Origin of the sequence: Peteryoungia wuzhouensis (genome assembly GCF_003205195.1) — a bacterium.
GTDB lineage: Bacteria > Pseudomonadota > Alphaproteobacteria > Rhizobiales > Rhizobiaceae > Allorhizobium > Allorhizobium wuzhouense.
In genome coordinates this window covers 616,266-671,461 of record NZ_QJRY01000002.1, presented here as the reverse complement: position 1 = coordinate 671,461, position 55,196 = coordinate 616,266, and the positions used below count along the sequence as shown (strand labels likewise).

56 protein-coding genes (2 of these 56 cut by a window edge) are annotated in these 55,196 nt (G+C 62.5%); 31 read left to right on the top strand and 25 right to left on the bottom strand.

The annotated features are described in order from the left end of the window. A protein-coding gene (locus DMY87_RS09150) for a bifunctional diguanylate cyclase/phosphodiesterase (RefSeq protein ID WP_165826181.1) crosses the window boundary here: on the bottom strand, positions 1–624 show its start. Its footprint begins 1,479 nt before the window's first position; only the first 624 of its 2,103 coding nucleotides appear in the window; the start codon lies at positions 622–624; its stop codon lies off the left edge, out of view. Between the two features lie 293 nt (positions 625–917). On the opposite strand from DMY87_RS09150, the gene DMY87_RS24030 reads away from it, so the two are divergent. Next, entirely contained in the window at positions 918–4,058 is a 3,141-nt protein-coding gene (locus DMY87_RS24030; protein ID WP_245408867.1) for an autotransporter outer membrane beta-barrel domain-containing protein, read from the top strand. A 271-nt stretch (positions 4,059–4,329) separates the two neighbouring features. On the opposite strand, the gene DMY87_RS09120 is transcribed toward DMY87_RS24030, so the two are convergent. Both DMY87_RS09120 and DMY87_RS09115 read right to left on the bottom strand, forming a co-directional pair. Continuing rightward, complete coding sequence (locus DMY87_RS09120) at positions 4,330–5,568, bottom strand: saccharopine dehydrogenase family protein (RefSeq protein WP_110790955.1); 1,239 nt, start codon at positions 5,566–5,568, stop codon at positions 4,330–4,332. Between the two features lie 50 nt (positions 5,569–5,618). Further along, positions 5,619–6,716, bottom strand: a complete 1,098-nt coding sequence (locus DMY87_RS09115; RefSeq protein ID WP_110790954.1) for a carboxynorspermidine decarboxylase — start codon at positions 6,714–6,716, stop codon at positions 5,619–5,621. Positions 6,717–7,011: 295 nt separating this feature from the next. On the opposite strand from DMY87_RS09115, the gene DMY87_RS09110 reads away from it, so the two are divergent. The 7 genes from DMY87_RS09110 to DMY87_RS09080 all read left to right on the top strand — a co-directional run bounded on the left by DMY87_RS09110 (position 7,012) and on the right by DMY87_RS09080 (position 13,075). Next, positions 7,012–8,199 (top strand): GGDEF domain-containing protein, encoded by a 1,188-nt coding sequence (locus DMY87_RS09110; RefSeq protein ID WP_110790953.1) that lies wholly within the window; start codon positions 7,012–7,014, stop codon positions 8,197–8,199. 97 nt (positions 8,200–8,296) lie between these two features. Next, the gene (locus DMY87_RS09105) at positions 8,297–9,478 is read left to right on the top strand and encodes a benzoate/H(+) symporter BenE family transporter (protein ID WP_110790952.1); all 1,182 of its coding nucleotides are present in this window, start codon (positions 8,297–8,299) and stop codon (positions 9,476–9,478) included. Further along, a complete protein-coding gene (locus tag DMY87_RS09100) occupies positions 9,475–9,699 on the top strand; it encodes a hypothetical protein (protein WP_245408858.1) in 225 nt (74 codons plus the stop codon). Before DMY87_RS09105 ends, DMY87_RS09100 begins: the two co-directional genes overlap by 4 nt. Positions 9,700–9,751: 52 nt before the next feature. After that, on the top strand, positions 9,752–10,045 hold the full coding sequence (locus DMY87_RS09095; protein WP_110790951.1) for a BrnT family toxin: 294 nt from the start codon (positions 9,752–9,754) through the stop codon (positions 10,043–10,045). Next, positions 10,002–10,250: a type II toxin-antitoxin system BrnA family antitoxin gene (brnA, locus tag DMY87_RS09090; protein WP_110790950.1), complete on the top strand. Its 249-nt coding sequence runs from the start codon at positions 10,002–10,004 to the stop codon at positions 10,248–10,250. The genes DMY87_RS09095 and brnA overlap by 44 nt, the downstream gene beginning before the upstream one ends. A 327-nt stretch (positions 10,251–10,577) precedes the next feature. After that, positions 10,578–12,293, top strand: coding sequence for a 2-isopropylmalate synthase (leuA, locus tag DMY87_RS09085; RefSeq protein ID WP_110790949.1), 1,716 nt, complete (start codon positions 10,578–10,580; stop codon positions 12,291–12,293). 5 nt (positions 12,294–12,298) lie between these two features. Then, positions 12,299–13,075: an alpha/beta fold hydrolase gene (locus DMY87_RS09080; RefSeq protein WP_110790948.1), complete on the top strand. Its 777-nt coding sequence runs from the start codon at positions 12,299–12,301 to the stop codon at positions 13,073–13,075. Between the two features lie 3 nt (positions 13,076–13,078). On the opposite strand, the gene DMY87_RS09075 is transcribed toward DMY87_RS09080, so the two are convergent. Beyond that, on the bottom strand, positions 13,079–13,990 hold the full coding sequence (locus tag DMY87_RS09075) for a metallophosphoesterase family protein (protein ID WP_110790947.1): 912 nt from the start codon (positions 13,988–13,990) through the stop codon (positions 13,079–13,081). 41 nt (positions 13,991–14,031) lie between these two features. On the opposite strand from DMY87_RS09075, the gene DMY87_RS09070 reads away from it, so the two are divergent. Beyond that, positions 14,032–14,538 (top strand): NUDIX domain-containing protein, encoded by a 507-nt coding sequence (locus DMY87_RS09070; protein ID WP_110790946.1) that lies wholly within the window; start codon positions 14,032–14,034, stop codon positions 14,536–14,538. 3 nt (positions 14,539–14,541) lie between these two features. Here DMY87_RS09070 and DMY87_RS09065 read toward each other — a convergent pair whose 3' ends face one another. Continuing rightward, positions 14,542–15,525, bottom strand: coding sequence for a glutathione S-transferase family protein (locus DMY87_RS09065; protein WP_110790945.1), 984 nt, complete (start codon positions 15,523–15,525; stop codon positions 14,542–14,544). A 247-nt stretch (positions 15,526–15,772) separates the two neighbouring features. Here DMY87_RS09065 and DMY87_RS09060 point away from each other — a divergent pair, with 247 nt between their 5' ends. Beyond that, positions 15,773–16,342 (top strand): GNAT family N-acetyltransferase, encoded by a 570-nt coding sequence (locus DMY87_RS09060; RefSeq protein WP_110790944.1) that lies wholly within the window; start codon positions 15,773–15,775, stop codon positions 16,340–16,342. A 530-nt stretch (positions 16,343–16,872) separates the two neighbouring features. Here DMY87_RS09060 and DMY87_RS09055 read toward each other — a convergent pair. Continuing rightward, the gene (locus DMY87_RS09055; protein ID WP_110790943.1) at positions 16,873–17,430 is read right to left on the bottom strand and encodes a TetR/AcrR family transcriptional regulator; all 558 of its coding nucleotides are present in this window, start codon (positions 17,428–17,430) and stop codon (positions 16,873–16,875) included. 124 nt (positions 17,431–17,554) lie between these two features. On the opposite strand from DMY87_RS09055, the gene DMY87_RS09050 reads away from it, so the two are divergent. Together DMY87_RS09050 and DMY87_RS09045 are read left to right on the top strand one after the other, a co-directional pair. After that, positions 17,555–18,553 (top strand): NADP-dependent oxidoreductase, encoded by a 999-nt coding sequence (locus tag DMY87_RS09050; RefSeq protein WP_110791028.1) that lies wholly within the window; start codon positions 17,555–17,557, stop codon positions 18,551–18,553. Positions 18,554–18,618: 65 nt separating this feature from the next. Continuing rightward, positions 18,619–19,038: a putative quinol monooxygenase gene (locus DMY87_RS09045; protein ID WP_165826180.1), complete on the top strand. Its 420-nt coding sequence runs from the start codon at positions 18,619–18,621 to the stop codon at positions 19,036–19,038. Here DMY87_RS09045 and DMY87_RS09040 read toward each other — a convergent pair. From DMY87_RS09040 to DMY87_RS09015, 6 genes are read right to left on the bottom strand one after another with little or no spacing between them, the layout of a single operon-like run. Then, positions 18,992–19,423, bottom strand: coding sequence for a type II toxin-antitoxin system VapC family toxin (locus DMY87_RS09040; protein WP_110790941.1), 432 nt, complete (start codon positions 19,421–19,423; stop codon positions 18,992–18,994). The genes DMY87_RS09045 and DMY87_RS09040 overlap by 47 nt on opposite strands. Positions 19,424–19,432: 9 nt before the next feature. Continuing rightward, positions 19,433–19,630, bottom strand: coding sequence for a hypothetical protein (locus DMY87_RS09035; RefSeq protein ID WP_110790940.1), 198 nt, complete (start codon positions 19,628–19,630; stop codon positions 19,433–19,435). A gap of 53 nt (positions 19,631–19,683) precedes the next feature. Continuing rightward, on the bottom strand, positions 19,684–21,753 hold the full coding sequence (locus DMY87_RS09030; RefSeq protein WP_110790939.1) for a hypothetical protein: 2,070 nt from the start codon (positions 21,751–21,753) through the stop codon (positions 19,684–19,686). A 1-nt stretch (position 21,754) separates the two neighbouring features. Beyond that, positions 21,755–24,565 (bottom strand): DUF4159 domain-containing protein, encoded by a 2,811-nt coding sequence (locus DMY87_RS09025; RefSeq protein ID WP_110790938.1) that lies wholly within the window; start codon positions 24,563–24,565, stop codon positions 21,755–21,757. Further along, a complete protein-coding gene (locus tag DMY87_RS09020; protein WP_110790937.1) occupies positions 24,562–25,482 on the bottom strand; it encodes a DUF58 domain-containing protein in 921 nt (306 codons plus the stop codon). Before DMY87_RS09020 ends, DMY87_RS09025 begins: the two co-directional genes overlap by 4 nt. A gap of 16 nt (positions 25,483–25,498) precedes the next feature. Then, positions 25,499–26,512, bottom strand: coding sequence for an AAA family ATPase (locus DMY87_RS09015; protein WP_110790936.1), 1,014 nt, complete (start codon positions 26,510–26,512; stop codon positions 25,499–25,501). 159 nt (positions 26,513–26,671) lie between these two features. On the opposite strand from DMY87_RS09015, the gene DMY87_RS09010 reads away from it, so the two are divergent. From DMY87_RS09010 to DMY87_RS09000, 3 genes are read left to right on the top strand one after another with little or no spacing between them, the layout of a single operon-like run. Beyond that, a complete protein-coding gene (locus DMY87_RS09010; RefSeq protein ID WP_110791027.1) occupies positions 26,672–27,295 on the top strand; it encodes a DUF1285 domain-containing protein in 624 nt (207 codons plus the stop codon). After that, positions 27,292–27,921 carry a CoA pyrophosphatase gene (locus DMY87_RS09005; protein WP_110790935.1) on the top strand — a complete coding sequence of 210 codons (630 nt, stop codon included), beginning with the start codon at positions 27,292–27,294 and terminating at the stop codon, positions 27,919–27,921. Before DMY87_RS09010 ends, DMY87_RS09005 begins: the two co-directional genes overlap by 4 nt. Beyond that, positions 27,918–29,177 (top strand): CCA tRNA nucleotidyltransferase, encoded by a 1,260-nt coding sequence (locus DMY87_RS09000; protein WP_110790934.1) that lies wholly within the window; start codon positions 27,918–27,920, stop codon positions 29,175–29,177. The genes DMY87_RS09005 and DMY87_RS09000 overlap by 4 nt, the downstream gene beginning before the upstream one ends. 9 nt (positions 29,178–29,186) lie before the next feature. On the opposite strand, the gene DMY87_RS08995 is transcribed toward DMY87_RS09000, so the two are convergent. The 3 genes from DMY87_RS08995 to hemF form a co-directional block, all read right to left on the bottom strand. Beyond that, a complete protein-coding gene (locus DMY87_RS08995) occupies positions 29,187–29,408 on the bottom strand; it encodes a DUF1059 domain-containing protein (protein WP_110790933.1) in 222 nt (73 codons plus the stop codon). A gap of 131 nt (positions 29,409–29,539) precedes the next feature. Next, positions 29,540–29,815, bottom strand: a complete 276-nt coding sequence (locus tag DMY87_RS08990) for a hypothetical protein (protein ID WP_110790932.1) — start codon at positions 29,813–29,815, stop codon at positions 29,540–29,542. Between the two features lie 171 nt (positions 29,816–29,986). Then, positions 29,987–30,901: an oxygen-dependent coproporphyrinogen oxidase gene (hemF, locus tag DMY87_RS08985; protein ID WP_110790931.1), complete on the bottom strand. Its 915-nt coding sequence runs from the start codon at positions 30,899–30,901 to the stop codon at positions 29,987–29,989. A 138-nt stretch (positions 30,902–31,039) separates the two neighbouring features. Here hemF and DMY87_RS08980 point away from each other — a divergent pair, with 138 nt between their 5' ends. Then, positions 31,040–31,300 (top strand): hypothetical protein, encoded by a 261-nt coding sequence (locus tag DMY87_RS08980; protein WP_110790930.1) that lies wholly within the window; start codon positions 31,040–31,042, stop codon positions 31,298–31,300. 178 nt (positions 31,301–31,478) lie between these two features. Then, a complete protein-coding gene (locus tag DMY87_RS08975; protein ID WP_110790929.1) occupies positions 31,479–32,438 on the top strand; it encodes a flagellin N-terminal helical domain-containing protein in 960 nt (319 codons plus the stop codon). Between the two features lie 43 nt (positions 32,439–32,481). On the opposite strand, the gene DMY87_RS08970 is transcribed toward DMY87_RS08975, so the two are convergent. Next, on the bottom strand, positions 32,482–33,861 hold the full coding sequence (locus tag DMY87_RS08970) for a cell envelope biogenesis protein OmpA (protein ID WP_245408857.1): 1,380 nt from the start codon (positions 33,859–33,861) through the stop codon (positions 32,482–32,484). A 155-nt stretch (positions 33,862–34,016) separates the two neighbouring features. Further along, a complete protein-coding gene (locus DMY87_RS08965; RefSeq protein ID WP_110790928.1) occupies positions 34,017–34,481 on the bottom strand; it encodes a tRNA (cytidine(34)-2'-O)-methyltransferase in 465 nt (154 codons plus the stop codon). A 382-nt stretch (positions 34,482–34,863) separates the two neighbouring features. Between DMY87_RS08965 and DMY87_RS08960 the strand changes: the two genes are divergently transcribed. The 9 genes from DMY87_RS08960 to DMY87_RS08920 all read left to right on the top strand — a co-directional run bounded on the left by DMY87_RS08960 (position 34,864) and on the right by DMY87_RS08920 (position 45,746). Then, a complete protein-coding gene (locus DMY87_RS08960) occupies positions 34,864–36,780 on the top strand; it encodes an ABC transporter ATP-binding protein (RefSeq protein ID WP_245408856.1) in 1,917 nt (638 codons plus the stop codon). A gap of 207 nt (positions 36,781–36,987) precedes the next feature. Further along, positions 36,988–38,919 carry a HAMP domain-containing methyl-accepting chemotaxis protein gene (locus DMY87_RS08955; protein WP_110790927.1) on the top strand — a complete coding sequence of 644 codons (1,932 nt, stop codon included), beginning with the start codon at positions 36,988–36,990 and terminating at the stop codon, positions 38,917–38,919. 203 nt (positions 38,920–39,122) lie between these two features. After that, positions 39,123–39,587 (top strand): DMT family transporter, encoded by a 465-nt coding sequence (locus DMY87_RS08950; RefSeq protein WP_110790926.1) that lies wholly within the window; start codon positions 39,123–39,125, stop codon positions 39,585–39,587. Next, positions 39,588–40,010: a DMT family transporter gene (locus DMY87_RS08945; protein ID WP_110790925.1), complete on the top strand. Its 423-nt coding sequence runs from the start codon at positions 39,588–39,590 to the stop codon at positions 40,008–40,010. It abuts the gene before it with no gap. 91 nt (positions 40,011–40,101) lie between these two features. After that, on the top strand, positions 40,102–41,973 hold the full coding sequence (locus DMY87_RS08940; protein WP_110790924.1) for an ABC transporter ATP-binding protein: 1,872 nt from the start codon (positions 40,102–40,104) through the stop codon (positions 41,971–41,973). A 301-nt stretch (positions 41,974–42,274) separates the two neighbouring features. Beyond that, positions 42,275–42,853 carry a ubiquinol-cytochrome c reductase iron-sulfur subunit gene (petA, locus tag DMY87_RS08935; RefSeq protein WP_110791026.1) on the top strand — a complete coding sequence of 193 codons (579 nt, stop codon included), beginning with the start codon at positions 42,275–42,277 and terminating at the stop codon, positions 42,851–42,853. Between the two features lie 14 nt (positions 42,854–42,867). Continuing rightward, complete coding sequence (locus DMY87_RS08930; RefSeq protein WP_110790923.1) at positions 42,868–44,178, top strand: cytochrome b; 1,311 nt, start codon at positions 42,868–42,870, stop codon at positions 44,176–44,178. A 26-nt stretch (positions 44,179–44,204) separates the two neighbouring features. After that, positions 44,205–45,083 carry a cytochrome c1 gene (locus DMY87_RS08925; protein ID WP_110790922.1) on the top strand — a complete coding sequence of 293 codons (879 nt, stop codon included), beginning with the start codon at positions 44,205–44,207 and terminating at the stop codon, positions 45,081–45,083. A 120-nt stretch (positions 45,084–45,203) separates the two neighbouring features. Next, the gene (locus DMY87_RS08920) at positions 45,204–45,746 is read left to right on the top strand and encodes an adenine phosphoribosyltransferase (RefSeq protein ID WP_110790921.1); all 543 of its coding nucleotides are present in this window, start codon (positions 45,204–45,206) and stop codon (positions 45,744–45,746) included. A 14-nt stretch (positions 45,747–45,760) separates the two neighbouring features. Here the strand turns inward: DMY87_RS08920 and DMY87_RS08915 are convergent, their stop codons facing one another. Genes DMY87_RS08915 through DMY87_RS08905 form a run of 3 tightly spaced genes read right to left on the bottom strand, consistent with a single transcriptional unit; the run spans position 45,761 to position 47,189 of the window. Then, complete coding sequence (locus DMY87_RS08915; RefSeq protein ID WP_110790920.1) at positions 45,761–46,237, bottom strand: glutathione peroxidase; 477 nt, start codon at positions 46,235–46,237, stop codon at positions 45,761–45,763. Continuing rightward, a complete protein-coding gene (locus tag DMY87_RS08910) occupies positions 46,234–46,722 on the bottom strand; it encodes a MaoC/PaaZ C-terminal domain-containing protein (RefSeq protein WP_110790919.1) in 489 nt (162 codons plus the stop codon). The genes DMY87_RS08915 and DMY87_RS08910 overlap by 4 nt, the downstream gene beginning before the upstream one ends. Continuing rightward, positions 46,719–47,189 (bottom strand): MaoC family dehydratase, encoded by a 471-nt coding sequence (locus tag DMY87_RS08905; RefSeq protein ID WP_110790918.1) that lies wholly within the window; start codon positions 47,187–47,189, stop codon positions 46,719–46,721. Before DMY87_RS08905 ends, DMY87_RS08910 begins: the two co-directional genes overlap by 4 nt. A gap of 63 nt (positions 47,190–47,252) precedes the next feature. On the opposite strand from DMY87_RS08905, the gene DMY87_RS08900 reads away from it, so the two are divergent. Both DMY87_RS08900 and DMY87_RS08895 read left to right on the top strand, forming a co-directional pair. Beyond that, positions 47,253–47,939 carry a Crp/Fnr family transcriptional regulator gene (locus DMY87_RS08900; RefSeq protein ID WP_110790917.1) on the top strand — a complete coding sequence of 229 codons (687 nt, stop codon included), beginning with the start codon at positions 47,253–47,255 and terminating at the stop codon, positions 47,937–47,939. A 65-nt stretch (positions 47,940–48,004) separates the two neighbouring features. Beyond that, complete coding sequence (locus DMY87_RS08895; protein ID WP_110790916.1) at positions 48,005–48,211, top strand: YgaP family membrane protein; 207 nt, start codon at positions 48,005–48,007, stop codon at positions 48,209–48,211. A gap of 75 nt (positions 48,212–48,286) precedes the next feature. Here the strand turns inward: DMY87_RS08895 and ychF are convergent, their stop codons facing one another. Next, the gene (gene ychF, locus DMY87_RS08890; protein ID WP_110790915.1) at positions 48,287–49,390 is read right to left on the bottom strand and encodes a redox-regulated ATPase YchF; all 1,104 of its coding nucleotides are present in this window, start codon (positions 49,388–49,390) and stop codon (positions 48,287–48,289) included. A gap of 111 nt (positions 49,391–49,501) precedes the next feature. Here ychF and clpS point away from each other — a divergent pair, with 111 nt between their 5' ends. Further along, positions 49,502–49,810: an ATP-dependent Clp protease adapter ClpS gene (gene clpS / locus DMY87_RS08885; protein ID WP_110790914.1), complete on the top strand. Its 309-nt coding sequence runs from the start codon at positions 49,502–49,504 to the stop codon at positions 49,808–49,810. Between the two features lie 5 nt (positions 49,811–49,815). Then, positions 49,816–50,229 (top strand): hypothetical protein, encoded by a 414-nt coding sequence (locus DMY87_RS08880; RefSeq protein WP_110790913.1) that lies wholly within the window; start codon positions 49,816–49,818, stop codon positions 50,227–50,229. 22 nt (positions 50,230–50,251) lie between these two features. Here DMY87_RS08880 and DMY87_RS08875 read toward each other — a convergent pair whose 3' ends face one another. Next, a complete protein-coding gene (locus tag DMY87_RS08875; protein ID WP_110790912.1) occupies positions 50,252–50,644 on the bottom strand; it encodes a RidA family protein in 393 nt (130 codons plus the stop codon). A gap of 166 nt (positions 50,645–50,810) precedes the next feature. On the opposite strand from DMY87_RS08875, the gene DMY87_RS08870 reads away from it, so the two are divergent. Further along, on the top strand, positions 50,811–51,401 hold the full coding sequence (locus tag DMY87_RS08870) for a TetR/AcrR family transcriptional regulator (RefSeq protein WP_110791025.1): 591 nt from the start codon (positions 50,811–50,813) through the stop codon (positions 51,399–51,401). Positions 51,402–51,433: 32 nt separating this feature from the next. Here the strand turns inward: DMY87_RS08870 and pth are convergent, their stop codons facing one another. The 3 genes in view from pth to DMY87_RS08855 are tightly spaced (at most 54 nt apart) and all read right to left on the bottom strand, a layout consistent with a single transcriptional unit that may run on beyond the window. Next, positions 51,434–52,165 carry an aminoacyl-tRNA hydrolase gene (pth, locus tag DMY87_RS08865; protein ID WP_110790911.1) on the bottom strand — a complete coding sequence of 244 codons (732 nt, stop codon included), beginning with the start codon at positions 52,163–52,165 and terminating at the stop codon, positions 51,434–51,436. Positions 52,166–52,219: 54 nt separating this feature from the next. Continuing rightward, on the bottom strand, positions 52,220–52,960 hold the full coding sequence (locus tag DMY87_RS08860) for a substrate-binding periplasmic protein (RefSeq protein ID WP_110790910.1): 741 nt from the start codon (positions 52,958–52,960) through the stop codon (positions 52,220–52,222). A gap of 23 nt (positions 52,961–52,983) precedes the next feature. Continuing rightward, a protein-coding gene (locus DMY87_RS08855; protein WP_110790909.1) for an EAL domain-containing protein crosses the window boundary here: on the bottom strand, positions 52,984–55,196 show its 3' portion. It continues 166 nt past the right edge of the window; 2,213 of the gene's 2,379 nt are visible here — the last part of the coding sequence; its start codon lies off the right edge, out of view — the gene reads right to left on this strand; its stop codon occupies positions 52,984–52,986.

Sequence of the window (55,196 nt, the reverse complement as noted above, 5' to 3'; positions counted from 1 at the left end):
CCCCTTCACCTGAAAATCGTCGGCGATGCCGGCGATGTAATCCGGGGTGAGACCCTTGAAGTAGGTCAGGGTGTAGAATGGGGTCTGAGCCTTGCCATAATAGGGCTGGATGGCCAGCGTGCTGACCATCGTGATCTGGCCGGACAGTAAAAAGAAACCGACACGGGCATTGGTCGAGGGCGTTTTGGCGGCATCGAGCGACTGACGGACAAGATTCGGCCCGAAGGCCGTCAGCGCGTCGAAGGTCATGCCCTTCACATAGGCCGACACCTTCCGCCCGTCAGGGTCGAGCACCACGACGCCGTCGTAAAGCGGGTAGTCCTCACTGGTCGTGCCCCAGTTTTCGTGGATCCAGGTCTGGGTGTCGGGCGAGCCGATCGCCTTATAGGCATCGTCCCAGATGGCATTGTCGCGGGTGGTGACCGCCATGCGTTTCTTGATCGACGAGACGGCGGAGGCCACGGCATCCAGCGAGCGTTTTTCATCGATGCCGTTGGCGGCATCCCGCATGGTGACGACGACATGGGCCGACAAAGCCGCGATCGAGGCCAGGATCGCCAGCACACTGATGGCCGCCAACACGACCTGCCGCGCCTGACGGGGCGACCGAATTTCCACTGCCATCGGGACAACCAGAGTTTTGGGTGGCCATTGCATATCCGCAAGGACGGCAGGTGACATCATGTCCGCAAAGAGCGCTGCAGGGATTGGTTTATCAGGAAATGCTTTCGGAATGGTGTTGATGGGGGCTGCGGGTTTTTGGGTTGGTGGTGCGTCGGCTGAGCGGTTCCCTGGAGCCAGGACGCCGTGGCTGATCGCGATGTACCTGCAGCTTTTGGACGTGCTTCGGGTAGGTTGCGACTGTAACTTCTCGATCTGCCTGCGCCTTCCGCCGTCAATCGAAGAAATTGTGCAAGATGATGAAATCAAAAGCATTTTTTGCGGCTCTTGCTGGAGCAACAGTCTTGCAAGCAGACCCGCTTTGGGCCGTGGATATCACGACGCCAACGACCATTTATACGGGAACTGAATATGGCAGCAATTATATCTTCTTGAACAGCTCGCTCAGGTTCGGAACTGTCGACACGGAAGCCACGCTTACCGGCACGCTTGTCTTTGACCGCGGCGGCGTTGGTAGGCTTTCGGCCACGACCTCGTCAATCTTGAACGTTCCATCTGTCAGCCTGGGTCTGGGATACGATCTTACCTTAGGATCTGCTGTCGACCAGGGGACGCTGGTCTTTGAAAATGCAACGTTCAACGGCGGGTCTCCGCCTTTTCCGCCGCGCTCAAGCATGACGGTTGCCGGTGGAACAGTCATTTTCAAGGATTCTTTGCGTGTTGTTGCGCCGTTCGGTGCAGTCCAGATCGATTCAGGAGCAAGTGTAGTCCTTGGGCCATCCGGTGTACTTTTTCATTCCGTCAGCAACTTGACTGGCGCTGGTATTCTCGATGGCAGCGGGAGGTCCATGACCCTCAATGGCGCATCGTTCGATGGAGAAATTCGTAATGTCGACGTTTTGACTATCAACAACTATGGCTCTACTACGGCTGCGTCGCTCGGCGGGATATTAACCAATGTGAACCGGTTGCAGGTCACGGACGGTTCTTTTTTTAACCTGGAGCAAACGCAGATTGTCGACACAATCGCTGCCTCAATTGCGAACCTTTCTTCTATTTCCGTGGGGGCCGGAGCTGAGCTGCAGTTTGGTGTGACTGACCTGACGCTGCGAAATCTTACAGGGTCAGGTACCATCCGAGGCGTTGGAGACATTACAATCGATGGCGGCACGTTTGACGGGGCCTTTGAAACCGCAAACGATCTGATTTTTACCGGAACATCTACCTGGGGCGGAAGCTTGGTTTCTGCCGCAGGCGTGATTGTGGCGGATGGGGCCAGGCTTACTGTTAACAGCAGCTCGGTATTCAACGGCGGCGTACCTGTCGAGATTGACGGGTTCTTCGGCGCAAATAGCGACGTGCGCTTCGGCGTGCTGAGTGGCGATGGCGCGATTGTGACACGCGCGGATCTGACAGTTGGGGCCGGCGGGGCAAGCAGTCAATTCGATGGCTCTGTCTATTCTTCCTTTGGCGGGGAACTGATCAAGGCAGGTGGAGGGACGCTCACTTTCGGACAAACATCATCCATTTGGGGCAATGCAAGGATTGATGACGGTTCCCTCGTTATCCAGACATCTAATGCCAACGGCGACATTGAGAACAACGCCTCAGTCGTTTTCGACCTCGGTTCGCGGGACGACACGTATTCCGGAACGCTCTCGGGGAGCGGCGTGTTTACCAAACTTGGCAATGGTTTGCTTACGTTGTCAGGGACCAACGCGTTTTCCGGAACTTTCGAAGTGTTCGGGGGAGGGTTGCTGACCGATGCGCTTGGACTTCAAGGCGATGTGGTCAACATTGCCTTGGTTACATTCAATGAACTCTCCTCCGGTACCTATGCCTCCGACATGTCCGGAAGCGGTGGTCTGGTGAAAACTGGTGCCGGACGCCTCAACTGGACTGGTGTCGGGACCTTTACCGGCGGGACAGAGGTGCAGGAGGGGCTGCTTTCGGTCAACGGCAGCCTTGGCGGTCCGGTCACGATCCATGATGGGGCAAGGCTCGGAGGCGCCGGCATTGTCGGGTCTTTTGATGCGCTCGACGGTGCGACAATCGCGCCGGGAAATTCCATTGGAACTCTCAATATCGTCGGCAATGCCACTTTTGCTGCAGGCTCAGTTTATGATGTGGAGGTGGATGGCCTCGGTCATGCCGACATGATGGATGTCGGCGGCGTGCTCACGGTCTCAAGCGGCGCCAGCGTCCTGGTGGGTCCGGAGAATGGGGTGGATACAGGTATTGATTATGCCTCACCCATCACCTATCGAATTGCCACGGCATCCGGCGGCGTCAATGGTACCTTTGGTTCGGTCAGCGATAGCTTCGCCTTCCTAGACTCCGCTCTTTCCTATGACGCGAACAATATCTACCTGACGCTGACGCGACTGTCATTCAGCGATTCAGCCGGCACGCCGAACGAGCAGGAGGTGGGCTCAGCGTTGGACAGCCTTCCGAACGGGCCGGTCACGGACGCGTTGCTGGGGGTGACGGATGCGGAGCGCAGTCGTGCCTTGCGCGCGCTTTCGGGCGAGATCCACGCGTCGATTGGCCAGGGGTTGATAGACAGCGGTGCAGCACAGCGCGACAGCGTGTTGCAAACACTCGCCGATCCTGGGCGCGGGCGGTTCTGGACCGTGGCCCATGGTACGTCAAATCGCTGGCGGACCGACGAGGTGGCCAGCGGCGGGAGCCTTCAGGGCGGGGGCGTTACCTTCGGCGGGGATCTTTATCAGAGCGGCAGTATGACACTCGGCATTCTCGCGGGATATGATCATCTGTCGATGGACCTTTCGGAGGCGCCCGCTGAGGCGGATGTCGAAAGCGTATATCTCGGCGCCTATGGCGCCTTGCAGGCCAACAACATGGCTCTGCGGTTCGGTGGCGTCTACGCGAGACACGAGATCGACACGAACCGCAGTGTCAGCTTCTCGTCGCTCGCCGAGCGCCTGGTCGCCAACTATAGTGGCGACACCCTCCAGGCCTTCGGGGAACTGTCCACCGAAATTGCGCGCAACGATATCGCGGTGCAGCCTTTCGTGGGCGCTGCGGTGATCTACGGGCGCCAAAACGCTTTTTCGGAAACCGGCGGGTTTGCAGCCTTAAGCGGGCAGGCGGATGAGGATCTTCTAGCCCAAACCTCGCTCGGCATCCGCTTCGATCACAACCTGACTGTCGGCGAGCGGGCAATCCGCCTTTACGGTGCGTTGGGCTGGAACCAGATGCTCGGCGACGACCGCGCCAGCGCTACCCTGGCCTTTGATGGCGGCAGTGATTTCACGGTGCAGGGCAGTCAAAGCGCGCGTCATTCCGGCATGATTAAATTGGGACTTGCAACACAGATTGCCGAGGGTGCGACATTCGATATCAATTATAGTGCTCAGCTTGCGAGCGGTGACACTCGGCAGTCGGTGAAGGCCGGGTTACAAGTGGCCTTCTGAGCGGCCACGGCCTTAATCCCTTGCCGGTGAGCATGGTCTCGGATGTCACGTTTCGGCGCCTGATCGCTCTGCTTTGTCCTGCCCAGCTTTGTGCCAAGCATCTGCTGCGGCGTCACCGCCTTCGACCTCGCCGCCTGCCGCTGGCGGCAGTAGATCCTCGGGACTTCGCCCGAGGATGAGGACGGTTGGCTTCTGGGCCAACGGAAAACCCCGCCAGATCTCTCCGGCGGGGTCCGCATTTCCCTCAATCCTCAAGCGCTCAACCGCGCTCTCAGAACTCCACAGCCCGATCGCCATCCTCGTCCTGAATGCGGGTCGGCAGGCCGATCTTGTTCAGGAGGTTGATGAAGGGCTTGGGCGGCAGTTCTTCGACGTTGGCCATCTTCTTCACGTCCCATTCGCCCGTGGCGACCAGCATGGCGGCTGCAACCGGGGGGACGCCGGCGGTGTAGGAGATGCCCTGGCTTCCCACTTCGTTATAGGCTTCCTTGTGGTCGGCGACGTTGTAAATGAAAACGGTCTTTTCCTTGCCGTCCTTCAAACCCTTCACGTAGTCGCCGATGCAGGTCTTGCCTTCGTAGTTGGGGGCAAGCGATGCCGGATCGGGAAGGCAGGCCTTGACGACCTTCAGCGGTACCACTTCGGAGCCATCGGCCAGCTTGACCGGCTGTTCGGAGAGGAGGCCGATCGACTTCAGGACGGTGAAGACGTTGATGTAGTGATCGCCAAAGCCCATCCAGAAGCGCACGTCGGCGCCGTCCATGTTCTTGGCCAATGAGTGCACTTCGTCATGGCCGCAGAGATAGGCGCGGCGGGTGCCGACGACCGGCAGGTCGTAGTCCTTGCCAATCTCGAACATCTTGTTGACCTTCCATTCGCCGCCCTGCCAGGAATAGACGACGCCGGTGAATTCGCGGAAATTGATTTCCGGGTCGAAGTTGGTGGCGAAGTATTTGCCGTGGCTGCCGGCATTGATGTCGACGATGTCGACGTCGGTCACCTTGTCGAGATATTCGTCCTTGGCGAGCTTGGCATAGGCGTTGACCACGCCCGGATCGAAGCCGGCGCCGAGGATGGCGGTGATGCCCTTTTCAGCGCATTCTTCCGCCCGCTTCCACTCGTAGTTTCCGTACCACGGCGGGGTCTCGCAGATCTTGTTCGGCTCTTCATGGATCGCGGTGTCGATATAGGCGACACCGGTGTCCATGCAGGCGCGCAGCACCGACATGTTGAGGAAGGCGGTGCCGACATTGATGACGATTTGCGCACCGAGCTTCTTGATCAGGGCCTTGGTGGCTTCGATGTCGAGGGCGTCAAGGGCGTGCGCTTCGAGAACGCCTTCCTGCTTCATCGCCTTCTTCTCGTGCACGGAAGCGATGATGGCGTCGCACTTCGCCTTGGTGCGCGAAGCGATATGGATGTCGCCGAGCACGTCGTTGTTCTGGGCGCATTTATGCGCAACAACCTGGGCGACGCCGCCGGCGCCGATGATGAGCACGTTCTTCTTCATAATGGGACCAACTCCTATGTCCAATCGTCAGAACCTGTTCCTGAGGGAGTTCAGGACAGGCTTGTTTCGTAGTCCGTGTAGTCGAACTCACGGACCGTCCTGAGGCTGCCATCCAGTTCGCGGATGGCGATTGCCGGCATTTGCACGCCGTTAAACCAGTTTTTCTTGACCATCGTGTAGCCGGCGGTGTCCTGCAGCGAGATGCGGTCGCCGATGTTCAATTCCTGTTCGAAATTGAACTCGCCGAAGATATCGCCCGCGAGGCAGGACTTGCCGCAGACCTGGTACCGGTGCGGTCCCTGGTTGGGGTGGACCTTCGCGCTTTCCCGGTAGATCAGGAGATCGAGGAGATGCGCTTCGATGGATGAATCCACCACGACAAGATCCTTGCCGTTGTAAAGTCTGTCGAGCACGGTGACTTCGAGCGTGGTCGACTTGGTGATCGAGGCTTCGCCGGGCTCCAGATAGACCTGGACGCCGAACTCGCCGGAGAAGCGCTTCAGGCGCTCTGCGAATTTTTCCAGCGGATAGTTCTCGCCGGTGAAATGAATGCCGCCGCCGAGAGAGACCCATTCGGCCTTCTTCAGGAGGGGGCCGAATTTATGCTCGATGTCGCCGAGCATCTTGTCGAAGAGGTCGAAATCGCCGTTTTCGCAGTTGTTGTGGATCATGAAGCCGGAGATCAGCTCCATGACCGGCTCGACTTTTGCGAGATCCCACTCACCCAGCCGCGAGAAGGGGCGGGCGGGGTCGGCGAGATCGAAGCTCGAGGAGGAGACGCCGGGGTTCAGCCGAAGGCCGCGGATGATGCCGGAGGATTGCTTTTCGAAACGGGTCAGCTGGCCAATCGAATTGAAGATGATCTTGTCGGCGTGGGAGACGACCTCGTCGATCTCGTAGTCGGCATAGGCCACGGAATAGGCATGGGTTTCCTTGCCGAACCGCTCATGGCCGAGGCGGACTTCGTTGAGCGACGACGACGTCGTGCCGTCCATGTAGTCGCGCATGAAATCGAAGACCGACCAGGTGGCGAAACATTTGAGCGCCAGCAGCGCCTTGGCGCCGGAGAGTTCGCGCAATTTGGCGATCTTCTCCATGTTCTGGAGCAGTTTGGATTTGTCGATCAGATAATAAGGGGTCTGGATCAAGGCTCTATCCTTCGTGAACCCAGCCGTTGCCGGCGGAAGTGAACGGGACGCCCCGAATGCGTCGGAGGGGGTCCATAGGCAAAAGGGGGGTAAAAGGCAAGCACAAGCTCGGGGTTTCAGCAGATTGCGCCTGTTTGGCCCGAGAAGATGAAACCAAGATGACGGTCGGTGCCTGCCAAATCCGGGATGCTCTGCGTCCAGCGGAGTCCAGCCATGCATAAAAAAGGCGTCTTATTTAGCAATATGCAAGCTTCCGCTGGTAATCGTTGCCTAACGCTACTCTCCTGGACATCTCATGCATCTCGACCTCGCGACGATTCTGACACTGCATCCGCTGTCACTGGCTGTCGGCGCGCTGTGTTTCCTGCTGGTGCGCTCGCGGTCCCTGCATATTCGCGGGCTCGGCAAGATGTCTATGGGTTTCCTCGTGCTGGGCGGCGGCTCGCTTCTGGCCGGCGCCGGGCTTGAAGATGTCATCGACTACCGCACCTGGACGTTCTGGAGCTTCGTCAGCGGACCGGTATCCTATTCCCTGATCTATGTGGGGCTGATCAACCTGATCGAGGAGCGTCCTGCCGGTCGCAACTGGTTCGCGTTCGTGGTTCCGATTGTGCTGACGACCTGGGCGTTCGTGTCGGATTTCTACCTCGACAATGTCGAACGTTCGGCGGTTTTCCTCTCTGTCATGGCGATGTTTGCGCTGGCAGCCGTCTGGATGGTGCTCCGTGACAAGAGGGGCGAGCGGTTGCAGACCCGATGGGGGCTTGCCGGAGCCTTCGTCTGCAAGGCGATCATCGCCTTGACCACCATTGTGGTGATCGCCAGACCTGATCTGATGCCTGTGACGCCGGCAGCCACTTTCCTGCTTCTGATCCTCTGCCAGTTCGCCATTGCGATGTTTGTGCTGATCCTGGTGCAGGAACGGTCCGAGCGTCGATTGATAGCGCTGACAGAGACCGACAGCCTGACCGGGATCCACAACCGGCACTGGATGATGGACCGGCTGCCGCAGCAGGTGCAGCCGGGAAGTGCCTATGTCATCATCGATATCGACCACTTCAAGCAGGTCAACGACCGCTATGGACACGTGGCCGGGGACCAGGTTTTGACGGGAGTGGCGCAGGCCATGATGCGCTCGCTTGGGGAGACGGCGATTTTCGCGCGTATGGGCGGCGAGGAGTTCGGCCTGTTTCTGCCGGATGTCGGTGTCGCGCGCGCGATCGAAACGGTCGAGCAGTTGCGCGCGACCGTTGCTTCGCTCGCGATTTCCCATGACGGCGAGGTGATCCCGGTGACATTGAGTGCCGGCGTTGCGGTGGCGCCGGTGGCAAAAACCATGACAAAGCTGATGGGCCGGGCGGACGCCGCGCTTTATGCGGCCAAGAGAGGCGGGCGCAATCGGGTGGTGCTGGCTGGGGCCAACACACATCTGACGGCGCCTGGCGCGACGGAGCGCTTCGACCAGCCGGCGAGTTCCCTTTAAAGCTGCACGAGAGGACGCTTTCGCGGCCTCTGGACCTTGTCAGCGTCTTCGGAATTTGATTGGCCTTCACCATCAAACTCCGTTTCGCGAGCCCGCCATGCTGAAAGATTTGTCTCCCCAGGCCGCCTTCATGGGCGTGCTCGTCGCCTTTGTCGGTTTTGCCAGTTCCTTTGCCGTCGTGTTGCAGGGGCTGAAGGGCGTCGGGGCAACCGATTACGAGGCGGCGTCCGGGCTGATGGCGCTGTCCGTTGCAATGGGGATCTGCGGGATCGTGCTCAGTGCCTGGACGAAACTGCCGGTCTCGGTCGCGTGGTCGACACCGGGGGCGGCGCTGATGGCGACGGCGGGTGTTCCGGTGGGCGGCTTTCCGGCAGCGGTCGGGGCGTTTCTGGTCTGCGCGGCGCTGATCGTGCTTGCCGGGCTGATCCGCCCGTTTGGCCGCGCTGTGGCGGCAATCCCTGCGCCCATCGCCAATGCCATGCTGGCCGGCGTTATTCTCAGCCTGTGTTTTGCACCGTTCAAGGCGGTGGCCTTCGATGCGGCCTTGGGACTGCCGATTCTCGTCGTCTGGGCGGTGGTGTCGGCCTTCAAGCGACTTTACGCGGTGCCTGCGGCGTTGTTGACCTTTGTCGTGGTGATCGTCTTCGGCGTTGACCTGCCTGACGGGGCGATGGCGAGCTGGGCAGCCTCGCTCGCACCGCCGGTGGAACTGGTGCGGCCGGCGTTCACGCTGCCCGCTCTGGTGTCGATTGCGCTGCCGCTGTTCATCGTCACCATGGCCTCGCAGAACATTCCCGGGATCGCGATCCTCAAGGTCAACAAATATGAGCCGAATCCTGGGCCGATGTTCGCGGTGACCGGTGTGTTTTCGGCATTGTTGGCGCCGTTCGGCGGGCATGCGGTCAATCTTGCGGCGATCACGGCGGCGATGTGTGCGGGCGAGGATGCGCATCCCGATCCAAAGCGGCGCTATTGGGCGGCGATCATTGCCGGCATCGGCTATGTGCTTCTGGGGCTTGCCGCCGGTGCGGTCACCGGTTTCGTGTCGCTGGCGCCGCCGATCCTGATCCAGTCAGTGGCGGGTCTGGCGCTGATCGGGGCGTTTTCGGGGTCCTCGGTTGCGGCATTTCAGGTGCCGGAGACGCGAGAGGCGGCGGCGGTGACATTCCTTGTGACGGCGTCGGGGATTTCCATTCTCGGGATCTCAGGGGCATTCTGGGGGCTGATTGCTGGGGTGGCGATGCTGGGGCTGGTGAAGCTCGCGAGAAGCCGCGCTTGAGGCGGCCCCGCATCAAAGCAATCGTTTTTGGGCTGGCGGCCAGCCTGTTCGGTTATGTGTTCTACATGCGCTACTGGATCTGGCGGGACTGTATCGCGGCAGCGCAGTCGAGCTGTGTCACGTCCAACGGCAGCAATGTCACCGAGGGTGGGATGGTCTGGGGCGTGGTGGCGATCGGTTTCCTCGCCGCAGCCGTCATCGCGCAGTTCGGACGACGCTGAGAGACGTGTGGTTTATCTGGTGCAATCGCATGGGTTGCGTTAGGTTGAGGGCATGGAGTTCGAATTCGATCCGGCCAAAAGCGAGGCGAACAAGGCGAAGCACGGAATCGATTTCGTGGCGGCGCAGGAGTTGTGGCGTCCGGGGAACGGTTTGACCGTGGACGCCCGCTCGCACGACGAGGTCCGATATGGTATTGTCGGGCAGATCGAAGGCAAATTCTGGGTGGGATACTTCACGCTTCGGCAGAAAAAGATCCGGATCATTTCTGTTCGAAGAGCCAGGAAAGCGGAGATTCAGTTTTATGAAGACCATAACAGCAGCCGAACTCGACCAGAAATTCGATGACGGCGAGGATGTCAGCGAATATTTTGATTGGGCCAATGCTCGGCGTATCAATTGGGAACACGAGCTTATCGAACTCGAACTCCTGAAGGATGAGCTTGCGGCACTCGACGCGGAGGCCGCTCGTTTGAATACCTCTCGGCAGAAGCTTGTCTCGTTGTGGATTCGCGAACGTTTGAATCAGACACCGAAATCCGCTGCCGAATAACACCCTTGCGCGATTCATTTCGTCGCGCTATTCCTCATCCCATGAAGACCAACGGCACGACCATTGCTGCGACTGAGATGACGGCCCGCGCTGCGGCCGGCTTCGTCGCGTCGGTGCCAAACTCGCTTCTTCTTCTCGGCCTTATCCGCGGTTGCCGGGTCCATTGAGGAGCGCCCGGCGGCCGGGTCAGCCGTTTGGCGATTGCTCCTCGAACACTCCCACATCGATATCAGTAATTCCCTGACAAGGGGTCGTTCGGACGTGTCAAACGCCACCTGATTTGCTATCAGCCGGTCACGCCGACGAGGACGAGAAGAGACGAAGACGATGATTTTGAAGACCCATACCGTGAAGCAGGGCATGCCGGACGCTTCTGAGAAGTACCGCCCTTATCCGCAGATCGCCATTGCCGATCGCACCTGGCCGTCGAAGGTGATCGACAAGGCGCCGATCTGGTGTTCCGTCGATCTGCGCGACGGCAACCAGTCGCTGGTCAACCCGATGGGCCATGACCGCAAGGCGCGGATGTTCCAGCTCTTGCTCGACATGGGCTTCAAGGAAATCGAGATCGGTTTCCCCTCGGCCTCGCAGACGGATTTCGACTTCGCCCGCTGGTGCGTGGAAGAGGGTGGTGTGCCCTCCGACGTGTCGTTGCAGGTGCTGGTGCAGTGCCGGCCGGAGTTGATTACGCGGACCTTCGAGGCGCTGGAAGGCGCGACCAAGCCGATCATCCATTTCTACAATTCCACCTCCGAGCTGCAGCGCCGCGTTGTCTTCGGCAAGGATGTCGCCGGCATCAAGCAGATCGCTGTTGATGCCGCGAAGATGATCATGGACATGGCGGCCAAGGCCGGTGGCGGCTATCGCTTCGAATATTCGCCTGAGAGCTTTACCGGCACCGAGCTGGAAGTGGCACTGGAGATCTGCAACGCCGTCATCGCCGAAGTGAAGCCGACTGATGATAACAAGCTGATCCTGAATTTGCCCTCGACCGTCGAGATGGCGACGCCGAATATCTATGCCGACCAGATCGAGTGGATGTGTCGCAATATCGACCAACGCGAGAACGTCATCATCTCGCTGCATCCGCACAATGACCGGGGCACCGGCATTGCCGCGACGGAACTCGGCCTGATGGCCGGTGCCGACCGCGTCGAAGGCACGCTGTTCGGCAATGGCGAGCGCACCGGCAATGTCGATGTCGTGACGCTGGCGCTCAACATGTATACGCAGGGTGTCGACCCGCAGCTGGACTGCTCCGACATCGAGCGGATCAAGGCGGTCTATGAATATTCCAACGAGATGGTCATTCCCGAGCGTCATCCGTATGTCGGCGAGCTGGTCTATACGGCCTTCTCCGGCTCACACCAGGATGCGATCAACAAGGGCATGAAGGCGATTAAGACCGCCAATCATCCCCTCTGGGAAGTGCCCTATCTGCCGATCGATCCGCAGGATGTTGGCCGTACCTATGAGGCGATCATCCGGATCAATTCGCAGTCGGGCAAGGGCGGCATCGCCTATATCCTGCAGGAAGACTACGGCATCAACCTGCCGCGCGCCCTGCAGGTGGAGTTCCGCGAGGACATCCAGCGGATCACCGACGAGGATGGCAAGGAACTGCCGTCGAAGAAGATCTACGAGCGCTTCATCGAACGTTATGTCGAGCAGCCTCAGGCGCGGATCAAGTTTGTCGATCACCACACCTATCCGGCTGGCACTGATCAGAAGGGCATCCGGGTCGTTGCCGCCGAGATCACCGACAAGGGTGAGACGAAGCGGATCGAGGGCAAGGGGACCGGACCGATCGACGGTTTTGTCAATGCGCTGTCGACCTATCTCGGGATCGATCTTTCGGTGCAGGACTATTCCGAGCATTCGTTGCAGCATGGGTCGAATGCGGCAGCCATTGCCTATGTCGAGATGGCGCATGCCGGCGGCAAGCTGTTCGGCGCAGGCATCAACACCAATATCGTGACGGCCTCTCTGGAGGCCATCGTCTCGGCCGCCAACCGTGTGCTTGAGACGCAGGCCAAGGCCTAAACAACATGACGCTCTTCGCCGAGGTTCGGAATTACTCCTCGGCGAAGGCACCGCTCGTGCTGCTGCATGGCTTCGGTGGGATCGGGGCTCTGTGGGCGCCGGTCGTCTCTCGGCTCGACCCCGATATCCCGCTGGTCGTGTATGATCTGCCGGGGCACGGGCAGTCGCTCGGTGCCGAGGGTATCGGGCATGCCGGTGTAATGGCCAAGGTTGTTCTCGCGGATCTCGATCGGCGCGGGATTTCCAGCTTTCATCTCTGCGGGCATTCGATGGGTGGTGCGACTGCGAGCCTGATTGCGCTGCGTGCCGGCGACCGGGTGCGTTCGCTGACGCTGCTGGCGCCGGGCGGTTTCGGGCCCGAAATCCATCATGAGGCGCTGCGGCGCTATGGTTTGGCGGTTGAGACCGGCGACCTGGCACTGGCTCTGGCTGCGCTGTTGGCTCCGGGCAGCATGCCTGGTGTGACGAGCCTCGATCGGCTTACCGATGCTCGGCGTCTTCCCGGAGCCACGGACCGGCTTGTGGAGATCCTGAATTCCTTCCTTGTGGAGACAGACGGGCGAACCGGGCAGGGGACACTGCCGCTTTCGGCTTTCGACGCGCTTGGCGTTCCGACGCGGCTTTTGTGGGGAGCGGAGGATCCGATCCTGCCGGTCACGCAAGCCAAGGCCATCTGGCCGGGTGCCGACGTGATGCTGATCGAAGGCGTGGGGCATATGCTGATCGACGAGGCACCGGATGCGGTGGCTTCCGCCCTTTCATCCGCGATGGTGGCAGATTGAGCCTCAGAGGCCCATCAGGCGTTCACTGTGGTCGAGTTTCAGCGGCGCGTCCTCGCTTTCGATCTTGAAGCGCTGCCAGTCCAGCTGCCAGTTGCCTGTCTCGCCCTCGATGGAGAAGAGATTGTAGCCGGCGGCGGGTTTCTTGGCGCCGGGGCCCTGGCTTGCCGAGGCGATGCCGACGACGGGGATGTGTTTTTCGCGGTCTGCCAGCCAATAGAGCGTGTTGAGATGCGTGTGGCCGTGCAGCACGAGTTCGGCGCCGCCGGTGCGAATGGCGGCGGCGAAGCGGCGGATGCCGATCATGCGCTTGTGCTGCGCGGCCGCGCCGCGGATCGGCGGATGATGGATCATCACCACGCGAAAGAGGCCTTCCTCGCCGGCGGCCTTCAACAGGCCTGCCGTCTCGCGGGCCTGACGGCCGCTGAAATAGCCTTGCGCGGAGAAGGGCGGGGTGGCGATCGAGGTGGAACAGCCGATGATGGCGACTGGACCCCGGCGGCGGATATAGGGAAAGAGCTTGTGGCTATCCTGGAAGATCAGCGGATCGTCGTCGCCGCGCATGTAGTCGTACCAGGCCTGGACCACGCGATCATGGGCGCCCGGCACATAGGCGTCATGGTTACCCGGAACGACCGAGGTATCGAGGGGCGTGCCGGCGAGCTTCAGCCATTCGGTGACGAGGCGGATCTCGAGCTTGGAGGCAAGGTTGACGAGGTCGCCGGTGATGGCGAGGTGATCTGGGTTGGCTTCGCGAATGCTGGCGAGGACCATTTCCAGTGCATTGGGGAAAAGATGCTTGCGACGGTTGCGATGCCAGTTCACATAGCCCGTGATGCGCTTGGACGCGAGTTCCCGGATCGTCAGGTTCGGCAATGGGCCGAGGTGGACATCGGATATATGCGCGAGCTTGAACATGGCGCTTCTCATAACGGCGCGGACAGGGAGGGGCAAGGGAAATGACACCAGCCGGGAACGGGGCGGACACACCCAGTGATGAAAGGCTGGGATGGCCGAAGAGGTTCCTTGTTCGGCTGCTGCATGTCTATTTTGCTTTCAGCCGGGGCATGACGCTTGGCGTCAGGGCCGCCTGTTTCGATGCCGAGGGCCGGGTATTTCTGGTGCGACACACCTATGTGCCGGGCTGGCATTTGCCGGGTGGTGGCGTGGAGCGCGGCGAGACGGGGTTTGCGGCACTCGCCAAGGAATTGCGAGAAGAGGGCAATCTGGAGATGACCGGTGCCCCCAGACTCTTCCAGGTCTATTTCAACGGCCGGATCAGCGGCCGCGACCATGTGCTGCTTTACCGGGTCGATGTGGTGCAGACGGCGCCGCGGGGTGCCGATCGGGAGATTGCAGACTGCGGGTTTTTCGATCCTGCGTCTCTGCCCGATGGCACGACCGAGGCGACGCGTCGCCGCCTCGCCGAACTCCGCGGCGCAGCGGCGATGTCGCATCACTGGTGAGGGTCAGGCCCCGAGCCCTTCGCGGCCGTGCGGGACCATCAGGTCGAGTTTCGGTCCGACAGGCACGACGCCGGTCGGGTTGATCATGGTGTGGCTGCGATAATAGTGATGCTTGATGTGGCGCATCTCGACGGTCTCGGCGACGCCCGGCGTCTGATAGAGGTCGCGCAGATAGGCCGACAGTGCCGGATAGTCGGCGATGCGGCGGATGTTGCATTTGAAGTGGCCGACATAGACGGGGTCGAAGCGGACAAGCGTGGTGAACAGGCGCCAGTCGGCCTCGGTCACGCGGGCACCGAAGAGGTAACGCTGGTTGGTCAGGCGCTCTTCCAGCCAGTCGAGGGTTTCGAAGAGCGGGTAGACGGCGCTCTCATAGGCCTCTTGGGTGGTCGCAAAACCGGCTTTGTAGACGCCGTTGTTGACGGTGTCGTAGATGCGGGTGTTGATCTCGTCTATCGCGCCGTGCAGGTCTTCCGGATGCATGTCGAGCGTCGAGCCGGTGAGGCCGTCGAAGGCCGAGTTGAACATGCGGATGATCTCGGACGATTCGTTCGAGACGATCGTGCCCTGCTGTTTGTCCCAGAGGACCGGCACGGTGACGCGGCCGGAGAAGGTCGGGTCGGCTTTCACGTAGACCTGCCAGAGGAAATCCGAGCCGAAGAGATGGTCGACTGTGGCGCCGTCGCGCTCGTGGAATTCCCAGCCGTTCGACAGCATCAGCGGGTCGACGACCGAGACGGAGATCAGGTCTTCGAGGCCTTTCAGGGCGCGGAAGATCAAGGTGCGGTGGGCCCAGGGACAGGCATAGGAGACATAGAGATGGTAGCGGCCGGCCTCGGCCTTGAAGCCGCCCTTGCCGGAGGGGCCGGGGGCGCCATCCGCCGTCACCCAGTTGCGGAAGCTCGAATCCGCCCGCTTGAAATGGCCCGAGGTCGATTTCGTATCGTACCAGACGTCCTGCCAGACGCCGTCCACCAGCCTGCCCATGGCATGATCCTTTTTTCCGTTTCTCACTTGCCGGGGAAGATACGGCACTCGGGCGTGATTGCGAGGGGCGATGCGATGAACAGTGCGTTTTCCGTTGGACGCGCGGAAATTTTGCTGCTATCGGGAAAAAACTGACAAAGAAAGCCCCAGATGACCCTCTCACGGAACCCACGACGACGCTGATGCTCATGAACGCCGCAAGGCGCGTGAACCCATATTGCTGTCTGTCTGCTGGTTTCGGTCATCCATGAAAAACTTTGGGCTTATCTACCTCACCGAGGATGCGTCGCACGACGCTGTCATCGACCTTATCAACGAAGAAGCGTTTGGTCCCGGCCGGCATACGCGTGCGGCTGCGCGCATTCGCGAGCAGGGGCCGCATGACCGGTCGCTCTCCTTCATCTGTGCCGACAATGGCGAGACGATTGCCTCCGTGCGCATGACGCCTGTGATGGCCGGGGCTGTGAAGGGGCATCTGCTGGGGCCGCTCGCTGTCCGCCCCTCGCACAAGAACCGGGGCATTGGCCGGGAACTGGTGCGGATCGCCATCGAGGCGGCCCGGCGCAAGGGTTCGGAAGGCGTCATCCTGATCGGCGACCCGCCGTATTACATGCCGCTCGGCTTCGAGAAGGTGGCGTATAAGGCGCTCGACTTCCCCGGTCCCGTCGATCCGAACCGTGTGCTGGTGGTGCCGCTGGCTGACGACGTGCATGACCGGCTAAAGGGCGCGATTGCCTGGCGGGACTGCAAGGCGGTTGAGGTGGATGTCCCGGCGCTAGACGATATCGCACCCAACAAGGCCTATGCTTCGGCCTGACAGTTTAACTGAGGGCCTTGCCCGAAGCGCTTGATCAATCAGTACATATCGGGACCCTTTTTGATGTCCTCGATGCGGCTGAATAAGCTGTATCCTGCCCGTCCATCGGAGCGGCGGGCGGCCGGGTTGATCGTGCCGATATAGGCTCTGAGGCAATCGCGAGCTTCACATCCTGACCGCGCAGGCGCTCGGGGACGAGGGGCCCCACATAAAACCAGTCGCGACCGGTATAGCCGAGGATGCCACCATCCATGCTGCCTCCATCCGCTGGGATCGGGATGCGGAATCTGTTTCCGGTCGGTCGGACGCAGCTGGGGGGCGTTGTGGGCCGTCATGCCGCCGCGGATGGCATCATGGGCGGTTTCGGGCAGGGGGTTGGTGAGCCTGAGGGGGCATCACGCAGATCTGGCGTGCCGCAGCCACGATGTCGTGGGCAGGTTCCCGATGTTCGCTGCAAAATGGCTTCACGGTTGTAGTGGCCTATATTCGACGTCGCAGTCTTTCCGCGCCGAAGTCGGCTGCGGCACTCCTTATCCGTTCTGTCGTCCGGGCAGGATCGCATCGGCGATGATGTCGAACAGGTGCCCGGACCGTGGCACCAGGGGAGGTTGTTCCGCGAGCCAGGCGAGAGCGCTGATCAGGGCGAACAGGTCGTCGCCGTCCATGTCCGTGCGCGCCATGCCCTTGGACTGGGCGTGGACGAGAAGGCGCGTGCCGCCCGCGCGCAAGGCGACGCATGAGGTGTGCAGCGCCGAGTTCTCGTCGGAGATGGCGTTCACCATCGGGGCAATGACGCCGCTGTAGTCGCGGGTTGCAGCCACCGTCTCCTTGACCCAGGCGAGCAGGGCGCCTGCGGCATCCTCTTCCTTCTCCAGCTCTGCCGCCCGCTCGCTCAGCGCATCAAAGGTCTGCCGGAGCAGGGCATCCAACAGGGCGTCACGCGTTGGAAAATGGCGGTGAAGCGTGCCGTCGCCGACGCCTGCCTTGCGCGCGATGTCGCGCAGCGAGGTCTCGGCGCCGCCGCCGGTCAGAAGGCTGCGGGCGACGGACAGGATATGCTCATAGTTCTTTTTTGCGTCGGATCGCATGGCACGCCTTGACAAATGGAGCGGCGCTCCGTTTATTCGGGGCAGCGCTCCACTTAATGCGGGGCGGTGCTCCAAATCGGATAGCATGGCTGTCCGCAACAAGAAAGAGACTGTCATGAAGACCATGAAAGCCGTCCGCATTCACGCCTTCGGAGGCCCCGAGGTGCTGGTATATGAGGACGCCCCCATGCCCGTGATCAAGGCCGGCGAGGTGCTCGTTCGCGTCCATGCCATCGGCATCAATCCGCCCGACTGGTATCTCCGCGATGGGTACAAGGCCTTGCCGCCCGAATGGCAGCCGAAGGTCGACTTCCCGCTCATTCTCGGGACCGATATCTCCGGCACGATCGAGGCCCTGGGGGAGGGCGTCGACCGGTTTGCGGTCGGAGACGAGGTCTATGCCATGGTGCGCTTCTTCAGTGTCGGGGAAAGCCAGGCCTATGCGGAATATGTCTCCGTTCCTGCGTCAGAGCTTGCCCTGAAGCCGAAGGGGATCGACCATCTGCAGGCGGCGGCCGCGCCGATGTCGTTGCTGACGGCCTGGCAGTTCCTGGTGGATGTCGGCCATGAGGCACCGAACCCGCTGCAGTCAGACCGCCATCGGCCCGTCCCGCTGGAGGCCAGGTCCGTGTTGGTCAACGGGGCGGCCGGTGGCGTCGGTCATCTCGCGGTCCAGATTGCAAAACTGAAGGGTGCCCATGTGACGGCCGTGGCCTCGGGCCGGCACGAACAGTTGCTGCGTGACCTCGGCGCAGACGCTTTCATCGACTACACCCAGATGGCTCCTGAGACGTTCGCCCGGGATCTCGATCTGATCGTGGATACGGTGGGAGGACCGGCCACGGGTCGGTTTCTGCCCTGTCTGAAACCTGGCGGTGCCCTGTTTTCGGTCTATCCGCTCGGGTTTTCCGGTGCCGATGAGGCGGCGAGGCTCGGCATCACGGTCTCCACCTTACAGGTGCGCTCCAGCGGTGCGCAGCTGGCTGAGATCGCGCCTCTGCTGAATGACGGATCGATCCGGGTGTTGATCGATAGCCAGTATCCGCTTGCTGCGGTCCGGGAAGCCCATGAGCGCGCCGCACGGGGGCATATCCAGGGCAAGATCGTCCTCACCGTTGAATGAGATATCCGCCGGCCATGGGGCTGCTCATAGCCCCGTGGCATTCTTCAGCAGAAACGAGAGCAAGCATGATCATCATTCAAGGTGAGATCCAGATCGACCCGTCCGATGTAGCGGCATTCGAACGTGACATCCGCACAATCAACCCGCTGATCCTTCCGGACAGTGGTTGTCTCTTCTACGTGGTCACGGTTGTGGATGCAGTGGGGGGACGCCTCGCGGTCTCGGAGCGATGGAGAGACCAGGGGTCCCTGACGGCGCATCTTAACCGATCGGAGGCCGTGTCCTTCATGACGGTTTGGGGTGGCAGAATGCGCGGCAACCTCTCGGTGTTCGATGCCCAGAACGAAAGGGCGCTGGGGGGCAGACTACCGCCGCTGGCGCCACCACATGGCGGGTGCCGCCAGCAGAAGGATGCAAAACCTGGAAGCAGTGGTCGCGTCAGCACTGAACGACTTCCAAATAACCGTTGGATGCGAGCTGGATGAGTATCCGGTCCCGTGTAACCAGCGGCATCTTTTTTACACGGCTTGTCGCGATCAGATAACAATCGCCTGGGTCTTTGTGGCCAGTGTCGACAACGACTGTCGCCGCTTCGCATGCAATCTTCTGATAGATCGGTGCTACGCGTGCACCGGTCGCAGTCGTTGCCAAAGAGAACCAGCGAGAGGGGGACTTGTTACCAAAGACGACTGGGTCTCTGTGGGCTGGCTTCATAGATGCGAGCGACAATTCCCAAGCGCTGATGGGAGATACAAAAAGTCGCTGTGATACTTGGCTTTCAGCAATCACGATCAGCGCTTCCTGCGACATCGAACTTGCTGCTGTGATCAACCAGTAGAGCGCATGTGTATCGAGAAGCGCTCCAGCCATCAAAGTTCTCTAGCGCGTTTTGTTTTTTGCCTGACCGCTACTGAGCGCCTGGGCTGCTATCGGTTTGGTCAGATCGAGCCCCTTCTGCAAGGGCAGATCCGATGGCTTCATTGAGTTCGCGCCGCGCAACTCAATGTAATGACCGGTGCGCGGATCGCGCAGCATCCATTTCCCCGTCGGTTCTTGCTTGAGATCGGCTTTGGTCATGGTGCCACCATAGCGTGAAATTCGGCACAATGCGAGACCGATCTCTCTCTCTACTACCGCCCCTCACGCCACCACATGGCGGATACCGCGAGCAGCAAGATCCCCAGCCCCGCAAAACCTGCGAACAGCGGCAGCGTATTCACGCCCTTCAATACCGTTTCGTCCGTCAGGCGGATCAGCATGCGGCGGTCGTCGGCGACGCGGACTTCGCCGCGCACCGGCAGGATATCGGGGATGCGGATCGATTGGTCGCCGTCGTCGAGGCGGGTGGTGAGGCCTTTCGATTCGGTGCTGATCGGGGCGAGCGTCTCGGTTGTCGAGACCATGGCGCGGAATTCGGGGGCGTCGACGGCGCCGACATGGACGAGGGTGGAGAAATCGCCATTGGCGACGGTGAAAAGGCCGGTTTCTGTCATGCGGCGTTCGCCGCGATAGAGGCCGGGCTGGATCTCCGAGAGGTTCAGAGCGATGGATTCGCCTGAGGGCGTGGTGATGGTGGCTGGGCCGGGGGCGTCGCCGATGGTCTGGCGGGTCACTTCCAGCGTGCGGCCTTGGGCGCGGGCGCGCAGCGCCTCTTCTTCGAGTTCGGGTTCCTTCATCAGCCAATGGGCGATGCGGCGATAGAGCGAGACATGCGGGCCGCCGCCTTCGAAGCCGCGTGCCCAGAGCCAGCCTTGGTCGGAGAGCAGCATGGCGACGCGGCCCTGTTCGGCGCGGTTGAGGACCAGAAGCGGGCGGCCTTCGTCGGCCGTCATCACGGTTTCGCCAGCGGCGTCGCCGACATCGACGCTGCGGAACCAGCGGCCCCATTGCGGCGGTTCGACATTTGAGCCATCGAGGCCCCGGGTGACCGGGTGGCGTTTGCCCTGTTCGGAGAGGCGCGGATAGAAGCCCGCCTGGTGCACCTCACCGGTCGGGGCGGCCGGCAGGACGGATTCGAGCGGGGTCAGCGCGATCGAATCCTGGCTCGCATGTTCGGGGCCGGCGGCGATCAGGAGCGCGCCGCCATTCTTCACATATTCGGCGATGTAATCGTAATAGAGGATCGGGAGCACGCCGCGATGCTGGTAGCGGTCGAAGATGATCAGGTCGAAATCGTTGATCTTTTCGACGAAGAGTTCGCGGGTCGGGAAGGCGATCAGCGAGAGTTCGTTGATCGGCGTGCCGTCCTGCTTCTCCGGCGGGCGCAGGATGGTGAAGTGGACGAGGTCGACGGAGGCGTCTGATTTCAGCAGGTTGCGCCAGGCGCGTTCGCCGGCATGGGGCTCGCCCGAGACGAGCAGCACACGCAGGTTCTGGCGGATGCCTTCGATCAGGTGGATGGCGCGGTTGTTGACGTCGGTGACTTCGCCCGGTGTGCCGGCGACGGCGAATTCCAGCACATTGTTGCCGCCGCGCGGGACCTTGAAGGCGTAAGATGTTTCGGCACCCGGCAGGGCGGAGACGGTGCCCAAATCCTCGCCATTCATCTTGACCGCGACATCGGCCGGCTGGTTCGACGGTTCGCCGTCGTCGAAGACGCGGAAGGTGAGCTCCTGTTCTTCATCGACGATGCCGAAGCGCGGCGCGCGCAGGATTTCGATGCGGCGGTCGAATTCGCCGGCTTTGCCGGTGATCAGCGCATGGATGGGGGCCGAGAAGGGCAGCGGCTGGGTGTCCGGCGGCAGGTCGTGGACCTGGCCGTCGGTCAGGAAGATGGCGCCGCCGACACGGGCAGGCGGCACATCGGCGGTCGCCGTCTGCAGGGCTTCGAAGAGTTTCGTAGAGGGCGCGTCGCTGTCGCCGGGATCGGTGACTTCGACAATGCGGGGTTCCAGATTGGGGAAACGGGCGAGGCGTTCACGCAAGCCCTCAAGCGCTTCATCCGTCTGCGCCGCGCGGCCGGCGATCTGCTGGCTCTGGCTGCGATCGACGATGACGGGCACGACTGTCGTCAAGGGATCGCGCTCTTCCTGGAGGAGCAGCGGGTTGGCGAGGGCTGCGAGCACGGCAAGCGAGGCGGTGAAGCGGATCGCCGTGCCCCGCAGGCCGCGCAGGAAGCCGAGGGTCGCCAGCAGGGTGGCTAGCACGGCGAGGATGGCGATCACGAGCCAGGGGATGAAGGGGGCGAATTCGAGCGTCATGTCACTGGCCCAACCGTTCGAGGAGGGCGGGGACATGCACCTGGTCGGCCTTGTAGTTGCCGGTCAGCATATACATCATGATGTTGACGCCGGAGCGGAAGGACATTTCGCGCTGCATCTCGTCGGCGGGGACGACGGGGAGCACGCTTGCGCCATTCGCATCGACGGCCCAGGCACCGAGCAGATCGTTGCCGGTGATCATGATCGGGGTGACGCCGTCGCCGGATGAGGCGACGCCGCTGTTGCTCGATTGCGCTTCCTGGCGGGCCTCGACCCAGAGCGGACTTCCCTCATAACGGCCGGGAAAACCCTGCAGCAGATAGAAGGAGCGGGTCAGCACATGGTCGGAGGGCACGGGTTCCAGCGGCGGGATGTCGATATTGGCGAGGATCGCCTGCAGGCGTTCACCATTGGCGGAGGGGCCGCTGTCATTGCCGAGCGTCGAGATCTGGTCGCGGGTGTCGAAGAGCACGGTGCCGCCGGCGCGCATATAGGCGTCGATGCGGCTGATGGCGGCGGCGGATGGCATGGGGGCGGTGGCCGAGATCGGCCAGAAGATGATCGGGTAGAAGGACAGGTCGTCTTTGGTGATGTCGACGCCGACGGGCGGAGCGGGCTCCAGCGTCGTGCGATAGGTCAGGAAGTCGGTGAGGCCCTGCAGGCCCTGCTGTGAGAGCGTGTCGACGTCCTGTTCGCCGGTCACGACATAGGCGAGATGGGTGTTGTCCAGGCGCTCCAGGATCAGGTCGTCGCCGGGTTTTGCATCCGAGGCGAATGTCTGGCCCGATGGCATGCCGGCGGCGAGGCCCAACGCGAGCGCCATGACGGCGGCCGTTGCCGCGCGCTTCGGCAGGCGGGCGAAGGCGCCGCCCATGAAGAGCACGATCAGGCTGTCGAGCACGAGCAGAAGGAAGGCGGTCGAGAGCAGGCCGGGCTTCAGCGGGACGGCGGCGGTGCCGGCCATGGGGTCGCGGGCGATCACGAGGCCTGAGGGGCTGGCGAGGGGCCGGAGTTCTGCGCCTGCGGGCAAGAGGTTCAGGGCGGCAAAGCCATCCTCGGTGCCGTAGAGGCCGGGCGGGTTGTCGAAGGTGGCGGCTTGCGGCCGGTCGGGGCCGAGCGAGAGCGGGCGGGCGGTGCCGGCTTCAGCGGTGAGTGCGCCGCGTTCGGTGAGCAGGCGGAAGGGCGGAAGCGCGGGTGCTGTCGACTGGGCGGTATCGGTCTGGGCAGCGCCCACGCGGGTCAGTTGCACGATGCGGCGGAGCATTTCGACGAAGGTGCCGGAGATCGGCAGATCCGACCACGTGGCTTCGGCGCTGACATGGAAGAGCACGACGCGGCCGGCGCGTTTTTCCTGGACGGTGACGAGTGGCGTGCCGTCGGCCAAGCTCGCCCAGGTGCGGGCGGCAAGATCCGGGCTGGGTTCGGCGAGCACCTGGCGCTTCACGAGAATGCCTTGCGGCTTCGGCATGCCGGCGAAGGGGCCGAAGGTCGGGAAATCGGCGAGCGGCTGCGGTTCTGCCCAGGAGAGGGCGCCGCCGAGCGCGCGTTCGCCCTGGCGCAGCATGACCGGCACCAGCGGATCATCGGCGGGGGCGGCGGCCAGGCGCGGGCCGGCAAAGCGGATGAGCGTGCCGCCGCGCTCGATCCAGGCCTGCAGGGGGGCATAGACATCGGCCGGCAGGCGGCCGACATCGGCAAGCACCAGGGCCGAGGGGTTCTGCTTGAGGATTTCGGGGATGGCGACGGCGAGGTCTGTCTGACCGGGTTTGACGACATCGGCATAGGGGCCGAGCGCGCGCTCGATGTAATAGAGCGGCGAGAGTAGCGGCTGGAAACTATCGCCGCTGTCGCCTGAGACGAGGGCGACCTTGCGGCGGCGGAAGCCGTCATCGAGCAGATAGGTGGCGCCGGCAGACGCAATGCCCGTGATCGACAGGCGGGCGAAATCATTACGCAGCTCGAAGGGGGCGGCGATCTGGCCGGTGGCTTCCGTGGCTCCTGCGGCGAATTCGGCGGTGCCGGAGGCGATGACGCGGCCCTGGCGGTCCTGGGCCTCGACGATGACCTGTAGGGCTTCTGTGGCGTTGAGGCGGGAAAGGGTGACGCTCAGGGCGTCCGAACCGTTGTTTGCGCCGGTGATGGCGATTGCCGTCGGGCCGTTGTTCTCGATCAGGCGGAATTCGGCAGGCGAGAGGGTCGCGAGATCGGCGAGGAAGGCGTCGTCGGGATCGCGGGCGATGCCGTCGGCGACATAGGCGAGCGTGCCGGGGCGTTCCGTGGCAAAGCTGGTGCGGAGCGCTTCGAGTGTACGGTTGCGGTCGGGGCGCAGCGGGTGCGGGGATGCGGCGGCGAGCTTTTCGAGGGCGACGGCTGGTGTGCCGGGCGTGGCATCCTGCGCCTGATCGGCGGTGAACAGGATGGCGACGGGCAGGCTGCGGTCGGCGGCGTCACCGATCAGGGTGGTTGCGGTCTCGACGCGGCGATCCCAGTCGCCGACGGTTGCCCAGCTGTTGTCGACGACGAGAAGGAGCGGGCCGTCGCCCGAGAGCGTCGCATTGCGCGGGTTGAGCACGGGATCGGCGAGCGCGAAGATGACGATTGCCGCCATCAGCATGCGCAGCAGCGTCAGCCACCAAGGGCTTTTGGACGGGGTTTCCTCGCGCTTCAAGACGCCGGCGAGGATGCGCAGCGGCGGGAAGACTTCGTATTTCGGGCGTGGCGGCGTGAGTTTTAAGAGCCACCAGATCAGCGGCAGGGCCAGCAATGCGCCGAGGATGGCGGGGGCGCCGAAGGCGAGTGGAAGTCCCATCATAGGCTTGCACTCCGGCTGACGGCCGGTGTCATGCCCGAGAGGTGCATATGGACGGCGACGAGGGCTTCGGAGGCGAGACGGTCGGTGCGGTGATGGGTAAAACTCCAGCCCATGCGGCGGAGCTGGTCGGACAGGCTGTCGCGGCGGGCGAGATAGGCGCGGCGGTAGTCGTCGCGCAGGGTCTCGGCGCGGCCGGAGGTGAGCTTGTCGCCGGTTTCCGGATCGGTGAATTCCGTGCGGCCGGTATAGGGGAAGGTTTCCTCGGCGGGATCGGCGATCTCGACGAGATGGCCGCGCAGACCGCGTCTGGCGAGCGGCGTGATGCGGTCCATGACGCGGTCGGCATCGTCGAGGAAGTCGCCGATCAACACGATGTCGCTGGCGCCTCGGATCATGCGGGTATCCGGCAGGCCCGATGTCAGCGGCGCATGCATGATGGCGGCGGCGAGGCGTTCGGCGGCATTGCGGGCGGAGACGGGTTCCATGATGCCGGGGCAGCCGATGCGCTCGCCGGAGCGGGCAAGGATTTCCGCGAGCGCCAGCATGAGGACGAGGGCGCGGCTTTCCTTGGAAACGGAGGCGAGCGTCGACTTGTACATCATCGACGGTGACATGTCGGCCCAGAGCCAGACGGTGTGGGCGGCTTCCCATTCGCGGTCGCGGATATACATGTGGTCGTCACGGGCCGAGCGGCGCCAGTCGATGCGGGCGTAGCTTTCGCCATCGGCATAGGGGCGAAACTGCCAGAAGTTCTCGCCGATGCCGCGCTTGCGGCGGCCATGCCAGCCGGCAATCACGGTGTTGGCGATGCGCTTGGCTTCAACCATGCAGTCGGGCACGAGCACGGCGCGCTGGCGGGCGCGCTGCAGCACTTCGCTTCCGGGGGTCTGTTCGACGATCTGGCCGATCGATGCCACGCGGTGGGAGCCTCCCTCAGCTGCGCAGGTTGGAGACGAGGCCGGCAATGACGTCGCGCACGGTCATGCCTTCGGCGCGGGCGGCGAATGTGAGTGCCATGCGGTGTTCGAGCACGGGTTCAGCGAGCGCATGCACGTCGTCGATCGACGGTGCGAGGCGACCTTCATAAAGGGCACGGGCGCGGGCGCAGAGCATCAAGGCCTGGCCGGCGCGTGGGCCGGGGCCCCAAGCGACGTTCTTGTCGGTGGCGGCATTGCCATGGCCGGGACGGGCCGAGCGGACGAGCGACAGGATCGCATCGACAACCGTGTCCGAGACCGGCATCTGGCGGATGAGCTTCTGGATCTCGGCGAGGCGCTCGCTTGAGATGACGGCATTGGCGCGGTTGTCTCTGACGCCTGTCGTCTCCAGCAGGATCTGCCGTTCGGCGGCGAGTTCCGGATAAAGCACGTCGACCTGCAGCAGGAAGCGGTCGAGCTGGGCTTCGGGCAGCGGATAGGTGCCCTCCTGCTCAAGCGGGTTCTGGGTCGCGAGCACGTGGAAGGGGGCAGGCAGCTGATAGGGCTGGCCGGCGATCGTGACGTGATATTCCTGCATCGACTGCAGAAGCGCCGACTGGGTACGGGGGCTGGCGCGGTTGATTTCGTCGGCCATCAGAAGCTGGGCGAAGACGGGTCCCTTGACGAAGCGGAAGGAGCGGCGGCCGGTGTCGTCCTGATCCATGACTTCGGTGCCGAGGATGTCTGACGGCATGAGGTCGGGGGTGAACTGGATGCGGTTGGCATCGAGGCCGAGCACGGTGCCGAGCGTCGTCACCAGCTTGGTCTTGGCGAGGCCGGGCACACCGACGAGCAGCGCATGGCCGCCGGAGAGGATGGCGAGCAAGGTGTTTTCGACGACCTTTTCCTGGCCGAAGATCACTTTCGCCACTTCGGCGCGGATGGCGGCGATATCGGCGAGCGCCTTTTCGGCTTCAACGACGATTGCCTTCTCATCCAATGCGACATCCGGATTCGGCATCATGCCCATGGTCTGCTCCAAATTGATGTGGCCGGGTTCGGCGAATCGAACAGGCGCGCGAGGTGCATCCTATCAAACTAACTTATTGGCGACATGCCGGCTGACAAGCGCGCCTCGAATGACTATCTCGTGACTGTGATGGCAGAGAGACAAAACCGGGACGCAAACATGGCAGACGACACCCTGAAGGCGACCACGGATGCGGCGGACCTTGCCGCCCTGATTTCCCGTGCGGCAGCGCAGACAGAGGGCGGAAAGCCCGGACTTCCGCCCGTCGAGCGCTGGGAACCGCCATTCTGTGGCGATCTCGACATGGAAATCCGCGCCGATGGCACCTGGTTCTACATGGGCACACCGATCGGCCGGGCGCCTCTGGTGCGGCTGTTTTCGACGGTCTTGCGGAAGGACGAAGATGGCAAAACCTATCTTGTAACACCTGTGGAAAAGGTCGGCATCCGGGTCGAGGACGCGCCATTCGTGGCAGTGGAGATGAGTGTCAGCGTGCGCGACGGGGTTGAGGTGCTGACCTTTCGCACCAATGTCGGCGATGTGGTGGAGGCGGGGCCGGAGCATGGCTTGCGCTTTTCCATCGTCGGCGAGAACCACGAGCTGAAGCCCTACCTTCATGTGCGGGGGCGGCTGGAGGCGCTGGTGTCGCGGGCGGTGATGTATGATCTGGTCGAACGCGGTGACGTACGCGAGGTGGAGGGGCAGGCGATGTTCTGCATTGTCTCCGGCGGTACCGTCTTCCCGATGATGCCGGCCGACGAACTGGAACGCCTGTCCCGATGAGCGAGGCCGTGTTTACCGCTGAGGATTTTCGCCGCCGGGCGCTTGCGCAGGTCGCGCCGCTCGACCAGGCCTGGCGCGAGCATGGCGACCATGTGTTGAACCGCGACAGCATTCTCGAGATCGAGCAGTTGAACTTGCGGGATGCAGCGGTGTTGGTTGCAGTGATCGACGATGCCGACGAGGCGCGGGTGATCCTGACGAAGCGCACCGACAAGCTGCGCAAACATGCGGGCCAGATCGCCTTTCCGGGCGGCGGGATCGACGAGGCGGATCTGTCGCCGGAAGAAGCCGCGCTGCGCGAGGCGGAGGAAGAGATCGGGCTTGACCGGCGTTTCGTCGAGACGGTCGGGCGGTTGCCGCAATATCTGGCAGGAACCGGGTTTCGCATCCAGCCGGTGCTGGCGGTGGTGCAGCCGGGTTTTGTCATCACGCCCAATCCGGACGAGGTGGAAAGCGTGTTCGAGGTGCCTCTTTCCTTTCTGATGAACCCCGACAACCATCGCCAGGACAGCCGCGTCTGGCAGGGCGCGGTGCGCCATTTCTATGTCATGCCCTATCGCGAACGGCACATCTGGGGCATTACAGCCGGGATCATCCGGACACTTTACGAAAGGCTCTATGCATGACCAATCTGTCCGATCAGGCCTGGTTCCAGGCGCCCGGCCTCACGCGGCTGATGACGCTGTTGAACGGCGGCGGCGCGGAGACGCGGGTGGTCGGCGGCGCGGTGCGCAACAGCCTCCTGGGGCTTGCCGTCGGCGATATCGATCTCGCCACGACGCTGTTGCCGGCAGAGGTGATCGGGCGGGCGGCGGCCAAGCAGATCAAGGCGGTGCCGACCGGGATCGAGCATGGCACGGTGACGCTCGTCGTGGATGGCCAGGGCTACGAGGTCACGACGCTGCGGCGGGACGTGGCGACCGATGGGCGGCATGCCGAAGTCGCCTTCGGCGCCGGCTGGCAGGAGGATGCCGAGCGGCGGGACCTGACAATCAATGCGCTTTATGTTGGTCTCGACGGTGAGGTTGTCGATCTCGTTGGCGGACTGGGGGATATCGAAACGCGGACGGTCCGTTTCATCGGCGATGCCGAGCAGCGGATTGCCGAGGATTATCTGCGCGTGCTGCGCTTCTTCCGCTTCTTTGCCCATTATGGGCGGGGGCGCCCGGATGTGGCCGGCCTGAAGGCTTCCGCGCGGGCGCGGACACAGCTGCACACCCTGTCGGCCGAACGGGTGTGGAGCGAGATGAAGAAACTGCTCGCAGCACCCGATCCGGGCCGGGCGCTTTTGTGGATGCGGCAGTCCGGCGTTCTCACCGAAGTGCTGCCGGAAACGGAAAAATGGGGCATCGATGCGATCCCCGGTCTGATCGCGGCCGAACAGGCGCTGGGCTGGGCACCCGATGCGCTGCTCAGGCTCTCGGCGATCACGCCGAAGGATCCGGCGCGTTTGGTCGGGCTTGCCGAGCGGCTGAAGCTCTCCAATGCCGAGGCGATCGCGCTTGACCGTTTCGCGCGGGCGCCCAAGCCCCAGGAAACGGTGACCGACGTTGCCTTCGACCGCGACCTTTATCGCTACGGCAAGGAGGGGATCGTCGGTGTGCTGAAACTGGAGCTTGCCTCTGTGCGCGGCCAGGCGGAGGGCGGCGATGCCAAGGCCATGGCGCGCAGCGCGCGGCTGTCTTCACTGCTGAAGCGCGCCGAGGGTTTCGAGCGGCCCGTGCTGCCGGTCAAAGGAAGCGATGTTCTGGCCGCAGGCATTCCCGCCGGGCCGAAGATCGGGCAGATCCTCGGCACGCTGGAAGAAGGCTGGATCGCGTCGAACTTCACGCTCGACCGGGAGCGGCTTCTGGCGCGGATCGCCGATCTTGCCGCGAAGTAGAGCGGCGATTTAGACTGCGTCCCCGGTCTGGGGCTGCTGTCTTTCAGCTTGGACCGACTGGCGGTTGCGGATGCGGCTCTTGATGTTCTCGACCATGGCGGGCCGAATGATCTCCTCGCCATGGGTTGTGCGCAGGTGTTCGACCGCGCGCCGCACCACTTCCGCCTCCTCCTCGGCACGGGTGTGCCAGTCGCAGCCGGGCACCAGAGTTCCACATTCGAACGTTTTCATGATGGGCTCCTCCTTCGTTGCACGATGAAGGCCGAACCGAGTTGGCAGTCGTATTGTTCGCTCCGAGAGTCAAAAAAAGCGCCCGCAGGGGGCTGCGGGCGAGGGTGGATGCGCGGTGGATCTGGAATGGTTCAGTCGGGTCTGGCCCAGGCGTTGAAAACGGACTGGGTGGCCGCCAGCTTGCCGCGATGGGCACCGGTCTCGATGGCGTTGGCGGCGGCATGGTCGGTGAGATCTGCCCCTGCCAGGCCCAGTCTCACCTGTTCGACGAAATAGGAATGCGGCAGGTCGACATCACTCGACGCACGCAGCTTTTCCGCCAGTCGATCGATCAGTTCGGGCGCCTCGATCGCGCGGTCTGCTGGTTCACTCACACGGGGACTGGTCACTACGACGGACGGGTTCATGGCAACTCTCCTCCTCCACATTGCGTGAGGCTGCAGCATGGGCAAGCGTTTCGGCGAACGCAATGAAAACCGTCAAGGATTTCCGCGGTTTTCGATAACCGTCGGGAATCCTAGACCATTCTTTTTCGTGAGTTCACGTGAGCGTGCAGATGTCAGCGGTAACGCCCGGCGTCAGGGGTAGCGGACCACCGGAGGGAGCGAAGACAGGATTGATTCGACGTTGCCGCCGGTCTTCAGACCGAAGATCGTGCCGCGGTCATAGAGCAGGTTGAACTCGACGTAACGGCCTCTTCGGACCAGCTGTTCGTCGCGATCCTGCTCCGTCCAGGGATTGTTGAAATTGCTCCGGACGATCTTCGGATAGACGAGGTTGAAGGCGCGGCCGACATCCTGGACGAAGGCGAAATTGGCATCCCATCCACCCTTGTCCGGCTGTGGATACAGCCAGTCGAAGAAGATGCCGCCGATGCCGCGTGGCTCGTTGCGATGGGGCAGGAAGAAGTATTCGTCGCACCACTGCTTGTAGGCTGCATAGTCGGCGACATCAGGATGCCGCTGGCAGGTGATCTCCATGGAGCGGTGGAAGAGGCGGGTATCGGCATCATCCTGGGTGCGACGGCGGTCGAGCACGGGGGTGAGGTCAGCGCCGCCGCCAAACCACTGGCTGGTGGTGACCACCATGCGGGTGTTCATGTGAACGGTCGGGACATTGGGATTGACCGGGTGGGCGATCAGCGAGATGCCGGAGGCCCAGAAGCGCGGATCCTCGTCTGCGCCGGGCATCTGCTTGCGGAATTCGGGGGAGAATTCGCCGTGCACAGTGGAGGTGTGGACGCCGACTTTCTCGAAGACGCGGCCTTCCATCATCGACATGCGGCCACCGCCGCCCTTGCCGTCTTCGCGGAGCCAATCCTTGGCGGTGAAGCGGCCCGGCTCGCGGTCCGACAGTGGGCCTTCCAACTCGTCTTCCAAGGTCTCGAAGGAGGCGCAGATCGTGTCCCGCAGGCTTTCGAACCAGCTGCGGGCGGTCAGCTTCTTGCCCTCGATGTCGTCGGGCAGTTCCTTTGGCAGATCCGGTCGCTGCATGCGCTCCCCCTTTTCAGTCTTTCCGTCCGAGATATCAGGTCGACGCCGTCCCTGCCATATGCGGCATCGGGTGTTCCCGGAAAATCGACTCGCCTTGTGATTTTGTCTGGATTAATCTTGGACCATGCGAGGGATTTCATGATGAAGAGACCCAGCCCGCCTGATTTCAACGGCCTCAAGAAGCGCATTGCGGACCACCGGGCGATCACCTCGGGGCGGGCCAGCAGCCAGTTCGTGCGCGAAACCTACTGCCTGACCCGAGAAGAAGCCCGGGCCAAGGCGCGCGAATGGTTCGATGCCTTTCCCAAGGCCGCCTACTGGACCGAAGTCGAAAGCTGGCGGCAGCTCGAGGGCGACCAGATCGAGTTCACCATGCGGCGGCTGCCGAGTGCCGACTGAAGCTGTTTTCGCGGCGGAACCGGGCGGACGCGGAATATCCGTCGCTCTTTATCTGCATTCTCTAAAATTCGAACAATCCGGGTAAGCGAAAGACAAAATCTTGATGGCATCGTGCGCATCAGACGGCCGGAATGATCCCGGCCCTGGTTCGACATGAAATGCGACACAAGGTTTTCCCATGACAGCAGTCGGGTCCAATCTGACTTCGGCCCTCTCGGTTTCGATGCTCGATGCTTCGCGCGCGGCGCTGGAGCGCACGCGGCAATCTTCAGCCGCGCCCGAGGCGCGATCGCCGGCGCGGGAGAATAGCGCCTATTGGTCGATCCCGACGACGCTCAGTGCTTCGAGCCTTTCGCTCGGCAGTGTCCAGGAGGCCAATGGCGTGGCGGCCGCCGTCACCGACACTGCGGCGGCAGGCCTCGAGGAGGCCACGGACATCGTCTCGCGGATCCAGCAGAAACTGATTCAGGCCAAGGCGCTCGGCGCGAACCGGCCGGCAATCGATGCCGAGATCGGTACGATGAAGGGAAAGCTGGCCGAACTCGTGGACGACAGCAGCTTCAACGGCCAGAACTGGCTCAAGCTCGAGGCCGGCCAGCGGCCGAAGGTTGCCTCGCTGATCGCCTCCTTGACCAGCGGTGAGCGTGGCGAGCTGTCGATCAACATGATCGACGTGGACACCGCCCAGGCCACGCTCGTATCGAAGGAACATGCCGACGACGGTATCCTGACACGGTCTTATGCCGGCACCAGCATGGGCGGTGTGCCCTACGACTATTATCTCATGGATGTGCAATCCGCCGTCCCGAACGGCGCCCGTTCGCGCGAGATCCGGGTCGATGCGTCAACAAACTCGGACGAACTCGATGGCATGATCTCGGCGCTCAACCGGGTGCTCATCGACATGGTGGGCGCCAGTGCCGAGGTGGGTGCCGCGCGCAGCCAGATTTCGGGGGAGGGCGATTTTCTCGAAGGGCTGGCCGGGGCGAGCGATCTCAGCAGCGAGAGCCGGGTGCGTGCCGATCTCGGCGAGGCGGATGCGCGCCGCGCTGCGGAACAGGCGCGGACAGAGCTTCAGGGGTCGGCCCTCAACATCGCCAATGCCTCGATGGGAGGCTGGTTGAAGATCTACCTGTAACTGCGAGTCGGCGCCGGCTTTTTCTCGCCGGCGCCGTTCCCGCTCAGCGTCGTGCGCGAGGTTTCCGCAGGCCGGTCTTCGCAGACATTTTTCGTGCCGCACCCGCTGCCGGGTGGTCCGGTTTGGTGGCGTCTGGTTCCGGTTCCGATGGTTCCGGGGCGGTTGTGGCCATTGCGGCGGTTTCCGGCTCCAGCTTGGCCATCGCCAGCGTGGAAGGCGGATCGACCTGGTCAAGGACGGGGGCCGGATCCGGTTCTGCGGCGACTTCGACGGCCGGTTCGGCCGGCTCCGCCACGGCAGAGGGCGCTTCCAAGACAGCAGCGGCCGGTTCCTCAACGGGTGTGGCAGGTGTCTCCACCATCTCGGCGGCCATGGATTCGATCGCCTCTGCCGGTTCCGCGATGAACGGCGGCATGGCTTCCACGATGTCTGCGGCGACCGTCTCTACAGGCTCAGGCTCAGGTGCGGGCGCCTGCGCTGCGGGGCCTGCCAGCACTTCGGTCAGTATTTTCGTGACCTTGATGGCGCCGGGCAGATCCGTGTTGGTCGAATGGCCGCAGAAGGGCACGCGGATATCCGTCGCGATTTTCGGGCGCGAGTTCAGCTCGCCGAACCAGTCGAGTTCCCCCACCACGTCGGTGATTTCGGCGAAGGCGTCGGGCATCTTGATGCGGCCGCCGAAGGTGACGATGCGGGCGGTGTTGGCGAGGATCTCGAGCCGGGCCGGGTCGCTGGCCTTGAGGGCGTGCAGCGCATCGGCGATCACCCGGTTCCCACGGGAATGGCCTGCGATCAGGCTGAAGGAAAAGGTCGGGTCGGCAAGCAGGCTCGCCACCGTATCGGCATCGAGGCCTCGGCTCGTCTTGCCGTCGGCTTCCGCTTCGCGCTTGCCATAGGCGCCAAGCTTGGGACGGCCGACCATGTCATCAATGGATTCGAGATTGCTTCTGATATGGCCGAGCCAACCGAAGAGGAAGGCGCCGCCGATGGCTTCGTTGACGATGTCGCCGAGGCCGTAGCCGGAGACGACGGCAGCCACCGGCTCGCCGATCGCATTGGCGACATTGCGGGCGAAGGCGGCTGCACCGATGGCGGAACCGCCCATTCCGGCGACGGCCAGTGCATGGACCTTTTCGCCGCCCCGCAGACGGTATTCCTCGACGCTGTCGCAAAGGGTCAGCATGGGGCCGCCCGAGGGCGGAACGATCATGATCAGGCCTTCGGAGGCAAGGCTGTCGCTGATGTAGAAGGTTTCGTCCGCCGTCAGCGCCTTGACGTCATAATAGAGGGCATCGACGCCGGTGTTGCGCAGGCGCCAGGGCTCCAGCGCGGCATTGCGGGCGGTGCGGTGGCGGACCCGCTCCGGCAGGCTGAGGGATCTTGCAAACTGGGTCAGTCCGAGGGCGAATGCTGTTTCAAACATGTCCAACTCCCGTGTTTTGCTGCGCTGCAACATATCGCGTATCGGATGATTTAGCAAATACCGGTATAATCCACGGATGTCGGGCGTCGCGTGACAGCGAGGATAGACGGTCCTGAGACGACGCGCCTTGACGGATGCCTGTTTCCGATCCGCTTTCAGAAGGTGGCGTTGGTCTGGCGCAGGGCCTCACCCGCAATCATGGCGGCGGACATGGCGACATTGATCGAGCGCTGGCCTTCGACCATGGGGATGATGACGCGGGCGTCGGCCATGTCGTGCACATGGTCGGGTACGCCGGCGCTTTCGCGGCCGAAGAGCAGGATGTCATCAGGTCTGTATTCGAAACGTGCATAGGGGACGGCGGCGCGGGTGGAGGCAAGCACCAGGCGGCGGCCTTCCTGGCGACGCCAGGCGTCGAAGCGGTCCCAGTTGACGTGGCGAACCATGACGGCGCTGGCGAGATAATCCATGCCCGCCCGCTTCAGGTTCTTGTCCGACAGCACGAAGCCGGCCGGCTCGATGATATCCACCGTCAGCGCAAGGCAGGCGGCGAGCCGGAGGATCGTACCGGTATTGCCGGGAATGTCGGGCTGATAGAGGGCGATGCGCAGGTCGGTCATGCCGGGTTTCTTACAGCAGCCGTAGCCCACACTCAAGCGGCCCGTCCCCGGAGGCGATGCCGGGATCTGGGCTGCGCGCTGTGGTGCCGGTGCAACAGTTGCGACAGAATGTCTCGGCACGCATCGGCATGGCTGGAAATTGCGACAGGGCAGGGATAGAAGAGTGGCCTGTTCAACACGCAAGCGGGAGGGCCTTCGATGGATCAATTCGGTATCATGCCTCTGCCCCGCCAGATTTTTATGGCTGCGTGACGGCGAACCAGTCGCCTCTTTTCCCAAACAGATTCATCCTGCGGCCGTAAGCGGCCTCAATCATTGACATTTCGCGCATCACGACGCCTGCATGGTTGTCTGCCCGCGCATCATTTGCTGGAGTACATCCATGTTCTCGTGGTTTGAAAACCGCCTGAATGCCTATCCGGAGGGCGAGCCGACGCTGCCGCCGAAGGGGCTCTTCGCGTTTTGCTGGCATTACACCAAGCCGGCCTGGCCATGGTTTCTGCTGCTCGGTCTCTGCTCGGGACTGATCGCGGTTGCGGAAGTGTTTCTCTACCAATTCCTCGGCAATATCGTCGACTGGCTGTCGAATGCCGATCGGGCGACCTTCCTGCAGACGGAAGGGCATACGCTGATTGCCATGGCGGCATTGCTCCTCATCGGCCTGCCGCTGATCGGCGTGGTCCATACCGTCACCATGCACCAAGTGCTGGCCGGCAATTTCCCGATGATCGCGCGCTGGCAGATGCACCGCTTCCTGCTGCGTCACTCGATGACCTTCTTCGCCAACGAGTTCGCCGGCCGCGTGTCGACCAAGGTGATGCAGACGGCGCTGTCGATCCGGGAAAGCGTGATGAAGATCATCGACGTCTTCATCTATGCGACGACCTTCTTCGTATCGATGTTGGCGCTGGTCGCCTCCGTCGACTGGCGTCTCGGCGTGCCGTTGGTGGTCTGGCTCATCATCTATGCGCTGATCCTGCGCAACTTCATTCCGAAGCTGCGCAAGCTCTCGAGCGAGCAGGCGGATGCCCGCTCAATGATGACGGGGCGGATCGTCGACAGCTATACCAATATCGGCACTGTGAAGCTGTTCTCCCATGCCGGTCGCGAGGAGACCTATGCCAAGGAGGGCATGGATGCTTTTCTCGGCACCGTGCATCGGCAGATGCGGCAGATCTCGCTCCTCAACATCTGCGTCGACATCAACAATGCCATCGTGCAGTTCGCGGTGGCCGCCCTCGGCATCTGGTTCTGGCTGAACGGCAATGTCACTGTGGGTGCAATTGCCGTGGCGATCGGGCTTTCGATGCGCATCAACGGCATGTCTCAATGGATCATGTGGGAAGTGGCCGCACTCTTCGAAAACATCGGCACGGTCTATGACGGCATGGGCATGATGACCAAGCCGCATGACATCGTCGACGAGCCGGAGGCCAAGGCGCTGGCCGCACCGAAGGGCGAGATCGTCTATGACGGCGTGCGCTTCCATTACGGCAAGCAGAAGGGCGTGATCGAGGGCTTCTCGCTGACGATCAAGGCTGGCGAAAAGGTTGGTCTCGTCGGGCGCTCCGGTGCCGGCAAGACGACGCTGATGAACCTGCTCCTGCGCTTTTACGACATCGAAAAGGGCAAGATCCTGGTCGATGGGCAGGATATCTCGCAGGTCAGCCAGGATAGCCTTCGCGCGCTTGTCGGTGTCGTCACGCAGGACACGTCGCTGCTGCACCGCTCGATCCGCGAGAACATCGCCTATGGCCGGCCGGATGCCACCGATGCCGAGGTGATCGAGGCGGCGAAGCGGGCCAATGCCTGGGAGTTCATCCAGGCACTGGCCGACCAGCAGGGCCGGACGGGTCTTGACGCGCATGTCGGCGAACGGGGCGTGAAACTGTCAGGCGGCCAGCGCCAGCGGATCGCGATCGCCCGTGTCTTCTTGAAGGACGCGCCGATCCTGATCCTCGACGAGGCGACGTCTGCGCTCGATTCCGAAGTCGAAGCGGCGATCCAGGAAAGCCTGTTCAAGCTGATCGAGGACAAGACGGTCATTGCCATTGCGCACCGTCTCTCGACCCTGACGCAGATGGACCGGTTGATCGTGCTCGACAAGGGCCGGATCGTGGAAGAGGGCACGCACCAGCAGCTGGTTCAGACCGGTGGCATCTATGCCGATCTGTGGAATCGCCAGTCCGGTGGCTTCCTGCCGGACCAGGTCGATCCGGAAGAAGAGCAGGCAAAGAAGCTGCATGCCGAAGAAGCGGCCAAAGCACTGGACGATGCCTCGGAGGAAGCGGCGGAGTGATCTCTGGCCGACCGATATCACAAAGAGCAGATGGGGGCAGGAATGCCCCCATTTTTGTTAGTTTTTTGTTTTCCATGGCAGCTCGGCTGCAAGGGGCGAGGCAAGAAATGCCCTGTGACGGGTAAGGTTTTATTGAGGGGCTGGCTGCCACGGAGGACGTAAGGGGCTTTTTGCCTCCGGACCCTTTTTCAAGCGCGGATTTCAGTCGTGAAAAAACTCAAGATCAGAATTCTCCTGCCGCTCCTTTTCGGCCTGATGGTGGTCGTCTCGCTCGTTCAGGGTGGTATCGCGATCCACTCGGTGGACAGCGTGAGCGAACAGATGGACGAGGTGGGGGGCCGTCTGGAACGCTCGCTGCAGATTGCCGAGATCGAGACCCAGCTTGGCGAGGTTCGCCGGCTGAACCTGATGACGCTCAATGCGAGCAATGCCGGCGAGAAGCGCAAGCTGGTGGACGCTTTGAATGTGGCCACCGAGGCGCTCGACGCCTCGATCGCGCGCTTCGAACCGATGATCACCATCCCTGCGGTCCGCCAGCATTTCGACGTGTTCAAGGAAAAGGTCCAGCAGTATCAGGAGCTCGGCCGGAATTTTGTCCAGCAGGCGCTGACGTCGAAACTCTACCAGGCCAAAGACACGATCGCGCAGATGGTGCCGATCGGCGGCGATGCCGGCACCGCCCTGCAGGAGATCATCGAGATCAACCGCGATGTGGCCGACAGCGTGCGCAGTGAGGGCAGGGCCGCAGCGGAAACCGCCTTTGCGCTGTCGATCACGGCCGTCATCTGCGCGGCCCTTCTGGCGCTGGTTGCCGCGGTGATCAGCATTGTGCGCATCGTTCGCCCAATTTCCGCGATCACGGCATCGATGCACGGGCTCGCAAATGGCGATACCGCGACCGAAATCCCCTTCGGCGCGCGGCATGACGAACTCGGCGAGATGGCGGCGGCAGTCGCCGTGTTCCGCACCAACGCGATCGAACGGGCACAGCTGGAGCATCAGGCCGAGGAGAACCGGTCGCTCAGCGAAAGTGAGCGGCTGGCGCGCGAGGCTCAGAAGGCCGAGGAACAGGCTCAGGTGCAGTTTGCCGTCGACCAGCTCGCCGGCGGTCTGCAGCGGTTGTCGGACGGTGATCTTGCGGTGACCATCGATCAGCGTTTCACCGACCATCTCGATGCCCTCAGGGTCAATTTCAACCAGTCCGTGGCACGCCTCCGCGAGGCCATGCAGGCGGTGAGCGACAATGCGCGTGCAATCGATGCCGGTGCCAATGAGATGCTGGCGGCCGCCGACGATCTCTCCAAACGCACCGAACAGCAGGCGGCCTCTGTCGAGGAGACGGCCGCAGCGCTTGAACAGGTGACGACGGCTGTGAAGGATTCGACCATCCGGGCCGAGCAGGCGGGCCAACTTGTCAGCCACACGCGGGATGGGGCGGAGCGTTCCGGAGAGGTGGTGCGCCGCGCGGTTGCGGCCATGCAGCAGATCGAGAAGTCGTCGTCTGAGATTTCCAACATCATCGGCGTCATCGACGAGATCGCGTTCCAGACCAACCTGCTTGCGCTCAATGCCGGCGTGGAAGCGGCGAGAGCCGGCGACGCGGGCAAGGGCTTTGCGGTTGTGGCGCAGGAGGTGCGCGAGCTTGCCCAGCGATCAGCCAGTGCCGCAAAGGAGATCAAGGGCCTGATCAACACCTCCGGCGAGCAGGTGCGAAACGGCGTCGCCCTGGTCGGCGAGACCGGCAAGGCGCTGGAGACCATCGTCAGCGAAGTGCAGGCGATCAACCAGAACGTGGCGGCAATCGTGACCTCGGCCCGCGAGCAGTCGACCGGTCTGCAGGAGATCAATATGGCGGTGAACCAGATGGATCAGGGCACGCAGAAGAATGCCGCCATGGTCGAGCAGTCGACGGCGGCATGCCATGGGCTTGCGCAACAGGCTGCGGCCTTGACGCAGCTGATGGCGCAATTCCGCACGGACGAGGGCGGGGCGCGGCGCGAGCCTTCAGGCCGTGTCGCAGCGGATGCCCCCGTGCCCCCGGCATCGGTATCGGCATCCCCGGCACGGGCACTCGGTCGCAAGGTCGCCAATGCTTTCCGGGGCAATGCCGCGCCGGTTGCTGAATGGTCCGATTTCTAAGCCTCAGGCGCGGGCCGGAGGCGGCATTTTCCAGGCGTTGGGAAAGGGAGCAGGCATGCCCCCTTTTTTCGTTTGCCGTCGTGCCAATTCACGACGCTGATCGGTTCATTCATTGAATTGGCTTGTGCCATTGCCCTACGGGCCGCTATGCGGGGTGACTTTCGATCACGCGATCACGGGGCGGCATCAGGCCGCGACTTCTCATGCTGAAATATATAGACTGGTTCTGGGCCATCCTGGCAGGTGTCCTGCTTGCCACCATGGTGACGATCAATAGCGGGCTTGCCGCCCATACGACACCGTTTACGGCCTCCTGGGTGGTGCATGGCGTGGGCGCCGTGGCCGCCTTCGTGTTGTTGATGGCCAATCTCGCCTTGGGTCGCAAGGCGGGACCTATCAGGATCGACGGGCGCACGCCGCTCTGGACCTATTTCGGCGGCGCGCCGGGCGCCTTTGCCGTGGCGCTGAGCTCGATCGCCGTGAATTCCGAGCTGGCTCTGGCCGGCGGACTTTCCCTTCTTCTCGTCGGACAGATCCTCTTCGGTCTTCTGTCGGATCAGTTCGGACTGTTCGGCACGCCGAAGCGCGGGCTGAACCGCTTCGATTTCCTGTCGGCCCTTTGCGTGATCGGCGGAAGTGCGCTTCTCATCTTCTCGAAGGGGGCCTGAATGTTCGGCGCTGTCGCAATCGCCCTTCTGGGAGGGGCTGTCGTGGGGATGAGCCGCTCGATCAACGGCCGGCTGACCATGACCAAGGGGCCCTTCGTCGCCTCGGTCTGGAACCACGCCATCGGCTTCCTGCTCCTGACGGTCTATATCGTTTTCGTCCACCGGCTAGGGTTGCCGCTTCTCGGGCAGACGCCGGCCTTCTTCTTCTTCGGCGGGGTGATCGGCGCCTTCTTCGTCGCGATCAGCTCCCATGTCTTTCCGCGCCTCGGTGCGGCGCGTTCTGGCCTTCTGATCATCGGTGCGCAGATGATCACCGGGCTTTTGATCGACTACCTGCGCGGCACGGCCGAATTCCACATCGGCCAGCCGGCAGGCGTCGCGCTGATTATCGTCGGGATTTATCTGACGCGGTTTTCCCGCTGAGGCCCAAGGGCTCGGCGAGATGGAGAATTTGTCATTTCGCAGAGCCGCCAATTGCTTTGCCATGGCGGCGAAACCGCCTATATCGCTTGGCATGTTCCAAGCAATCGCACGTCTCTTTGAAAACTGGCTGGATCCCTTCGCGCGCTCGGACGATCTGAAGCCGCCGGAGAGGACCTGGGCATTTGTCTGGTTCTATGTGCGGCAGGCGAAGTTCGCATTTCTGCTGATGGCCCTGTTCGGCGGCGCCGTCGCCATGCTGGAGGCGGGGCTGTTCTGGTTTGTCGGGCGGCTGGTCGACCTTCTGGACACGGTGCCGAAAGATGCCGGCTGGGACGGGCTGATCGGCGCGCATGGGCTCGAGGTGCTCGCCATGGCCCTGATCGTGCTGGTCGGCCGCTTTCTCGTCGTGACGATCGGGGCACTGGTCGAAGAGCAGGTGATCGTGCTCAACTTCTTCAATCTGGTGCGCTGGCAGGCGCACGTGCATGTCAGCCGTCAGTCGCTCTCCTTCTTCCAGAACGACTTTGCCGGCCGTATCGTGACCAAGGTCTGGTCTGCCGGGCAATCGACGGGCGACCTTCTGACCTCGCTCCTGCAGGTCGTCTGGTTCATGGTGATCTATACGGTCTCGACCATGGCGCTGGTCGCCCAGCTCGATTGGCGGCTCGCGGCGATCATCGGCGCCTGGGTTGTCATCTTCCTGATGCTCGCCCGTTACTTCGTGCCGAAGATCCGCAAACACGCGAAGGACACGGCGGAAGCGGCCTCGATGCTGAACGGCCGGCTGGTCGACAGCTATTCGAACATCCAGACGCTCAAGCTCTTCGGTCGGGAGCGGCAGAACGATCATTATATCCGGGCGGGCTTCGACCGTTTCCAGGACACTCTCAGGCCGTTTGCCCGGCTTTTGACCGGCGTGCGGTCTTCGCTTGCCATTCTCTCCGGCGTGATGATCCTGATGGTGGCGCTGCTGTCGGTCGATCTGTGGTTTGCCGGCGCGGTGACGGCCGGCGGCGTCGCCTTCACGCTGGGGCTGGTGCTCCGGCTCAACATGCTGCTTGGGCGGATGATGACGCAGCTCAACAGCATCATGCGCAATATCGGCACGATCCAGAATTCCGCCGAGCTGGTGGCCAAGCCGATCGGGCTCACCGATGCGCCCAATGCAACAAAGCTGGAGGTTCGTTCGCCGGAGATCCATTTCGAGGATGTCACCTTCCATTACGGCCGAAAGACAGGCGCGATCGACCATCTGACCCTCACCATCCGTCCGGGCGAAAAGGTCGGGATCGTCGGGCGGTCAGGCGCGGGCAAGTCGACGCTCGTCAATCTTCTGCTGCGCTTCTACGACCTGGAAGGCGGTCGTATCCTGATCGACGGGCAGGATATCGCCAAAGTCACCCAGGAGAGCCTGCGTTCGCAGATCGGCATGGTGACCCAGGATACCGCGCTGTTGCACCGGTCGATCCGCGACAATGTCCTCTTCGGTCGCGAAGATGCGGGCGAGGACAGGCTGATCAAGGCGGCGGAGCGGGCGGAAGCGCTCGATTTCATCCAACGGCTGGAAGACCAGCGTGGCCGCAAGGGGTTTGACGCGCATGTCGGCGAGCGGGGCGTCAAGCTTTCCGGCGGACAGCGGCAGCGCATCGCCATTGCGCGCGTCATGCTGAAGGATGCGCCGATCCTCGTGCTGGATGAGGCGACATCGGCGCTGGACAGCGAGGTGGAAGCCGCGATCCAGTCCAATCTCGACCGGTTGATGCAGGGCAAGACGGTGCTCGCCATCGCGCACCGGCTCTCGACCATCGCGGCTCTCGACCGACTGGTGGTGATGGACAAGGGGCGGATCATCGAGGAGGGGACGCATTCCGAACTGGTGGCGCTTGGCGGTCTTTATTCGGAACTCTGGGCTCGTCAGTCGGGTGGCTTCCTCGATACGCGCGCAACCGAAACGGCCGGCTGAGGTAGGGCGCGGTCCGCGCCCGTCTTGTTGCTTGACAGATGTCAGGTGAGGGCTGGCCCGCCGGGGCGTTGCCGCGGGCTCCTGTCGCGATGACGCGTGGCTATAAGCCGCATGGGGACAAAGCCAATTTATTCCGCGACATAGTGGCTCCCCAAAGGGGGAAGACTGGACAGATTGGAATATCAAGCTTAGAACGCGCCAATCTGGCGGGGAATCTATGGTCATGACATGGCCGAATTGTGATTCCCGCTGCGGGGGCAAATGCGGTTTGTCGCAGGATTGCGAAGAGGAAAAAGTGACCGTGAGCGAACACGAGACGACGACTGAACATGCGGGCGAGCCTACGCGCCGCGATTTTCTCTACATGGTGACCGGCATGGCCGGAGCGGTTGGTGCGGTTTCGGTCGCCTGGCCCTTCATCGACCAGATGCGCCCGGATGCCTCGACGCTCGCGCTCGCTTCGATCGAAGTGGACGTATCGGCGCTCGAGCCCGGCATGTCGCTGACGGTCAAGTGGCGCGGCAAGCCCGTGTTCATCCGCAACCGCACCGACAAGGAAGTCGAAGAAGGCAAGGCTGTGGCGCTCGCTGATCTCAAGGATCCGATCGCCCGCAATGCCAATATCGACCCGACGGCGGAAGCAACCGATGTCGCGCGTTCTGCCGGCGAGGGCAAGGAAAACTGGATCGTCATGATCGGTTCCTGCACCCATCTCGGCTGCGTGCCGCTCGGTCAGTCGGGCGATTTCGGTGGCTGGTTCTGTCCCTGCCACGGTTCGCACTACGATACGGCCGGCCGTATCCGCAAGGGTCCGGCGCCTGCGAACCTCGCTGTTCCGACCTATGGCTTCGTTTCCGATACTGTGATCAAGATCGGCTGAGGGGATAAGACAAGATGAGTGGCCATTCCAGTTACCAGCCGTCCACCGGCGTTGAAAAATGGATCGACGCGCGCCTGCCGCTGCCGCGCCTGGTCTATGACAGCTTCGTTGCCTATCCGGTTCCCCGCAACCTGAACTATGCTTACACCTTCGGCGCCATGCTCTCCGTGATGCTGGTGGTGCAGATCCTGACCGGCGTCGTGCTGGCCATGCACTATGCCGCCGAAACGACGGTTGCCTTCAACTCCGTCGAAAAGATCATGCGCGACGTCAACCATGGTTGGCTCCTGCGCTACATGCATGCCAACGGCGCATCCTTCTTCTTCATCGCCGTTTATCTGCACATCGCCCGTGGTCTTTACTACGGTTCGTACAAGGCGCCCCGCGAAATCCTCTGGATCCTCGGCGTGGTGATCTTCCTCCTGATGATGGCGACAGCCTTCATGGGTTACGTTCTGCCCTGGGGCCAGATGTCCTTCTGGGGCGCGACCGTCATCACCGGCTTCTTCACCGCCTTCCCCTGGGTTGGCGAGTGGATCCAGCAGTTCCTGCTCGGTGGCTTTGCCGTCGACAACCCGACGCTGAACCGCTTCTTCGCGCTGCACTACCTGCTGCCGTTCATGATCGCCGGCGTCGTCATCCTGCACGTCTGGGCCCTGCACGTGACCGGTCAGACCAACCCGACCGGCGTGGAAGTCAAGTCCAAGACGGACACCGTTCCGTTCACGCCTTATGCCACGCTCAAGGATGCCTTCGGCGTGTCGGTCTTCCTGCTGGTCTTCGCCTGGTTCGTCTTCTACATGCCGAACTATCTCGGCCATCCGGACAACTACATCCCGGCTGACGCCCTGAAGACCCCGGCGCATATCGTTCCGGAATGGTACTTCCTGCCCTTCTACGCCATGCTGCGCGCCATCACCTTCAATGTCGGCCCGATCGACTCGAAGCTCGGTGGCGTTCTCGTGATGTTCGGTGCGATCATCGTGCTGTTCTTCCTGCCCTGGCTCGACACCTCGAAGGTTCGCTCGGCCGTGTACCGTCCCTGGTACAAGCTGTTCTTCTGGCTCTTCGTGGTCAACTCGATCATCCTCGGCTGGCTCGGCGCCATGCCGGCGGAAGGCACGGGCCTGTTCGGCCTCCTGTTCCGCGGCGAATTCGTCGGCAACTATGTCGGCTACTCGCAGCTCGGAACGGCCTACTACTTCGGGTTCTTCCTCGTGATCATGCCGCTTCTTGGTCTGTTCGAGACGCCGAAGCGCATCCCGAACTCGATCACCGAAGCTGTTCTCGAAAAGAGCGGCAAGTCTGCTGCTGTCCAAGCCTGATTGCGCGAGAGAGGGAAACAAGAACAATGAAGAAGCTTCTCACGAGCATCGCGCTCATTGCTTCGATGGCCGGCTTTGCCGGCCTGGCCTCGGCCGCAGAAGAGGGCTCTGCCCTCGAACATGCGGTCGAACATGCGGCCAAGAGCGGTCACTATCCGATCCTGAAGCCGAAGGAAATCGACTGGAGCTTCGGCGGCCCGTTCGGCACCTATGACAAGGGTCAGCTGCAGCGCGGGTTGAAGATCTACAAGGAAGTCTGTTCTGCCTGCCACTCGATGAAGCTGGTGTCCTTCCGCACGCTGGAAGAGCTGGGTTACTCGGAAGAGCAGGTGAAGGCATTCGCCGGCGAATACGAAGTGCAGGACGGCCCGAACGCCGACGGTGAAATGTACACCCGCAAGGCCGTGCCTTCCGATTACTTCCCGTCGCCGTTCCCGAACAAGGAAGCGGCTGCGGCTGCCAACAACGGCGCTGCTCCGCCGGACTTCTCGCTGATCGCCAAGGCGCGCGGCGTGACCCGCGGCTTCCCGCAGTTCGTCTTCGACATCTTCACCCAGTATCAGCAGGGCGGCCCGGATTACATCCATGCGCTGCTCACCGGATACCAGGAGCCGCCGGAAGGCGTGACCGTTGCCGAAGGTACGCATTTCAACCCGTACTTCATGAGTGCTGCTGCCCTTGCGATGGCGCCGCCGCTTTCGGATGGTCAGGTGACCTATGACGATGGCACGCCGGAGACGCTGGACCAGTACTCGCAGGACGTCGCGGCGTTCCTGATGTGGACGGCCGAGCCGCATCTCGAAGAGCGCAAGCGCATGGGCTTCATGGTCATGGTCTTCCTCGCCATCTTCACGGCGCTGATCTACCTGACCAAGAAGTCGGTCTATGCGAACAAGGAACACTGATCGGACACGATCGGTCGCGTTTGAAAAAGGCGGTCTTCGGACCGCCTTTTTTGTTGGGAGGGCCTTGCCGATCTTGGTATGGTCCGAGCAACTCCTTCTTCTCCGACATTCGGATACTCTATGACAAAGATTTCTTCTGAACTGGCCGACTCCATCCGCTCCATTCCCGATTATCCCAAGCCCGGGATCATTTTTCGCGACATCACGACGTTGCTCGGCGATGCGCGGGCGTTTCGCCGGGCGATCGATGAGCTGGTGCAGCCCTATGCGGGCCTGAAGATCGACAAGATCGCCGGCATGGAAGCGCGGGGTTTCATTCTCGGCGGGGCCGTCGCCCACCAGTTGTCTGCCGGCTTCGTGCCGATCCGCAAGAAGGGCAAGCTGCCGCATGAGACGGTGCGGATCGCCTACAGCCTGGAATATGGCGTGGACGAGATGGAAATTCACATGGATGCGGTGAAGCCGGGGGAGAAGGTGATCCTCGTCGATGACCTGATTGCGACCGGTGGCACGGCCGTGGGTGCGGTGCAGCTGCTGCGGCAGATCGGGGCGGATGTCGTCTCGGCCTGCTTCGTCATCGATCTGCCGGAGCTCGGCGGTCGCAAGAAGCTCGAGGCGCTCGGCGTCGAGGTTCGCACGCTGGTGGAATTCGAGGGGCACTGAGCCCCCCGAGTTGATCAGCCGGCGAGAGCTTTGGCGATGTCGTCGGCAAGCTCCGACGGTGCCGTGCGGGGCGAAAAGCGGGCGATCGGCTGACCGTCGCGACTGACGAGGAATTTTGCAAAATTCCAGCCGATCTCGGTGCCCTGTTCTGCGCCCGGTGTTTCCGCCTTCAGGTAAGCGTAGAGCGGATGGGTCTCGTCACCGTTCACCTCGATCTTGGAAAAGAGCGGGAAGGTGACGGCGAACTGGGTTTCGCAGAAGAGGGCGATTTCCTTTTCCGTGCCGGGCTCCTGGGCGCCGAACTGGTTGCAGGGGAAGCCGAGGACCACGAGATCGGGATTGGCCTTGTAGAGGGCTTCCAGGCCTTCGTATTGCGGGGTGAGGCCACAGGCGCTGGCGGTGTTGACGATCAGCAGCACCTTTCCGGCATAGTCCTTCAGGCTGCGCTCCGTGCCGTCGATGGCGGTCATGGTGAAATCGTGGACGCTCATGGCTGTTGCTCCTCGTCGGGGAAAAATTCAATCAGGTTGCTCTTGAAGCGAAGAACCGTCTCGCCGTTCTGGTTGACGCCTTCGGACAGGGCTGCATTCAGGATATAGCGGTGCCGTCCCTGGACGGTGCGGCTGTCGATCGGCGTCATGAAGAAGGTGATCGTGTCGCCGACAAAGACGGGTTTCAGCCATTGCAGCTCGGCAAAGCCGGGCGATGGGCCAAGCTTCGGCGGGGCGATGCCTTCGGCCTCCAGGCGCTTGACCTCGTCTCCGATGAAACCGATGAAGCTCTTCATCCAGTTGGCGCAGGTGTGCCAGCCGGAGGCGCAGAGCGCACCGAAGACGTAGGTCTTGGCCGCTTCCGCATCGACATGGAAGGGCTGGGGATCGAATTTTTCGGCAAAGCGGATGATATCTTCGGCGGTGAAGGTGACCGAGCCGAGTTCGAGGCGGGTGCCGGCGGGATAGAGGTCGAGCATTCTCATGCGCTCACCTCCGTCGTCTCGCGGCGGCGGACCATGACGGCATTGCGGGCCTTCAGCACCGTTTCTCCGCGCTGGTTGTGCAGTTCATGGCCGAAGGTGACGATGCCGAGATGCGGGCGCGAGCGCATCAGGCGGACCTCCTCGACAACGGACTGACCCGAGAGCGTGTCGCCTGCGAGCACGGGCTTGCGCCACTGCATGAATTCGATGCCGGGGGCTCCCTCGGAAGCGGCTTTCAGCACATAGGCGTCGATCATCAGGCGCATGAAGAGACTGGAGGTGTGCCAGCCGGACGCCGACAGGCCGCCGAGGATGCTGGCTCTACCGGCGTCTTCGGAGAGATGCATGGGCTGCGGGTCGAATTCGGTGGCGAATTCGATGATCTCCTCGGCGGTCACCAGACGCGGTCCGAGCGCGAAGCTTCGGCCCTGCGTAAAGTCCTCGTAGTGAAGCTTTTCTGTCTCCATGCAGCATGTTCTCCAATGCCTTGCCAGTCGCTATGGTCATAAGCGGGAATCGTGAGGTGGTCCATGGCAGGTTGGGCAGATCAGGCCGGCTTTCTGGCTGGCATCGACGATGCGGCGCGGCGCGAGCTTGAGGCGTTGAAGCCGATGCATGTGCCCCAGCGCACGACGCTGTTTCGGCCGGGGGATGCCGCGCAGGCCTTCGTCATCCTGCTGTCGGGCAGAATCGGCGTCTATCTCACCGGCCGCAACGGGCGGGAGCTGCTGCTCTATTCGGTGACGCCCGGCGAGACCTGCGTGCAGACGACGCTCGGGGTTCTCGGCGGCGCGCTCTATACGGGCGAGGCGGTGGCCGAGAGCGATCTCGTTGCCGTGATGGTGCCGCCCGCCCTTGTGGAGCGGCTCATTGCGAATTCCGTCGGCTTCCGGCACTTCGTCTTCAAAGCCTTTGCCGACCGCTTGGGTGACCTGATGTTCGTGCTGGAGCAGGTGGCCTTCGTGAAGGTGGAGCAGCGGCTGGCGCATGCGCTTCTCGAGCGTGCGGACGGGGACGGGCGGGTGGCCCTGACGCATCAGGAACTGGCCGTGGTGATCGGTACGGCGCGCGAGGTGGTGTCGCGGCGGCTGGAGGCGCTTGCGTCCAAAGGCGTGGTTGAAAACGAGCGCGGGGAGATCCGGATCATCGATCGTGGCGAAGTGTCCCGCATGGCGAAGGCCGGTGACGGCCAGGACTTTGCAAACCGCGTGACTTAGTCACCGACGCCAGCTGCGGCGGGCCTTATGCTCGGCTCATTGCTGCGCAAATCGGAGGGAAAACCATGTTTGCCAAGAATGTCGGATCGGTGGATCGCATGCTGCGGATCATCGTCGGCCTCATCCTCTTGTCCCTGTTCTTCATCTATCCGGGTGCCTGGTGGCGATATTACACGCTGATCGGCGTCGTGCCGCTCCTGACCGGCCTGATGTCGACCTGCCCGCTCTATTCGATCCCTGGCCTCTCGACCTGCCCGGCAAAGCGGGTCTGAAACGGACTTCCGCGTCTCCTGAAAAGCGAAAGGCCGCGAGGGTATCGCGGCCTTTCGTGTTTCTGCGTGTCGACCTTACGTGTTGAAACGGAAGTGGATGACGTCGCCGTCATGCACGACATATTCCTTGCCTTCGTCGCGGCCCTTGCCGGCTTCCTTGGCGCCGACTTCGCCCTTGTAGGCGATGTAGTCGTCATAGGAGATGGTGAAGGCGCGGATGAAGCCGCGTTCGAAATCGGTGTGGATGACGCCGGCGGCGGCAGGGGCCTTGGTGCCACGGACGATCGTCCAGGCGCGGCATTCCTTCGGGCCGACGGTAAAGTAAGTGATCAGGTCGAGCAGGTGGTAACCGGCCCGGATCAGGCGGTCGAGGCCGGCTTCGTCGAGGCCGAGTGCCGAGAGGAATTCGGTCGCTTCCTCTTCCGGCAGCTGGGCAACTTCGGCTTCGATGGCAGCCGAGATGATGACGCATTCGGCGCCCTGTTCGGCGGCCATCTTGGCGACGGCTTCAGTGTGCTTGTTGCCGGTCGCGGCGTCACCCTCGGCGACGTTGCAGACATAGAGGACCGGATGCGAGGTCAGAAGGTTCAGGCCCTTCAGGATCTCGATTTCTTCCGGTGCCAGCGTCTTCAAGAGAAGGCGGGCAGGCTTGCCGTCCTGCAGGAGCTTGACGACCTGTTCCATGATCGGCAGCTGGGCGACCGAATCCTTGTCCTTGGAGGCGGCGCGCTTGCGGGTCTGCTCGACGCGGCGTTCCAGGCTTTCGAGGTCGGCGAGCATCAGCTCGGTTTCGATCGTGTCGGCATCACCCACCGGGTCGATCTTGCCTTCGACATGGGTGATGTCATCATCTTCGAAGCAGCGCAGTACATGGACCACGGCATCGACTTCGCGGATGTTGGCGAGGAACTTGTTGCCGAGGCCTTCGCCCTTCGAGGCGCCCCGCACGAGGCCGGCGATGTCGACGAAGGAGATACGGGTCGGGATGATTTCCTTGGAGCCGGCGATGTCGGCCAGCTTCTTCATGCGCGGATCGGGAACGGCCACTTCACCGGTGTTCGGCTCGATCGTGCAGAAGGGATAATTGGCTGCCTGGGCTGCCGCCGTCTTGGTCAGCGCGTTGAAGAGGGTGGACTTTCCGACATTCGGAAGCCCGACGATACCGCATTTGAAGCCCATGGCTCTGAATACCTGCTCGGGATGGATTTTCGTTGTCCACGCCTATGGGGTATAGGAGGGACATGGTCAAGTGTTGCGGCCCGGAGAGGGCCTGAAGTTGCCGGAGGATCTATGGCGAAGGATACGGTGCTGGCGCCCAAGACCGACACGAAGCCGAAGGTGGAGAAGCCACGGCTCTACAAGGTCATCCTGCACAATGACGACTATACGCCGCGCGAATTCGTCACCATCGTCCTGAAAGTGGTGTTCCGGATGAGCGAGGAGACGGGAAACCGCGTCATGCTCACGGCCCACCGCTTCGGTTCGGCCGTGGTCGTGGTGTGCACCCGCGAAATTGCCGAGACGAAGATCACCGAGGCGATGGATCTCGCCAAGGAGGCGGGCATGCCGCTGTTGTTTACGGCCGAACCAGAGGAGTGAGCGGCGTGTCCGACCTGTCCCGACAAACAGATTGGAACTCGGTCCGCCGCATGATGAATGCGGCGATCGACTTTTGCGAACAGGTGGAAGCTCTCGGTTATGGCGAGCGTGATCGCGATGCCGCGACGGACGTGAATGGTCAGACGGTCAGTGCGCAGGACGTGCTCACCAGCGCATGGACCTATCCAGAAACCATGCGCTACGCCATCATCCGCCAAAGACACGACGCGGCGGATGACCTTGCATATGTGCCGGAGACCGCGCGCGTGCTTCAGGCGATGGCGGCTGCATGTGCTGAATTATGTGGTGCGAGACCCGGAACGTCAGAGGCGGTCAGGGTCCCGGAGTTGCTACAATGGTTCGAAACGCATGCGCCACAGACGCTCAAGACGGCGTTGGCATCCCGTCGCGGCGAATGAAGCAGCCCGTGATGTCGCAGGATCAGGCCGGGATGCGCGCGATCACCTTGATTTCAAAATCGAAGCCGGCGAGCCAGTTGACGCCGATTGCCGTCCAGTTGGGGTAAGGCGGGGCGGGGAAGATCTCCGACTTGACCTTCATGATCGTCCCGAACTGATTTTCCGGGTCGGTGTGAAAACTGGTGACGTCGACGAGATCGGCAAGGGTGCAGCCTGCGGCGGCAAGGGTGGCTTCGAGATTGGAGAAGGCGAGGCGCACCTGGGTTTCGAAGTCGGGCTCTGGCGAGCCGTCAGGGCGGCTGCCGACCTGGCCGGAGACGAAGAGGAGGTCGCCGGTGCGGATTGCTGCGGAATAGCCGTGCTCTTCGTAAAGGGCGTGGCGGTTTGCAGGGAAGACGGGCTGCGGTCTGGTCATGGGTGTCCTTTCGGCATGCGATCTCGTTCCGCCCGGATGTCGGGTCGGTGACGTGCCGCTTGGCGGATCTGCAAATATTTCATATACGGTGCGTATGTAGAATTATTCGCATACGAGTCGTATGTCAATCTCACATACGCCGCGTATGTGAATTATGGGGGATGCCTTGAAACGTAGTCGCTCGGAAAGCATGGAGGAAAATCGTGGCAAGCTGATCGCAGCTGCGCGCAAAGCCTTTGCCGAAAACGGCTATGCGGCTGCGTCCATGGATGCGCTCACAGCGGAAGCCGGCCTCACGCGCGGGGCGCTCTACCACAATTTCGGCGACAAGCGTGGGCTGTTTGCCGCCGTTGTCAATCAGATCGATACAGCAATGGCCGAGCGTGCCAAGGCGCGGGCCGCTGCGGCTGGCGAGGGGTGGGAAGCGCTGCTGGCCGAGGGGGCCGCCTATATCGAGATGGCACTCGATCCGGAGGTGCAGCGCATCGTGCTGCTGGACGGTCCGGCGGTGCTCGGCGATCCCTCACAATGGCCGAGCCAGAACAGCTGCCTGAAGGTGACGCGGCAGGCAATCGAGCAGCTTCAGGCGGATGGAATCCTGAAACCGGTGGATGCGGAAGCGGCTGCGCGCCTGATCAGTGGGGCAGCGCTCAATGCGGCGATGTGGATTGCGGCAAGCGACGAGCCGGAGACGGTGCTGCCGAAGGCGCAGGACGCGTTTCGCCTGCTGGTGGACGGTTTGCTGGCGCGCCCCTGAGGCTGAGGGTCAGCGCCGGGCAAGCACCGCCTTCAATCCTCCTTCGGCCCGAACAGCTTCTTCAGCATATCCGCCATCGGCCCCGTTTCCGGCAGTTTCTTCGGCTGCTGCATGTTGCCGCGCGCCTGGCGGATGTGGGACTGGCCTGCGGGTTTGGTGGGCTTGGGCGCCTTGGCTGGCTTGTCGTCATCGGGCTTTGAGCCGGTGGCGAGCGCCAGCTTGTTGAGGAGTTGCGACTCCTCGCCCTTCACCAGCATGTCGGCATTGTCGGCGAGCGCTTCGAGCAGCGGATCGAGCCATTCGGCGTCGAGCTTGCCGAAGTCGCCAAGCACATGGCCCTGGACGCGCGACTTGTCGCCGGGATGGCCGATGCCGAGGCGCAGGCGCCGATAATTCTGGCCGCAATGGGCGTCGAGCGATTTGATGCCGTTGTGGCCGCCATGGCCGCCGCCGGTCTTGATGCGGGCCTTGCCGGGGAGCAGATCGAGTTCGTCATAGATTGCGGTGATCGCTTCCGGGCCGAGCTTGTAGAAGCGCATGGCCTCGCCGACGCTTTCGCCCGACAGGTTCATGAAGGTCTGAGGCTTGATCAGCAGCACCTTTTCACCGGCGATCGTGCCTTCGGAAATCTCCGCCTTGAACTTTTTCGCCCAAGGCGAAAAGCCGTGGCGCTGCTTGATGGTGTCCACGGCCATGAAGCCGATATTGTGGCGGTTGCGCTCGTATTTCGACCCGGGATTGCCGAGCCCTGCCAGGATGATCATCGTTTGTCCCGTTTCTCAGACCTGGGCCTTCCCCACCGCGAAACGAGGCCGATGTCAAGGCTTGGCGGCCTGTTCCGGCAGTTTTGCCTTGTCGAGGCCGTAGCTCGCGAGGATCTTTGCCTGGGTGCCGTCAGCGATCAGGGCATCGAGGGCGGCCTGCATTCTCAGCCGCAGGTCCTCGGGAAAATCGGGATGGCAGGCGAGCGAAAACTTCTGCTCGGTGAAGATGAACTTGAACTCGATCGGTTCCCCGGCCTTCTCCAGGACGACGTAATGCTGTTCGTCCAGCGGCATCAGGTCGATGCGGCCGCTCTGGAGCTTCTTCAAGTTGAGTTTGATGTCGCTCGCCAGGTCGATCTTGGCAAAACCGAGTTCTTCGAGAAGGGTTTCCGTGTAGTCGTCGCGCTGCGTGCCGACGGTGTAGGCCTTGGCTTCCTCGACATTCTTCACATCGACGCCGCCGCCCTTGCGGCCGATCATCAGATTGCGGCCGATGGCGAGAGGTTCGATCCAGACGAAACGGCCGTCCCGTTCGGGGATGTGGGCGGTGGTGAAGACGCAATGAAGGGGAGTGGTCTCGGCCAGTGCGATCGCGCGCGCCCAGGGCATCATGTCGATGGAATAGGGAACGCCGATCTGTTTCATCATCAGGAGGATCTGGTCATAACCAGCGCCCTTGATCTGATCACCCTCGCGGAAATTGTAGGGCGGGTAGTCTTCCGTGGTGAAATGAACGGCTTCTGCGGCGGCGACCGGCGCGGCCACAAGGGACAACAGGACAGCGAGCATTTTCATGGCGGTTCCCTCCTTGGCGGCGTTCAGCGTGCCGATACCTTCAAACTGCGGGTTTGCGGCATCCTGCTTTCATCGATCAGTGTGGCAACGGCCTGGGGGCGGGCGAAGAAATAACCCTGGCCGTAATCGACGCCGAAATCTGCCAGGATCCGGCGCTGTTCTTCCGTTTCGATGCCTTCGGCGACGACGGTGCATTCCATCTTGTGCGAGATGGCGGTGATGCCTTCGACGAGCATGCGGCTCTTGTGGCGCAGTTCGGGGTTCTCGTCGGCGAGCGCGCGGATGAAGGACTGGTCGATCTTCACGATGTCGACGGGAAAACGGTTCAGGTAGCTGAGCGAGGAATAACCCGTGCCGAAATCATCAAGCGCGAGGCGATAGCCGTAGCGATTGAATTCGTCGAGGATGGTGCGGATCTGCGGGTTGTCATGCAGCAGCGTCGCCTCGGTGATCTCGATCACGATCCGCTTTGGCGCGATGCCGTATTCGGTCGTGAGGGCTGCGAGGCGCACGGGCAGCGAGGGGTCGAACTGCAGCGGCGAGAAGTTGACGGCGAGATAGGCGTCATGGTTGCCGGACGCGTCGCTGAGGCGGGCGAGATTGGCGAGTGCCTTTTCGAGGATCTGGCCACCAAGCCGGGTGATCGCGCCGGTTTCCTCGGCAACAGCGATCAGCGGGGCAGGGGGCATGATGCCATGTTCCGGATGGACGAGGCGCATCAGGGCCTCGTATCCGACGACACGGCCGGTCTCGACCTGCACGATGGGCTGGAAGAAGGCATCGAACCAGCCCTGGGCGAGGCCCTCTTCGATATCGTGCTCGATCTCGGCGCGCTGGCGGGTGTGGTCCTGGAGCTGCGGATCGTAGAACTGGGCACCGTTCTTGCCGTCGCGCTTCTTGCTGTACATCGCCATATCGGACTTTTGCAGCAGCTCGGCCGCATTGCAGGCGTGGCGCGGGTAGAGCGCGATGCCGATGCTGGCGCTGAGCCGGACGCTGGCGCCCTCGATGACCATCGGATCGCCGAAGACGTCGCAGAGCCTGCCGCTGAGATCCTGGGCGAGGGACTCGACGTGTCTGGCGCGCACGAGGATGGCAAATTCATCACCGCCGAGACGGGCGGCGGTCGCGCCTTGCGGAAGGAGAGCGTTCATGTGCTCGACAAAGGCGCAGAGCACCTGGTCGCCGGCCTGGTGGCCGAGATTGTCGTTGATCCACTTGAAGCGGTCGAGGTCGACGAAGATGCAGGCCAGTTCCTCGCCCGCCAAATCCGTCGCGCGGATTTCTCGGTCAAGCGCGATTTCAAAGCCCTGCCGGTTGCTGAGGCCCGTCAGATGGTCGGTGATGGCCTGGCGGTGGTTGCGCTCTTCCGATTGCTTCAGCGCTGTCACGTCGGTCATGACGCTGAGCGACAAAGCCTCGGTCTCGCCTTCGGACTCGCGGCTGGATTCGGCAATGAGGACGTCCATGATGCGGCCGTCTTCGCAAACGAACTGGGTCGTTGCTTCCTGCACGCCGGCAATCGAGCGGGTCTTCTTGCGATCGGTATAGGCGTCCTGGGCGGCGGGAGGCACCAGTTCGATGAAGCGGCGGCCGACGATCTCGTGACGTTTGTAGCCGGTCGCCAGAAGCCAGTAATCGCTGACGCCGGTGATGCGGTCCTCCTCGTCGAGCGAGAACAACATGGCCGGGGTTGTGTTGTAGATGTCGGTGGAGCGGCGATGGGCAAGCTTGAGTTCGCTCTCTTCCCGCTCCAGCTTGATCTGCATGGCATTGAAGCTGCGGGCGAGGCGGCCGATTTCGTCGTTCGACTGCCAGTCGACGTGATGGCGGGAGCCGAGCTGACGGGTGGCTTCGATGGCGGCGGTCAGCTTCAGGAGCGGCTTCATCACCATGATCCGGTTGCCGATGACGGCCGCGCCCACCACGCCGATGACGGCCAGCATGAAGATGCCGATCAGCAGAACCTCGGCCTGACGCAGGGAGGAGAACATGCCTATGCGGCTGTAGTAGAGCGTGATCGTGCCGACGAGCTTCGGCCCCTCCATCGCGCGGTAGTAGATTTCGCGGCTGATGCTCTCCAGCCCGTTCTTCGGCCACTTCGGTAGCGCCGGCATGGAAACCGCGATGTCGCCGGACAGGTCCTTGACGGTGACCCGGCTGATCATGCCGTTGGAGACGATGGTGGCGGTGATCTGCTCGACGCTTTCGCGGTCGAAGTCCCAGAGCGGCTTGG

Coding starts and splice junctions, on each gene's coding strand:
- DMY87_RS24030 (WP_245408867.1), top strand. CDS start 918: ATGATGAAATCAAAAGCATTTTTTGCGGCTCTTGCTGGAGCAACAGTC.
- DMY87_RS09010 (WP_110791027.1), top strand. CDS start 26,672: ATGGCAGACGACACCCTGAAGGCGACCACGGATGCGGCGGACCTTGCC.
- DMY87_RS09050 (WP_110791028.1), top strand. CDS start 17,555: ATGAAAGCCGTCCGCATTCACGCCTTCGGAGGCCCCGAGGTGCTGGTA.
- DMY87_RS08910 (WP_110790919.1), bottom strand. CDS start 46,722: ATGAGAATGCTCGACCTCTATCCCGCCGGCACCCGCCTCGAACTCGGC.
- pth (WP_110790911.1), bottom strand. CDS start 52,165: ATGATCATCCTGGCAGGGCTCGGCAATCCCGGGTCGAAATACGAGCGC.
- DMY87_RS09045 (WP_165826180.1), top strand. CDS start 18,619: ATGATCATCATTCAAGGTGAGATCCAGATCGACCCGTCCGATGTAGCG.
- DMY87_RS09110 (WP_110790953.1), top strand. CDS start 7,012: ATGCATCTCGACCTCGCGACGATTCTGACACTGCATCCGCTGTCACTG.
- ychF (WP_110790915.1), bottom strand. CDS start 49,390: ATGGGCTTCAAATGCGGTATCGTCGGGCTTCCGAATGTCGGAAAGTCC.
- DMY87_RS08860 (WP_110790910.1), bottom strand. CDS start 52,960: ATGAAAATGCTCGCTGTCCTGTTGTCCCTTGTGGCCGCGCCGGTCGCC.
- DMY87_RS08975 (WP_110790929.1), top strand. CDS start 31,479: ATGACAGCAGTCGGGTCCAATCTGACTTCGGCCCTCTCGGTTTCGATG.
- DMY87_RS09040 (WP_110790941.1), bottom strand. CDS start 19,423: ATGGCTGGAGCGCTTCTCGATACACATGCGCTCTACTGGTTGATCACA.
- DMY87_RS08925 (WP_110790922.1), top strand. CDS start 44,205: ATGAAGAAGCTTCTCACGAGCATCGCGCTCATTGCTTCGATGGCCGGC.
- hemF (WP_110790931.1), bottom strand. CDS start 30,901: ATGCAGCGACCGGATCTGCCAAAGGAACTGCCCGACGACATCGAGGGC.
- DMY87_RS09015 (WP_110790936.1), bottom strand. CDS start 26,512: ATGGGCATGATGCCGAATCCGGATGTCGCATTGGATGAGAAGGCAATC.
- leuA (WP_110790949.1), top strand. CDS start 10,578: ATGATTTTGAAGACCCATACCGTGAAGCAGGGCATGCCGGACGCTTCT.
- DMY87_RS09060 (WP_110790944.1), top strand. CDS start 15,773: ATGAAAAACTTTGGGCTTATCTACCTCACCGAGGATGCGTCGCACGAC.
- DMY87_RS08900 (WP_110790917.1), top strand. CDS start 47,253: ATGGCAGGTTGGGCAGATCAGGCCGGCTTTCTGGCTGGCATCGACGAT.
- DMY87_RS09025 (WP_110790938.1), bottom strand. CDS start 24,565: ATGATGGGACTTCCACTCGCCTTCGGCGCCCCCGCCATCCTCGGCGCA.
- DMY87_RS09105 (WP_110790952.1), top strand. CDS start 8,297: ATGCTGAAAGATTTGTCTCCCCAGGCCGCCTTCATGGGCGTGCTCGTC.
- DMY87_RS08930 (WP_110790923.1), top strand. CDS start 42,868: ATGAGTGGCCATTCCAGTTACCAGCCGTCCACCGGCGTTGAAAAATGG.
- DMY87_RS09095 (WP_110790951.1), top strand. CDS start 9,752: ATGGAGTTCGAATTCGATCCGGCCAAAAGCGAGGCGAACAAGGCGAAG.
- DMY87_RS09070 (WP_110790946.1), top strand. CDS start 14,032: ATGACACCAGCCGGGAACGGGGCGGACACACCCAGTGATGAAAGGCTG.
- DMY87_RS09030 (WP_110790939.1), bottom strand. CDS start 21,753: ATGACGCTCGAATTCGCCCCCTTCATCCCCTGGCTCGTGATCGCCATC.
- DMY87_RS08905 (WP_110790918.1), bottom strand. CDS start 47,189: ATGGAGACAGAAAAGCTTCACTACGAGGACTTTACGCAGGGCCGAAGC.
- DMY87_RS08995 (WP_110790933.1), bottom strand. CDS start 29,408: ATGAAAACGTTCGAATGTGGAACTCTGGTGCCCGGCTGCGACTGGCAC.
- DMY87_RS08920 (WP_110790921.1), top strand. CDS start 45,204: ATGACAAAGATTTCTTCTGAACTGGCCGACTCCATCCGCTCCATTCCC.
- brnA (WP_110790950.1), top strand. CDS start 10,002: ATGAAGACCATAACAGCAGCCGAACTCGACCAGAAATTCGATGACGGC.
- DMY87_RS08915 (WP_110790920.1), bottom strand. CDS start 46,237: ATGAGCGTCCACGATTTCACCATGACCGCCATCGACGGCACGGAGCGC.
- DMY87_RS08960 (WP_245408856.1), top strand. CDS start 34,864: ATGTTCTCGTGGTTTGAAAACCGCCTGAATGCCTATCCGGAGGGCGAG.
- DMY87_RS08895 (WP_110790916.1), top strand. CDS start 48,005: ATGTTTGCCAAGAATGTCGGATCGGTGGATCGCATGCTGCGGATCATC.
- DMY87_RS08945 (WP_110790925.1), top strand. CDS start 39,588: ATGTTCGGCGCTGTCGCAATCGCCCTTCTGGGAGGGGCTGTCGTGGGG.
- DMY87_RS08970 (WP_245408857.1), bottom strand. CDS start 33,861: ATGTTTGAAACAGCATTCGCCCTCGGACTGACCCAGTTTGCAAGATCC.
- DMY87_RS09065 (WP_110790945.1), bottom strand. CDS start 15,525: ATGGGCAGGCTGGTGGACGGCGTCTGGCAGGACGTCTGGTACGATACG.
- DMY87_RS08990 (WP_110790932.1), bottom strand. CDS start 29,815: ATGAACCCGTCCGTCGTAGTGACCAGTCCCCGTGTGAGTGAACCAGCA.
- clpS (WP_110790914.1), top strand. CDS start 49,502: ATGGCGAAGGATACGGTGCTGGCGCCCAAGACCGACACGAAGCCGAAG.
- DMY87_RS09035 (WP_110790940.1), bottom strand. CDS start 19,630: ATGACCAAAGCCGATCTCAAGCAAGAACCGACGGGGAAATGGATGCTG.
- DMY87_RS08965 (WP_110790928.1), bottom strand. CDS start 34,481: ATGACCGACCTGCGCATCGCCCTCTATCAGCCCGACATTCCCGGCAAT.
- DMY87_RS09000 (WP_110790934.1), top strand. CDS start 27,918: ATGACCAATCTGTCCGATCAGGCCTGGTTCCAGGCGCCCGGCCTCACG.
- DMY87_RS09075 (WP_110790947.1), bottom strand. CDS start 13,990: ATGTTCAAGCTCGCGCATATATCCGATGTCCACCTCGGCCCATTGCCG.
- DMY87_RS09005 (WP_110790935.1), top strand. CDS start 27,292: ATGAGCGAGGCCGTGTTTACCGCTGAGGATTTTCGCCGCCGGGCGCTT.
- DMY87_RS08980 (WP_110790930.1), top strand. CDS start 31,040: ATGATGAAGAGACCCAGCCCGCCTGATTTCAACGGCCTCAAGAAGCGC.
- DMY87_RS09120 (WP_110790955.1), bottom strand. CDS start 5,568: ATGAAGAAGAACGTGCTCATCATCGGCGCCGGCGGCGTCGCCCAGGTT.
- DMY87_RS09055 (WP_110790943.1), bottom strand. CDS start 17,430: ATGCGATCCGACGCAAAAAAGAACTATGAGCATATCCTGTCCGTCGCC.
- DMY87_RS09080 (WP_110790948.1), top strand. CDS start 12,299: ATGACGCTCTTCGCCGAGGTTCGGAATTACTCCTCGGCGAAGGCACCG.
- DMY87_RS08940 (WP_110790924.1), top strand. CDS start 40,102: ATGTTCCAAGCAATCGCACGTCTCTTTGAAAACTGGCTGGATCCCTTC.
- DMY87_RS08875 (WP_110790912.1), bottom strand. CDS start 50,644: ATGACCAGACCGCAGCCCGTCTTCCCTGCAAACCGCCACGCCCTTTAC.
- DMY87_RS08950 (WP_110790926.1), top strand. CDS start 39,123: ATGCTGAAATATATAGACTGGTTCTGGGCCATCCTGGCAGGTGTCCTG.